The organism is Sulfoacidibacillus thermotolerans (assembly GCF_003144315.1).
GTDB lineage: Bacteria > Bacillota > Bacilli > Alicyclobacillales > SLC66 > Sulfoacidibacillus > Sulfoacidibacillus thermotolerans.
Map to the genome: position 1 here is coordinate 57,672 of NZ_MPDK01000009.1, position 41,653 is coordinate 99,324.

A 41,653-nucleotide genomic window follows, 5' to 3' on the forward strand; every position below is an offset into this window, starting at 1 on the left:
TGAATGTCAAACATGCCGATAATTCCACCATACGGTCCACGATTCACATCTTCTAATTCATCAATAATCTCCATCGCACGTACCTTTGGTGCACCTGATAAGGTTCCTGCAGGAAAGGTGGATAAAAATACGTCAAATGGACTTACGCCAGCTTGAATCTTTGCAGTTACAAGGGATACAAGATGATACACGTGAGAATACTCTTCGATTTGCAATAGTTGTTCTACACGTACTGACCCGGGAACAGCGATGCGACCGATATCGTTTCTACACAAATCCACTAACATCACATGCTCCGCTCGTTCCTTTGGATCATTTTGTAAAGCATCAATTAGCAATTGATTCTCGTCCGGAGTAAGTCCTTTTCCTTTTGACGTCCCAGCAATTGGACGCATTTGCACAACTTGATCTTGCACTCGCAACTGCATCTCCGGGCTTGCACCAAAAATCAAATACGATCCATAATGCGCGTAAAACATATACGGAGAGGGATTCATTTTCCGGAGTCGGCCATAGACCTCTAAGGTATCTATCTCCCCTTCAACACGCAAACGCTTGGAAATCACGCATTGAAAGACATCTCCTGCTCGGATGTACTCCTTAATTCGCTCTACGCGCTCGCGATATACATCAAATGACACATCTTCACGCGATATTAAATGGCTACGGTCATACCCTTTAAAGGAAAGAGGTTCGCTTGCGGCAAAATGCAGCAAACGCTCTACATCAGCGATACCCGGCCCCTTCACCCCTTCGATTTCATGAACATAAATTACAGTTTGCTCTGGAGTCATATGCAAGACGATGCGATGGATTTGCAGATGAAAGTCATCAATTTCGCGATCATCTGTCGTTGTGTTAGGAATCTTCTCAAAGTAGCGAATAGAATCATAACCAAAAAAACCTAGATAACCAAATGCATAAGCGGGTAAATTCTCTTCCACATCAAAAGAATGCAAGATTCCATCCAAATGTTGTGAGAGATTATATTGGATTTTTTGCTCAGCATCAGGCTGCAAAATAGAGAGAACCGCCTCATGACCGCTTACTGTCAACTTCTCACCTTTTGCCCGCACCGTTAATATGGGGAACAACCCGATCATCGAGGAACAGTATTCTTTCTTTGAATCCGTGACCGAATCAAGCAAAAAAGCTTGCTCTTCTCCGTACTCACGCACAAAGGCAACAAAAAACGAGAAAGCTTCTGCCTGCGTTGTCAGTTCAAAGCGTTTCGTCCGCACGGGCACCACTGCGTGAACTTGCATCTTCATGCGCGCAGCCTCCCTGCTGAAACATCTTCAACTAAAGCACGGTCATTCACATCATCATGCGCCTGACTAGGACGAACTTCATGCGCAATTTCGAGGAAATTCTCAATCAACTCATGTCCATATTCTGTAAGAACGGCTTCTGGGTGAAATTGCACACCATATACAGGGAATTGTTGGTGTTGTAAAGCCATAATGACGCCGTCATCTGTCCTTGCGGTTACTCGTAAACTATCCGGGAGTGAAACTGGGTCCACCACGAGAGAATGGTATCTCGTTGCGAGATATCGATTCGGTAGATTGCGGAATAGTTCAGAATCTCCTGTATGCTCAATCACAGAAACTTTTCCATGCATGATTTCGGTTGCTCTTATAATCCGTGCGCCAAACGCCTGCGCAATCGACTGATGCCCAAGACAGACGCCGAGAATTGGCGTTTCATATGCTAAGCGCTGCACAACTTCAACCGAAATTCCCGCTTCCGTCGGAGAACATGGCCCAGGGGATAGTACGATGCCATTCGGTTGCATCACCCGCAACTCATCCACAGTGACTTCATCGTTGCGAAAGACTTTGACCACTGCCCCAGCCATCATCATATACTGTACTAAATTAAATGTAAAAGAATCATAGTTGTCGATCACGACAATCACGCCGGAAACCTCCTCTCGAAATGGAGCAATAAAAAAACCGCGCCGGTTCCGTCGTGGTTGAGGTCATCTTCGCGCACAGAAATTGTCTGAACGCAGCTTAACAACAATGAAATTCGCTAAGCTCTCCTCAACTCATCCGACTGACTCTGCTCTATCGCCCTAAACTGGCGATTCTCTCCTAGTTACTTCATAAGAATAACGCGTGGCCCGCTTATCGTCAATATGTGATCGCATAAGAGATAGTCAAGAAATAGTTAGCCAAATACATCAAAAATACCCGATCGAGCATTTCTGCTCTTTCGGGCATTCTATATTCTCAACGTTTTGGTGGGCCTAAGTGGACTTGAACCACTGACCTCACGATTATCAGTCGTGCGCTCTAGCCAGCTGAGCTATAGGCCCTTTTCTATAAACAAAAACTGTTTTGTCAGCAACATGTAGTAATATAGCATAAACATACCTAATTAGTCAACACCCTATCGCAACTCAGAAAATACTATTGGATTTTCTTCTGGAACTGCAGCGCCGGCTTCAGGCGCAAAAGCAATTAAACTCCCATCCTCATCCACGTGATAAATTTTCACTTCATCCCCGACCAATGCAAACTCCATAAAACAATTCCAACAATAAAATTGGTTGTTTCCGATCTTCCCAATATCTTTACAATTGCAATGCGGACACCGTTCCACCTTTTCACACCTCCATCGTGAAGAATCTTTTTTATGATAACCACTTTCATCCATGTATAATCAACAGTTGATGATCCTTTTAAAGGTCTGTCCCATTTAACACCCGCAAACGATGCACATGATAAGCAATCCGATCGACCGCTCGGTCGACTTGCGCTCGTGTTATAAAGGATGAAAAACTAATACGTACAGAAGACAACACCTCTTCCTCCGGAATCCCCATGGCCAAGAGGACATGCGAAGGTTCCATTGCTCCTGCAGAGCACGCAGAACCTGTAGAAATTGCAATTCCATCCAGATCGAGCGCCATGACAAGCGCATCTGCCTGTACACCTGTAAAGGTTACGTTGCAAATAGAAGGCACTGCATGTTGCGCGCCATTCAATCGCCAGTGCGTCACTGCACGCTGCAATCCAGACAAAAACTGTTCGCGCACTTGCGAAATACGCAAAACTCGATCTTCCCACTCTGCACGAAGTTGTTCCACTGCGACGCCAAAACCAACTGCAGCTGCAACATTTTCCGTTCCTGCACGACGGTCCCGCTCTTGATGCCCCCCTCGAATCACAGACGAAAAAGGCGTTCCCTCACGCAGATACAAAGCCCCGATCCCTTTAGGACCATAAATTTTGTGCCCACTAAATGATAATAGTGACACAGGTACTTGGTTTACGTCAATAGAAATTGAAGGGAGAGCTTGCACAGCGTCAGAATGAAGCAATACCCGCCGATCACTCAATTCTCTTGATAACCGTTCAATTGGTTGAACAGTTCCTGTTTCATTATTGACCCACATCAAGCTAACAAGTCCTGTATCCGGGCGTAACGCTGCGAGAATTTCCTCAACTGCCACGTACCCCGTCGCATCTGGAGAAACGTACGTCACTTCATAGCCAAGTTCTTGCAACCAGGTACAGGTTTGCAAGACCGCATGATGTTCGATGCGTGAGGTCACAAGATGGCGCTTGTCAGAGGCGCGCAGTACACCCACTAAGGCGAGAAAATCCGCTTCTGTACCTCCGCTTGTAAAGATCAATTCGCGACTATGTGCACCAATTGCCTGGGCAATGTGACTTCGCGCCTGTTCAACGGCGCGGCGTGCCTGCTGCCCAAATTGATGAACACTCGATGGATTGCCATACACATCACCCAAAAACGGACGCATAGCGAAAGCAACTTGCGGATGAAGTGGAGTTGTAGCCGCATTATCTAAATACACGGGCAGATCCATCAAGATCACTCCTTAGATTGAGCAACGCGCAATTTCAGCTTTGCTCAGTTTACGAGGGCGAATCTTACCCTCTGTACCTTGTTCTGTAGGCTGATAGAACACTGCATTTTGCAACTCGTTTGGAAGATACACCTGCTCGACGTAATGGCCAGGATAATCATGTGGGTACAGATAAGGACGATCGTCGTTCCCCTCGCGATAAAAATGACGATCCCGCAACCACGTTGGAACTTTTGCATGTGGATATGCTGTGATCGCTTCATCGACTTTTGCTAGTGCAGCGACCACACTATTTGATTTGGGAGCCTCACACACAAAAATAATTGCCTGTGCGATAGGGATTCGCGCTTCTGGCATCCCTACCTGCAAAAGCGCCTGCATCGCAGTGACCGCTTGCACCAGCGCGTGCGGACTCGCAAGCCCCACATCTTCACTCGCGTGCACAATCAAGCGCCGCACAGGGACGCGCGGATCCACTCCAGCTGCAACCATGCGCATAAACCAGTACAATGCCGCATCACTGTCACTTCCACGCAAAGATTTCCCAAAAGCACTTAACATATCGTATAAAATCGACTCATCTACTGCTGCCACTGCCTCTTGCGCCACTTCGCGCACATCTGCGACACTCACTTGACGTGCACCATCTGATGACACCGCCATCTGTACGGATGCCTCAAGCAGTTGCAAGGCCTTGCGCAAATCGCCATCCGCCAGATGGACGATGGCTTCGAGCGCATCTTTGCTCACTTGCACATCGTACGATCCTAAGCCGCGCTCCGCATCTGTCAGCGCTCGCTGCAAAGCGAGAACGATCTCATCAGCACGCAAACCTTGCAATTCAAAGATCTGCAAGCGACTTAGCAATGCGCGCGTGAGGCAAATCCGGGGATTTTCTGTGGTACTCCCTAACACATACACAATCCCGCGCTCCACAGCAGGAAGTAATAAATCTTGTTGCGCCTTGCTATAGCGATGGATTTCATCGATAAAAAGCACTGTCTGTATTCCGTACATGCGCTTTTCTTGCTCAGCGGCTGCAAATACCTCGCGTAATTCCTTTGCTCCTGAAGCAACCGCTGACAGTTCTACAAAACGCGCATCTGCCGCCATCGCATAAATCTTTGCAAGTGTTGTCTTTCCAGTGCCTGGCGGCCCAAAGAAGACTGCAGACATCAATCTCCCTGCATCTACTGCACGCCGAAGCACTTTTCCTGGCCCCACAAGCTGCTCTTGTCCTATAAATTCGTCGAGTTGACGCGGCCGCATACGTTCAGCAAGTGGAATTGTCAAATCAAGTTGCATATTTCTCACCTCATCCGCGTAGCAAATGCGACTGCAGCAATCGCATCATCAATTTGATCGTCGGTTACGTCCAAATGAGTGACAAATCGAATCAGTGAGCCCCCAAATGCAGTTGCCAGAACTCCACACTGCTCTAAAACCGTCAAAAATTCTTCTGTACTCAGTCCACTATCACTCACATCGGCAATGACGATGTTGGTCTCAACTCGTTCGACATCAACCGTGATTCCGCGAATATTAGCAAGACCCTTGGCAAGGTGTTTCGCACGTACGTGATCCTCTACTAACCGATCCCTCATTTGTGTCAAAGCGATCAACCCAGGTGCTGCAATCACTCCCGCTTGTCGCATCCCTCCGCCAAGCATCTTGCGCCACTTGCGCGCCTGTTCGATAAAGGTGCGACTCCCTACAAGCACGGATCCAATCGGCGCCCCTAAACCTTTTGAGAGACAGATCTGGATAGAGTCGGCTGTGGCCGCATACGCTGCAGCAGATATGCCAGTTGCTGCTACTGCATTAAAAAGTCGAGCGCCGTCAAGATGCACAGGAAGGTGGTGTTGTACTGCCAATTCCTTGACTGACTGCATATAAGAGAGGGGCAAAATTGTACCACCAGACCGATTGTGCGTATTTTCAAGACAGATCAAACCCGTTTGGGGAAAATGGATATTCTCAGGGCGAATTGCTTTTGCAATCTCATCTAGCGGCATCATTCCGTGCATCCCCGCGATCGGACGCGTTTGCAGACCTGCTAGAGCTGCCATCGCTCCCACTTCGTAATAAAAGACGTGTGAATCCGCCTCCACGATGACTTCTTGTCCGCGTTTCGTGTGAGTTAAGATTGCGACTTGATTGCCTTGCGTGCCGCTTGTGACAAAAAGCCCTGCTTCTTTACCAAGAATCTCGGCCGCCGTTTCCTCTAACTCGATGACCGTCTGGTCTTCTCGGTATACGTCATCGCCAACTTCAGCTACAGCCATCGCCTGCCGCATCGCATAGGTTGGCTTTGTCACCGTGTCACTGCGCAAATCAATCATTTAGGTTCCCTCCCCAAAGTCGCAAAAAGCCCCTCTATCCTGCTCCTTGTCACCTATTCTGCAATGCCTTTTGTCGCCAAGTGCAGAATCTCTAACTGCTCCTGCGCAACTGGAGCCGGGGCTCCTGTAAGCAGGTCTGTTCCGCTCGCCGTTTTGGGAAACGCGATGACATCACGGAGTGAACTTTGTCCCGACATGACCATCATCAAGCGATCCATGCCAAAAGCAATCCCGCCATGTGGCGGTGTCCCATAATCAAAAGCGTCGAGCAAAAACCCAAATTGTGCGCGCGCCGCTTCTTCTGTAAAACCAAGGCTGGCAAACATCCTCTCTTGTACTTCACGCTGATAAATGCGCATCGAACCGCCACCGATCTCATAGCCATTTAGCACCATATCATACGCTTGCGCACGCACAGCTCCTGGATTGCTCTCTAAATACTCCAAGTCTTCCACCATCGGCATTGTAAATGGATGATGAACGGCCACATAACGGTGCTCGTCTTCATCGTATTCGAGGAGCGGAAATTCCGTAATCCACGCAAATGCATACGCCTGTTCGTCAATCGCACCGATCAGTTTGCCAAGATGCAAGCGTAATGCCCCAAGCGCGTCAGCAACAATTTTCTTTTTATCAGCTACAAACAAAATTAAATCACCGATGTTTGCCGCGGTGGCCGTAACAATCGATTGTAGTTCTTCCTCTGTAAAAAATTTTGCAATCGGCGAACGAATGCCTTCTTCTGCAACGATCATCCACGCGAGCCCTTTTGCTTTATAGCGAGCTACAAATTTCGTCAAATCATCAAGTTCCTTACGACTAAATCCGCCACAACCAGGAGCGACGAGTGCCTTCACTTGACCCCCTTTTTGCAAAGCCTCTCGAAACACCTTAAACCCACACGCAGCAAGCTCTTGTGACAAATCAATAAGTTCCATGCCAAAGCGCAAATCCGGTTTGTCAGAACCAAAACGTTCCATCGCTTCTTGATAGGTCAAACGCAAAAATGGGCGTGCAACATGAACCTGCAAGACACGCGAAAAAATTTCGACTATCATTTCTTCCATCATCTCTTGCAATTGTTCCATCGAGAGAAAAGACGTTTCGATGTCAAGTTGTGTAAACTCCGGCTGCCGATCCGCCCGCAAATCCTCATCCCGAAAACAACGCACAATTTGAAAATAACGTTCGAATCCTGACACCATCAACAATTGTTTAAATAGCTGTGGAGACTGTGGAAGTGCATAGAATTCACCTGGATGCACGCGCGATGGCACAAGATAATCCCGCGCACCTTCTGGAGTGCTTTTTGTAAGCATGGGTGTTTCTACCTCAAGAAATCCATAGCGATCTAAAAATGTGCGAATCACTTGGTAAACGCGATGTCTCATCATAAAGGTGTTAAACATATTGGCACGGCGCAAGTCCAAATAGCGATAACGCAAGCGCAAACTCTCATCAACTTCCACATCTTCTTCAATCTGAAATGGTGGGTTCTTCGCCGCATTTAAAATATGCAGACGTTGAACTTCTACTTCAATTTCCCCCGTCTCAAGCTTTGGGTTGACTGCTTCCAAGTCGCGAATCACGACTTTTCCTTCCACCCGAATGACATACTCATTGCGCAGCCGATCGGCTAATTGCAATGCTTCAGAATCGATGTCAGATCGAAAAACAAGCTGCACAATGCCAGTGCGATCGCGCAAATCCACAAAAATCACACCGCCGAGATCGCGCCTGCGCTGCACCCAACCAGATAAAAAGACTTGTTTATTTACATGCTCCTTTCTTAATTCATTGCAAAAATGCGTTCGAAATTCCATTCGATTTTCCTTCCTCCTTCAAAGCATATCCTCCGAATCATGATTGCTAAAAACGCAGAGATACTTGCTCACTGAGATAGCTGACAAGCTCACTTTGCTCAATAGTCACCTGCTCACGCGTCGCCAAATTGCGAACAGCAACTTGTCCTGCAGCTACTTCATCTTCTCCAAGCAACACCACATAACGCGCGCCCAAACGATCAGCCACTTTGAGTTGGGCTTTAACTTTTCGCCCCGAATAATCGCTGTCCGCTTTGATCCCGACACTGCGCAGTTCATGTAATAAGCGTGCAGCAGGTTTTGTGGCAATTTCTCCAAGTGCGAGCACGAAAACATCGACACGATCTTGCCCAACCTGTGTTGCACCATGTGCCGCGCGCGCCAAAATCAACCGCTCGACGCCGCCTGCAAATCCAATGCCTGGTAGATCTGGTCCGCCAAGCATCTGAATCAGCCCATTGTACCTGCCCCCAGCGAGAATCGTGCTGACAGCTCCAATACTTCCTTCCACAAATTCAAACGCCGTCTGTGTATAATAGTCTAGGCCGCGCACCATCGTCTTATCAATCTCATAGGAAATGCCCATCTCATCAAGATAAGTTTGTACTTGTGAAAACTGCCTCGCACAATCTTCACACAGTGCATCAGTAATTTTGGGTGCACTCGCAACAACCGGGTGATCACGATCAATCTTACAATCAAGAATGCGCAGCGGATTTTTATCAAATCGTGATTGACAGTCTTTACAAAGTTCCGAACGTACGGGCTGCAAATAGGCAAGCAGTTGTTCCCGATGACGTGCGCGACATACCGGACAACCAACTGAATTGAGTAGCAAAGAAAACGACTTCACCCCCATTTGCCGTAACAAGTGATCTCCTAACCCGATCACTTCCGCATCAACTCGCGGATCACTTGAACCGATCACTTCAACACCATATTGATGAAATTGTCGGTAGCGCCCCGCCTGTGGTTTTTCATAGCGAAACATAGGCCCCAGGTAGTAAAATTTTTGCGTATTCATCTCGCCGTAAAGTTTCTCTTCAACGAACGCTCGCACTACACCCGCAGTCCCCTCTGGTCGCAGAGTCAATGAGCGCTCACCGCGATCAAGAAAGGTATACATCTCTTTTTGCACGATGTCTGTCGTATCGCCCACACCGCGCTGAAATACTTCTGTATGCTCAAAAATCGGCGTGCGAATTTCCCGATAATGGTAGGTTTCGAACAATTGGCGCGCCGCATCTTCAATCGCCCGCCATTCTGCAGCCTGTTCAGGAAGAATATCTGCCGTTCCACGAGGTTTTGCAAATTCTGACATTGTATAACCTCCTCATAAACACAAAAAAACACCCTTCGTCCAAAGGGACGAACGATGCTTATCGTCCGCGGTGCCACCCCTCTTACACAGATTGCACACGCTTCAACCTACAGAATGAAATCGTGCACGTCCGTGCGCTCAAACTTTAGATAACGGGAACGTCGGCCCCGGTCGCTACTTTGCATAGGACGTCTCCTAGGTGTCTTTCTCTCCAGCGCTGGTAAAGCGACTTGCAGCCACGATCGCTTCTCTCTAAAACCGCTACAGGAGATACTCTCCTTCTCATCGACTCAGATGAAGTTGTCATTTGATTGTACCAAACGTCACGCCAAATGTCCAAAAGCGGCAATCGCAGACAATACCTTGCGCAAAGCAAGCTCTTTTTTTGCTAACATCTCATTTAAATGAGCAATATAGGCGCTCGGCTCGCTCGCGTTTTGATGCTGCGAAATAGACCCATCCGGCATTACCCATTTACTCGCTGCGCCTCCGCCAATCCCGATGATCGTCTGCATTTCTTCAATGATGCAAATATTATATATCCCTTCTTTTCCCGGTTTAGCATATCCTATATTTTCGAGATTCGCCAGAATATCCTTTTGCCGATATAAATAGTAGGGCAAATAACCCGCTTCTATGACTTGTCCAGCCACGTAATTCATCATATCAAAAACTTCCATATCTTCAGCAATCGCATATTGTTCACGATGATCTGTGACTTGTGCTGCGCGTTTAAAGGACAACGTATGCACTGTGATCGCATCGGGCGCCAATTGCAATGTACGCTCAATAGAATAGGCAACATCGCTTTTCGTTTCACCTGGTAACCCAAGAATCAAATCCATATTAATATTTGTAAATCCAGCTTCTCGAAAGAGCAAAAACCGCTTATCGACAATCTCAGGAGAATGACCACGGCCAATCATTTTCAAAGTTTGTGCGCGGAACGATTGCGGATTCACACTCACGCGATCAACACCAAATTCCTTCAAAACTGTAACGCGATCTGGCGTAATCGTATCTGCGCGCCCTGCCTCGACACAAAACTCCCGCCATGATCCATGACCAGGCAGTTCCCTTGCCACTTGTTCTAACAGTACACCCAGTTCCTTGGCCTTTAAGCTCGTAGGTGTTCCTCCACCGATGTAGACTGTCGTTACAGGTACTTGATATTCACGCAAGAGCTTCCCCACCATGCGAATCTCACGCGCCATCGCAGGTAAGAAGCGATCCGCATAACGCGCTTTATCTACCATAGAGTAAGCCGGAAATGTACAATAGGCACAATGAGTCGGACAAAAGGGAATGCCGATATAGACACTCACTTCACGCTGCTTTAACTTGTACAAATCCGGCACAACTGCAACTTCCCGCTGTGCAATTTCCACCAGTAAGCGCGCACGCGTTTCATCGATTCTATACATTGCGCGCAATTCGCGCGCGAGCGTCGCATCTGCTTGGCTCGTTTCGCGTTGTAAAAGAGCGTGCGCCAACTTGCCGGGACGTACGCCCGTTAAGATGCCCCAAGGCTGTCCTCTGCCCATAAATGCAGCGAGTGACTCGTGCAGTGCGTACAACATCGCACGCTTTGCTAAGCGGCGAGTTTGCACTGGCGTGATATTTGGTGCAAGCGCCAAAGACCGACTCCTCACCTCATACAGTGCGCCATTTGCATGCATACACGTGCCATTCATGCGTTTTACAGCGACACTTGCCACTGCGTACACATTCTTTCCGACAACCGAAAGATCAACTGTGATTGTGAGCACTTCATTACGTTCCCCGTTGGATCGTTCATTTGGCTGATACACCGTAACCGCCGCCACCGGGAAGAAAAGGTTGATCATTCGCACCGCTTCTTGTTCATAACCCAGCCCCACAAACTGTAAAATAACAGAAGGGCACTCAAACTGTACAAAAGATCCATGTAATTCGCGCTGCGTATTCATTCATTCACCTGTTCATTTGTAGCTGCTAGGTCTGCTGCTGCACGAACACCTTGTACCAATTCCTCAAAATCCCACTCAAACAATGTTCGCACGTCAAGAATCACTTCATCCTTTGCAATTCGTGCAATAATAGGAGGAGATTGCTCGCGCAATGCGGCTAATAAACGCTTTGGCGTACTAGAAATAGGATACAGGGCGAGCGCAAAAGACGCAATTTCTTCTGTTGGCAAAGCCCCACCCCCAACTTTTGAGACTGTTTCAAGGACCCGGCAACGCGCGTGTCCTCCAATACATAGTGTAACTTCGCGCGCAAGTCGTTCTGCCACCGTGCGCAGTTCCTCTGCGTTGACAGTAAGCATATGCAACGTCGGCACCTTTACTAAAGCAGTTGCCTCATCCCGATATAACTTAAGTGTTGCCTCGAGTGCAGCAAGTGTTAACTTGTCAACACGCAACGCCCGCAATAATTGATTGCGCTTTAAGCGATCGATCCATTTTTTCTTTCCGCAGATGATGCCAGCTTGCGTTGCCCCAAGCAACTTATCACCTGAAAACGTCACAACATCTACACCTGCCATGACACTCGCTCGAACGCTCGGTTCATCGCCAATCCCTTGGCTGCGCAAATCCACTAAACTGCCGCTGCCAAGATCCTCAATCACAGGTACGTCATGCGCATGGGCAAGTTCAACGAGCGCTATAAGGGGAGGGGAATAAGTAAATCCGACGATACGAAAATTGGACGTATGCACACGCATAATCAAGTCAACGCCTTCTACTAAAGCGCGCTCATAATCGCGTTCATGCGTTTTATTCGTTGTTCCCACTTCGACAAGAATCGCCCCACTCGCTCGCATCACTTCGGATACGCGAAAAGACCCGCCAATTTCCACCAATTCCCCTCGTGAGACGGCAACCCGCTTGTCTTTAGCTAGTTCATTCAATACGAGCCAAACAGCGGCAGCGTTGTTGTTGACAACGAGTGCAGCCTCCGCTCCCGTGAGTTCACAAAGCAGCGATTCTACATGATCATATCTATGCCCACGTTCCCCTGTCTTTAGATCAAGTTCCAAATTGCTATATCCTTTAGCCGCCTCCATGAGTGCCGCGAGAGCTTCCGGAGCGAGAGGTGCGCGCCCTAAGTTCGTGTGCAAAACTGTTCCCGTCGCATTGATCACACGTTGTAAATTCGGTCTTGTGCGATGCGTTAACAACTCTCTTGCCAGGTGCAAAATCGCCTCTTCCGAAACGTCCACACCCCCCTTATCTTCTGCCAACTGTTTTCGCACTTGATCTACCGCCGCTTGCACTGCCGCGACCACGTCAGACCGCGCTTCATGAAGTAACCACTCCGTAGTCAAAGGATGCATAAGGAGTCGATGCACGGCAGGCAATTCGCGGTAACGGTCTAAATCCATGTCGATCGCCACGTCCTATCTTTTCCATTTCCACAATTACGCTATCTACATCGCTTTATTATAACAAAAATATGGGGTTCTACCGAAACGACACGCTGATCCCCCGTTCCCCTTGGTACTCGGGCAATACACTGCACAGAATCATCATGAAAAACGCAACCTGTGCTATGATCAAGAGAAGGAGGGACATCAAAAATGGTCTTTGAGCAATCTGAAGTTTGGCACGAACGAGCAAAACACGTCATTATCGGTGGAGTCAATAGTCCTTCGCGCTCATTTAAAGCAGTCGGTGGCGGCAGTCCAATTACAATGAAGCAAGCACAAGGAGCCTATCTTTACGACGTAGATGGCAATCGTTATATCGACTATCTTGCTGCATATGGACCGATTATCGCTGGACACGCTCATCCACACATTGTCGAGCAAGTTCATGCGGCAATGGCTGCAGGCAGCTTACTAGGTACGCCCACTCCTTGGGAAACGCTGTTTGCAGAGCGTCTTCAAACTGCCATCCCTGAATTGGAGCGCATCCGATTTGTAAATTCAGGAACAGAAGCGATGATGTCTGTGATTCGCGTCGCACGCGCGTATACGGGCAGATCGAAAATTTTAAAATTTGCAGGGTGCTACCATGGACATTCCGATCCGGTACTCGTCGCTGCTGGTTCTGGACCTTCATCCCTTGGCACCCCTGATAGTGCAGGCGTACCAGCGTCGATCGCACATGAAGTGGTTACAGTGCCCTACAATGACGTGCCATCACTTGAAGCTGCATTCGCCACTCGCCCTACTGAGTTTGCTTGCGTTTTGATTGAACCTGTAGTTGGGAATTTCGGAATTGTGACGCCTGAACCTGGATTCCTCGAGGCTGTTCGACAACTTGCCACAAAACACGGAGCACTTCTGATTTACGATGAAGTCATCACCGCTTTTCGCTTTCGATTTGGCGCGGTAAAATACAATTCCGTGCAACCAGACCTCATGGCACTTGGTAAAATCATTGGCGGCGGTCTGCCAATTGGAGCTTATGGCGGAAAACAAGCAATCATGGAGCAAGTTTCACCGCTTGGACCTGCCTATCAAGCAGGTACACTCGCTGGCAATCCAGCCTCAATTCGTGCAGGAATGGCCTGTCTTGATGTACTTGAAACTCCTGGTACATACGAACAACTCGAGCGTCATGCGCAAACCCTCGAAGCAGGTATTCACGCGAGTGCCAATGAATTTGGCATTCCACATACGATCAATCGATATGGCGGAGCATTGACTCTTTTTTTTGGTGACACGCCTGTTCGATCTTATAAAGATGCTGTCGCAACAGATGGAAATTTATTTGCGGCTTTCTTTCACGCCATGTTACGGCGTGGCATTTGTTTAGCTCCCTCGAAATTTGAAGCATGGTTTACCACGGTCGCCCATACGGATGAAGATATCGCACAGACGCTTGATGCAGTTCGTGAAAGTATGCGCGAAGTGAGCCAACTCGTGAACTCCTGAAAGTTAAATTAGGTTGCCATAAATAAAGAGGCCTGCTAAAGGGCCTCTCTTTCACTTATGTTTTCTCTCGAAATAGGTTTTATTCACTCAACAAGTCGGAAATGCGCGCCTGTAATTGTGCCTTAGGCATATAGCCTACAATTTGCCGAACCGCCTGACCATTTTTAAAAACGAGTAATGTCGGGATACTCATGATGCCGAATTGACTCGCTGTACGCGGGTTCTCATCTACATTTAACTTGCCCACTTTTAGCTTGCCTTGTAAATCGCGCCCCAATTCTTCGACAATCGGTGATAATAGTTTACATGGACCACACCATGCTGCCCAAAAATCGATCATAACGGGTGTATCTCCCTGCACAAAAGATGCAAAAGTTTGATCTGTTACGTCTTGTACTGCCATGTACAACACCTCCACTAAATTATACTGCGACAACATCCAAAATCTCTGGAATCGATTGTTTAATCGCACGCTCAATGCCCATCTTCAATGTCATAGTTGACATCGGACAACCGCTACACGCGCCTGTAAGATGCAGGGTGACAATTCCATCCTCGACGCTGACGAGTTCGACGTCGCCGCCATCCGATTGCAGAGCTGGGCGTAGACGCTCAATCACATCTTTTACTTGCTCATACATTCGCGTAACCCCCCTCTACACAGAACCATCTCTAGTATACCAAATACGTCAAATAAATCGCGTTTGCCAAGCAAACCTCTTCTGTACAGCACATGAACAAACTTTATATTAGCATCTTAAAAGAAAAGAGTCACTCCTCTTCGAGAAGTAATCGCTTTAAAATTAGTTCGTAGGCTTCTTCCGATTCAATAAAGACAACCACGTATTCCTCTCGCTCGGGAATCAAGCGCATAGCTGGGATAAGGAGAATCATGCCTTCCACACCCCGCACCAAAAACTCGCGCGCATGGGTTAGCCCAACAAGAGCAGCCGTCGCACTCGCCGTAGAAGCAAGTAAAACGAGTTGTTGAATGACCTCTTCATCATACACTTGATCGCTGTCAACTACTGTTCCAGACGGGGCAAGCAAAAGCCACCCCAATACGGCTTTGTGGTGCAGGCGCACGCGCAACAAATCGGAAAACGCTTCGTTTTCGCTACTTTGTTGTTCTTTTGTATCGCCCTGCACCGTTTGCGCCGTTAACGTTTCATAAGCAGATAAACGTAAGACTTGATCTTCATCTAGCGGATCGAGCGCCAATTCCACATCGTGTTGTTCGATCACAACAGGCGCTTCGGCAAACTCATTGCCAAGCAGCGGAGTCGCTTGGCGGGTATGTACAAAATCAATCGACGATTCCTGATCTGTGATAGAGAGCGGCCGATGATTCCCGTGTTTACGCACGCGCGTGACCGTGCGCAAACTATGCAACTTTGCAGTGCGATCAACTGCATTCGCGGCTTTTACCGACTGCTCTATGCTTTGCACCGGTTCTGCCATCATTTCTTGCCGCACATCAACCTGATCCTGTATGTTACGTTCCTCTTTGTCCAACTGCACACGCTTTTCCCGCTTATGTTCAGCATGTGTTGCTTTCTCTTTGCGCTTCTTTTGCGCAGGCTGACTCTGTCGGCTCAATTGATTGACATTCCAAACCACTAAAAGAATGACGACAACAAGCACAAGAATCCCTGCGCCAATCCAGTAAGCCGAGTTCGCTCCCATTCTCTCTGCATCCTTCGTGTCAAATTTTCAATCTTGCCCTGAGACATTCACTTCACCTTATCATAGGATCGCGCAAGAAGAAAAGAGTATTTACACATTTTTTGTGAAACCTTTTAGCGCATTAACCATTTGACCAAACGTTTTTTCATCACAATCAATCCCCCAGGCCGCAACCGCCAAATACTCGCGATAAGTAAAACGAAACTTCCGCCGACATAAACAAGTAAAAAAGTGAACCAAGCAGAAAAACTGGTTAGATCGTGGCTAGCAACGACAGAAAACACAGAAGCAACTACTGGTTGGTGAAACGCGGGGGTGATGAACCCAACTGTCGCTTCAAGACTCGCTTGCATATACAGAGGATTGATGCTGTAACACAGAGAAGAAAGCCAAGAAAGAATTCCCTGATCTGGGCTATGCGCTGACAGATCATCAAGAAAATAGCCAAGTATGGCAAGTCCCAAGAAGAGAAGTGCCACAGTTGCATAAGAAAACACGGTGCTCCAGCCCGTTTTACGCAACCATGTAGAAAAGAAAATACTTACACTCGCAATCGTTCCAAGTGTTAAACTCTGTAATCCAAACACCGCAAAGACTTGAGAAGGGACAACACCACCAAACAGAAAGACAATGCTATACAGCGGAAGTGTCATCACAATAAGCAATAACAGAAAAGAAATTGAGGAAATAAACTTTGCAATGATGATGGATGTCGGAGATAACGGAGTGGTCAAGAGCACAGCAAGTGTCTGTCGTTCGCGTTCCCCACTGATCGTGCCTGCCGCAATTCCAGGTGTGACAAAAGAAATCATAGCGAGTTGCAAATAGGACAGGAACATAAATAACTCCGCAGTTCGAGCCGGTTGTAGTAACAACGTCTGCCCCTGAACATTGACATACATAAAGATAAACGCGACGGCACCGATCACAAATAAGTAAAGCGACAAAGCGAGCACCGTCCGTCCTGAGCGCATGCGCTGCCTTAGTTCCTTGCGCCACAAAGGATTCCCGAACCATCGTTCTGTCAAATGCACGCCCACACCGCCTCTATGCCATCTGCTTTGAAGCCGCTGTCTGCTTCCCAGCATGATCCTCTTCACGTGTCAAATGCAAAAACAAATCTTCGAGACTGCCTCCAACTTCATGAAATGATTTTAAAGCATATCCAGCTTGGAGCAAATCCCGTACAAACTCTGCCTGTTCTTCGTCTCCGCCAGCAAATAAAAGTTCCACCTTTTGTTCTTCAATGACGAGGACATCCGTAACCAGTGCATGGTGAGCCGCCCATTTCGCCAATTGCTTGCCATCGTGGAGAACTTCTAAGCACATCTGCCGCTGTCCACTTGCACGGGCCGTCACCACTTCAACCGATGCACATGCAACAAGTGCTCCACGCTTTATAATGCCAATTTCATCACACATGTCAGCGAGTTCGGGAAGAATATGCGAACTAATCAAGACAGTCTTTCCCCGTCCACGCAAGCTTTTAATAATTTCTCGCATCTCAATTCGCGAGCGCGGATCAAGCCCGGACGCCGGCTCATCAAGAATTAGTACAGGCGGATCATGCATGAGACATCGCGCCAACCCTAAACGTTGCTGCATTCCACGAGACAGCGCATGAACATACGCGTCAGCTCTCTCTTCAAGATTTACCATATGAAGTAATTCCTTTGTCCGCTGTTCAATCAAATGACTTGCAACGCCATAAGCCGTCCCATAAAATCCGAGATATTCACGCACCGTTAAATCGTCATATACACCAAATACATCGGGCATATACCCGATTAATCGGCGTACTGTCGCCGGTTCAGAAGTCACTTCTGCAGATCCAATGTAAGCTCGTCCAGATGTTGGTAGCATCAGTGTCGCCAAAATTGAAAGCGTAGTAGTTTTTCCAGCCCCATTTTCCCCTACAAAACCAAAGACAGTACCTGGTCGCACATCAAGATTCAAGTCATGTACAGCTTCAAATTTTCCGTATTTTTTACATAAATTCTCTGTTCGAATCATCGTCATTCCTCATTCCACTACGGGTATGACAGGAAGCACTTGGCGAACAATCCACTGCGGTGTAGCTGGAAGGGTGTGCGCAAGTGGTGTAAAAACGGTTTGTTCATCGTGCGTCCACCCTACAAACAACACGTCCCCGAACGGCGATTTTGCCGCAATAAAAGTGCCCACCTCATTAAACAAAGCGTGACCAACCCCATGGGAAGCGCTTTGCAGTGCACTTGCTAACGCTGAAAGTACATCGCGCGTATTTCCTTTCGGGTTTAACATCGCATCCACTTGTACGATGGCTCCGCGCTTCAAAGAACCAAGATCGATAACTTGTCCACGATCGATTAACGCCGCATCCGAAAAATCTACATTCGTATCATTTGTCAAATTGCCTGCAAGCGTATCTCCTGCCGCGTACAAATTCGCGTCAATCTGCCCAAAGTGGTGAGCTTCATGAACAGCGTACACGAACCGTCCTCCCCACGCCCGAACATGACTAAACGTCGCGAGATTGTGCGCGGCGAAAAAACTAACGCGACCATCCTCTGCATATCCTGTTGCTTCTTCCGCTAATGCTACACTCCATGTATTTTTAGGCGTTAAAACACTATATGAGCGCGTCTGAGGAGACATTAGCGCCTCCATCCCAATCATCTGTGCCAGCTGAGCATTCACTACATCCACGAGCCCTACATTTTGCGTTAGAATGCCATTTGGCCGTTGAATGACCCCAAGTTCATAGATACTTCCTGCAACCACAAGAGAGATCAGCGGCAAGACAAACCAAGCCCATTCATTTTTCCTGCGTCGCCTCAAGATGACATAAAGCACAGGCCCACACAAAAAAGTATAGAGGCCAAATGTGATTTCCCAAATAAAAAGTGGTGGCGAATGGAGTTGTGGAAACTGTTCTGCAGCCCCCATCAGTGCAAGCGCTCCATTGGTTCCAAACAAATCCGGCTTAGCAGATAAGATTGCGCTGTGCAAAGAATGCAAAATCGTATCCCACAGCAATGCATTCCCCGACCACGAAATGAGCGCAGAAGACGCTGCATTAAAACCGACATACACAACTTCGCCGCGATCAAGCGCACGGACAGCGACCAGTGCCTTCTTCGCAGTGCCGACAAGCACGGTCGCATTGGTCTTGGCACTGCCATAGAGAAGTGGCAGTGCAGTGTGCAGAGGGGTTGAACTAACAAATGATGCCAACTGAGAACCATATCCATCAAGGACAATCGAACCATTTACCGGACTTAGCGCAGAGAACACCCCCAACTGTCCAGCGTTCGGTTGTACCCCACCAAGAATTAAAATCCCCCCGGAGCGTACCCATGCAGCAATAGCCTCTGCTTGGCGCGAACTGAGTTCAGCTGCGACTGCGCCATCAAGATATAAATAGCGCAAAGTTTGCAACAATTGGACTGAAGAAGGGATCGCCTGTGGACGGATGTAAGCTGCCACGAGTTCAGAGGTGCCGTTTGCAGAGGATACACCTGCAAGAAACTGCACAGCTTGTGGGAAATCACTTACGACTCCGGCCACATCAGATCCTTCTACAGAGATTCCAAGCAAGTGCACACTCGCATAAGTATTCCCATGTTCCATCAAACGCAAATTGCCCCCATGCCGTAACAAAGCGCCGGGCACTCCAATTGTCAACACAGTAGAGCGCCTTGGATTCACCTGTACCGGCCACTCCAAAACCCCTTCATACGGATATTTCTGCCCTACACTATATACAAGTTGCCCCTGAAAACGAGTTTTTTCTGGATTTGTGACCGTAACTCGCACAGGAACCCACACACTCGGATCAAAGTAACTCTGAAATCCTACTCCTGCGCTCATTGATATTGTACTTGCGGCTGCATGGCTCACTCCGCTTACAAACAAGCAGGCCCATAGTAAGCAAAGTATCATGCCCGTACGCAAGAAAAAGCGCCGACCAGCCATTGCCTCAGTCCTATCTTTCGCCTTCATAGCAACATTGTATCACGCAGTCAAAATCGTCGCGAATCTTGTTCTTCCTAGTCACTTGCGTGCCGGGTCAAAGTGCCTTTGGTTCTGCCAAATAGAGTGCAAAATCGACAGCCAGTTCACCCGCACGCCGCTGCATTTCTGGAAATAACAGGCGCCGCGCTGGTTTCGGATTGAGTTCGATAAACCACACTTGACCGCGCTCATCGATCCCTAGATCATATCCCAAGATCCCGAGTTTGGGATATCTTTTCATCAACAACCGTCCGATATTCATCGCTACTCGCTCCAAGGCATGCGCATCGATCTCCATGCCCTCCGCTCTAAGTAAGGTCTGCAATTGAGCCAATCGCATGCGACTCCCCCCTGCGACCAAGTTTGTCACAACGCCATCCGGTGCGGCGATTTTAGGTACGATTCCAACAAGTTCCCATACACCATTGCGATTGCGTTGAATCACAACACGAAAATCAATCTGCCCCCCGTGATATTTAATGAGCGGAATGCGTTCTTGGGCAATGTGTGGAATGCGCAAAAAATGGCGTTGCGCAAAACGAGCAAACTCCGGTCGTGTGACTGTGAGCCGCAGTGGGCCACGCTCATAAAAACGGTCACATTGAATGAAGATTTTGTCCTGTTGCGCGCGCAGTCGATAAACGCCACGCCCCCCATATCCCCCAGACGGTTTTACATAAATCACGCCAAATCGCCGCAACATCTCGTCAAGTGTCTGAACGCGCAAGATGCGTCTAGTCACTGGAACCTGTACCCCGCATGACGTACAGTCAGCAATCCAAGGAGTCATAGCCGCCTTTCCAGCAATGAGTGGATTAAACACGGGGATCCCGCGAACACGCGCGGCATGACGCAAGGACCGCACCATACCTTGCATCACAAGATGGACAAACACATTTTCATAAATCACATCAGGCAATGGAACCTCTGATTTTCTCCATACCTTTGCTGCCAAACCCGTCCACTCATACCCATATCCGATCCCTTGATCGAACTTTATCTCGTTTGGGTGAAACAAAACAAGACGTGCTCCTAGCTCGCTAGCACGTCTTGCCATCTGTCCAAAAAAACCATCTTTGCGGGGAATCACTGTTGTCGTAACCCCGATGATCGGTTGCCGCCATCCCATACCACGCATCTCCCTGTTACTCCCATGCTAAGTGCATGAAGCGAACGAATCTCCTCACGGCATGGTATGTCAACATGTGCGATTTGGTCCTGCACAACCTTTTCTATCATTAGCCCTTACTGTTTTACATCCGCTTGATACTCTACCTTTACAGTTGTAGAAATCCCTCCGCGCACATTGAATTTGCCGATTACTTCTAAATAGCGCGGTTGCGCAAAGCGGACAAAATCATCTGCAATCCGATTTGTCACTTCTTCATGAAAGTGACCTTCCTCACGATAACTCCATAAATACAATTTTAGCGATTTCAATTCGATAATATAGGGGCCTGGACGATAGCGAAACGTAATTGTCCCAAAATCAGGCTGCCCTGTTTTCGGACACAAGGTTGTAAATTCTGGAGCCTCAATATAGATTTCATAATCGCGTTCAGGATATGGATTGGGAATCGGATCAAGCGTTGCACTTGGTTTGGTTGACACTTCTTAACGCTCCTTTTAATACCTACATTTTATTTCAGTGATCGTCCTAAAAGTAGCAGGGCATACGCTGCTTGTCAATTCGCGCCGACTTAATCGCTTGGTTCAGAAGATGAGGTTCTGCCAGCCTGCAGGTCGGCTAACAGGTCATGTTGTGCTTCCTCGTCGTACGCAGAAATTCCAATATTCAAAATTCCTTCGAGTGATTCAATGTGCAATTGATCAATACGATATTCGATTTTCTGATGTTTCAGCGTTCGCACGATCGCTTTTAGCGTAGCAACTTCTCGCTCCAAGATACGTACACGATCATACCACTCACGTGCAATCTCCTGGTATAAAAACCCATCTTCATCCATCTGCTGCACTTCCCCACTCTTTTTTTAACTCTTGATCCCTAAACGTTAAGACACTAAACTTTTCCCGTTTGCGGCGTGCAGACTGGATGCCAATCCCAACATTTACACGCCCGCCTTCAATTGTATTGATGCTGATTTCTCTAATTGAAATCGTGAGATCAATCGTCTCATTTGTATCACTCACCTCCGACCGCCCCTTTCTCGGATTACAGTGAGCTACTTGCCTAGCCGCGAACTCGCCCCTATACTATGCGTGAATCATGTCTGGGGTCACCGGAGGGAATCACCGAGCCAATGAATTTTCCAAAAGCTTTCGAAGAGATGTTTCGCACTTCATTTGGAGACAGAGCGTGGGAATCTTATCAGCAGAGCAGCACACAACCACCAGTGCGCGCCTTGCGCCTTAATCCAAAACGTCCTGTACACAAGCGACTGCTGCCAAAATTAAGCCAACCCGTTCCATGGGCGAAAACTGCTTATTACATCGATCACACATTAAAATGGGGATCCGATCCACTACACGCAGGTGGGGAATATTACCTTCAAGAACCGTCTGCCATGGCCCCTGTCACGGCACTACAGCCGCAAAAAGGCGAATGCATTCTCGATTTGTGCGCGGCGCCAGGCAGTAAAACCACACAGATTGCAGCTGTATTAGAAGACTCTGGCGTGCTTGTCGCAAATGAGATCCACCGCGAACGCTGTCTCACCCTCGCAGAAAACACGGAACGCATGGGCCTATCTCAAGTTTGTGTCACGAATCTTGAACCACGTACGTTAGCTGATTCATACAGGGAATTTTTTGACGCCATTTTGGTCGATGCACCCTGTAGCGGAGAAGGCATGTTTCGCAAAGATCCCGAAGCGATCACGCAGTGGAATGAAGAACTGCTTTTACAAAACGCTGATCGCCAACTAGACATTTTAGAGTCTGCATATCATATGACAAAAACCCCAGGACGCATCGTCTATTCTACCTGTACGTTTAATCCAGTGGAAAATGAAGGCGTTTTGCTGCGCTTTCTCACTCTACATCCAGATTTACAAATAGTTTCAACTAAACTGTTACATGCACAGCCGGGGCTGAGCTTAGACTCCTTACACACAATTGCCACTCGTTATGCACCATTGGCAAAGATTTTGCCAGAAACTCTTCAGATCGATGACTTGCGCCTTGATACCTCGCGAGCTGCACGCTATTTTCCAGATTCCTCACAAAGCGAAGGACACTTTATCGCGCTCATCGAGAAACGGGCGACGTTGCAACAACAAAGTGCGAACTTTCCTAATCGACCATCTGCAAAATTTTCAAAAGATCACACAAAGCATAGAACAAAGCGAAAGCAGTTCGAACACACCGCGCAAGAAAAAGTTGTTATCCGCCTATTTGAGCAATTTGCACAGGACACTCTCGAAGAACATTTTATATCTAAACAATTAGAAACTCATCGATTACGACTTCAAGGAGAGATTTTATATGCCATACCTCAAAAATTAGCAGAAGCGCCACCACCTTCACGCGGGGTATTACGCATCGGGCTGCCGCTTTGCAGTGTGCGAAGTGGACACATTGTCCCCACTCACGCTCTCGCCCTTGCTCTGACAACGCAGGATGTGCGACGCGAGTGTCGTTTGCCCTATGGGGACGCTCGCATCCTTGCTTATTTAGCAGGTGAAACCATTCCATGCACACTTCACGACGGCTTTGCACTGGTTACGATTGATGGCGTACCTCTGGGTTTTGGGAAAACAGTGCAGGGTACACTGAAAAATCATTATCCTAAAGGACTGCGCAGAAAGTATGACTTTGTGCTTAGCAAAACACCGCACTCGACCTCAGAAACAGACGGTGACCCTACGACTGCTACAACCTAGCTTTCTGTGAACCCAGAATGCACCTGATGCATAGGCTGTAAGAGCCGATGTAAGAAAATTTGGGGGTGTGACTTGAGATGTCAAACCAAGCACCTTTACCTACTGTGTTTTTGCCTGCGGCAACTGGAAAAAGACTGTCTGAAGCAAAACTTGAACAGACTTTAGCACCTGCAAAACCACTGGATTCCCCGGTAGTGCGTAACGACGACACACAATCACTGTCCTTTGCGTGGGAGCGAGAACATATTACGCAAAGGGTCAAACGCCCACGTCAAATTGCAACTAGCAAGCAAAAACAATCACTCTTACCGCGAACCCAGCAATCAACGATCAGCAACTATTTACAAGCCTATTTAAATGGAACGCCAATTTGCGTGCTCACACAAGCAGGACGATTTTGCGGACAGGTTGTGTATGTCGATAACAATCAGCTTAAACTTATTGACAACGCTGGTTCTACACGCACAATTGCCATCGATGCATTGCAAAGTATAGCTCCTTCAACTAAAATGGCCGCTCAATCACTCTAACGTCTTCAAATACTTCCAAAAATGCACGAGCGACCAACGATAAATAACGATCTTTGCGGTACGCGAAGACAAGCGTGCGCGTTGGTTCACTGTCAAGCAGTAAATAAGCCGGTTTAGGTGAACCTACGCGCCGCACCATAGCTGGAACCACCGTGACCCCTAAGCCATTTGCGACCAGTGCCTGCGCCGTTTCGATACTGCTTGTCTCATACGCAATCAACGGTTGGAATCCTGCCTCGGCACATAAGGCAAGTACCGTGTCGCGAAATCCATACCCTTGTTTTAATAAGATAAATGGGCGACTTGCAAAATCAGAGAGTTTAACGCGAAGCTGTGCTTCTTCACGAAACCCCTTACATTCCTTCGGTGCAAGCTCTTGTGGCACCGCTAGATAAAGGGGCTCTGTAAAAAGTGCATGCACAGCGAGGCGCTCATCACGTAGCGGGAGAGACAAGAGTGTCAAATCTGTCACACCACTTACCGCAAGTTCCTCTAAAGCTTCTGTCGTCTCCTCGATAAAGCGCACTCGCACCTGAGGAAACCGCGAGGTAAAAGCGTGTAGCACTGGGGGCAACACGTGACCACCTGTGATCGCAGGAGCCCCGAGCACCAGTTCCTTGCCCATCCCTTGTCCACGTTCGTGCATTTCTCTTGCTAAATCGTCACGCAAACGAAGAATTTCTTCCGCGTAATGGATAAATCGCCGTCCTGCTTCTGTCGGTGTCACCGCCGAATGCCCGCGTTCAAATAGGACCACGCCAAGTTCTCGCTCAAGTTTAGCCACCTGCTGACTCAATGACGGCTGAGCGACACACATAGCCTCTGCTGCACGCGTAAAACTCGCTTGGCGATACACTTCTAGGGCATATTCGATCCATCTCATCTCCACGTGCCATCACCGCCAACCCTGTTTTTATAGGTAAAAACTATCCTAATCATAGATTATAGATGATCGACGTATAAAGCAGAATCCTTTATCATGGGGACAATTCACTCTGTGAAACGATGAGGAGGTCCTCTATGAAAGCTGATCCTACACCTAAAACGCTTTTTGATAAGATTTGGGACTCGCACGTCGTCTATGAACGGCCTGGTGAACCCTCTTTACTCTATATTGATCTACATCTTGTTCATGAGGTAACTTCACCACAAGCATTTGAAGGACTGCGACTCGCATCTCGCAGAGTTCGCCGCAGTGACCTGACCTTTGCCACAATCGATCACAACGTGCCAACGACTGCTCGCCATTTGCCGATCGAAGACCCAATTGCAAAAGAACAGATCGAAACACTACGCGCGAACTGTGCAGAATTCGGCATTTTATTAGCAGATATTACAAGCGAAGAACAGGGGATCGTACATGTCATTGGTCCTGAACTGGGACTCACACTCCCAGGCAAAACGATCGTGTGCGGCGATAGCCACACGGCGACGCATGGCGCATTTGGCGCACTGGCCTTTGGGATTGGCACAAGCGAAGTAGAGCATGTACTCGCTACACAATGCTTGCCTCAAGCTCGTCCTAAAACAATGGAAGTCTATGTGTCGGGACAACTTCCTCCTTTCGTACAGGCAAAAGATTTAATCCTCGGTCTAATCGCAAAATACGGAACTGCTTTTGGCACGGGCTATGTCATTGAATACCGCGGTCCTGCGATCGAAGCGCTGTCTATGGAAGAACGGATGACCATTTGCAACATGTCAATCGAAGCAGGTGCACGTGCTGGACTGATCGCTCCTGACGAAACGACATTCGCTTACCTCAAAGGCCGACGTTATTCCCCTAAAGGAACAGAGTGGGAACGATTTACCGCGCTTTGGAAAACACTGCATACGGACGACCAAGCAGTCTTTGACAAGCGCGTCGAATTTGATGCATCCAGCCTCACACCGCAAGTAACTTGGGGTACAAATCCTGGAATGGGTGCAAACATCACGGATTCCGTTCCGCATCCTGAAGATTTTTCAGATCCCACGACACAGCGTGCAGTAGCACTCGCATTAGAATATATGGATTTAACCCCTGGCACACCACTCACCGAAATTCCAATCGATCGTGTATTTATCGGATCTTGCACAAACGGCAGAATTGAAGATCTGAGAGCCGCCGCAAAAGTGGTAGCAGGTCAACATGTGGCTGAACATGTAAAAGCAATGGTCGTGCCTGGTTCCTATCAGGTAAAAGCACAGGCTGAACAAGAAGGTTTACATGAAGTATTTATCCAAGCTGGGTTTGAATGGCGCGAACCAGGATGTAGTATGTGTCTCGCGATGAATCCTGACGTGTTGGCACCGGGCGAACGTTGCGCATCAACCTCTAACCGCAATTTTGAAGGACGTCAAGGACGGGGTGGCCGCACACATCTTGTAAGTCCAGCTATGGCAGCGGCGGCAGCAATTGCTGGACATTTCGTCGACGTGCGCACCCTGCTTGTAAATCAATAAGTATAGGAGGTTTCCCTAAAATGCAACCCTTTACACGTCACATTGGCATCGTCGCTCCTTTGCACCGTGCAAATATCGATACAGACGCCATCATCCCTAAACAATTTTTGAAGCGCATTTCGCGTACTGGATTTGGTCAATTTTTATTTTACGATTGGCGTTTTGATGAAACAGGGGCTCCTAATCCAGAGTTTATTCTCAATCGCAGTCCCTATGAGCAAGCGACAATTCTAATCGGAGGTCCTAACTTCGGTTGTGGATCCTCTCGCGAACACGCCCCCTGGGCACTGCAAGATTACGGTTTTCAAGCAATTATTGCCGCTTCATTTGCAGATATCTTTTATAACAATTGTTTTAAAAATGGACTTTTACCGATCGTTCTCCCACTATCCGTCACACAACAACTTGCACAACTCGCCAGCGAATCACCTGGTTTTGAACTGCAAATCGATCTTGTCGCGCAAGAAGTCCGCACCACTCAAGGAGATGTCTATAGCTTTGAAGTCGATTCCTATCGCAAAATGTGCATGTTGCGCGGATTGGACGATATTGCTCTGACCTTGCGCCACGCCGATGCCATTTCTGCTTATGAAGCCAACGCGCCATTTGCTATTGCAATTCCACCGACACTTTAGGACAATACAAATAAGCGTATCTCCTAAATCAGGCAGGCGCGGATCAAGCTGAAAAGGTAGAGGAGCTGGCCTGTGGTCAAACCTTGGTACCATCTCTCATTTCGCGATGTTGAACAGCCTTTGTACGTGATCACCCTCATACATGGCGCAGGCGAGTACAGCGGACGGTATGACGAGATACGAGAGCAATTCGCTGCACACCAGATTGCAACGGTAATGGGAGATCTGCCAGGCCATGGACACTCTCCCGGTCAGCGCGGGCATATTGATTCTTTTGATGAGTATGTGCAAGCCGCGCTTTCCTTTCTAGCAACAGCTCGCGAACGATATGGCGGAAGAGTCCCCCATGTCCTACTTGGTCATTCCATGGGGGGAGTGATCGCCACACTAGCGACTGCTCGCACGACTCTTCCGGCAGATGCACTTGTACTGTCGTCGCCTGCTTTTGCTTTGCGCATGGAAATTCCCTGGTTGCGCCGCATGCTCGCTCGTGCCCTACTGCCAATTGCTCCGCGCCTCGCGCAACAAAATGGCATTTTGTCCTCCGATGTTACACGGAATCAAATCGTAGCACAAGCGTATGAAACCGATCACCTGATCAGTCATACGGTGACTCTGCGTTGGTATTTCGAATTCTTGGCAGCTATGCAAAAAAGTTTTGAAGAATGTTCAAATATTAATATCCCTATCTCCATTTGGCAAGGAGGCGCAGACCGTCTTGTCAATGTAGAAAAGGTCCGCCAATTTGTGCAAACGTGTGAAAATAAACAAATAAGTTATAGAGAATTCCCTGGTCTTTATCACGAGATTCTAAATGAGCCCGAACGCGAGGAAGTCATTTCAGAAATTCTGGCATGGCTTACTACGACTCTACGAAAATAAGCATTACAAAGTAGGAAATGGTTTAGCCGATCGACTTTTTCTTCGCTTCCACATTTATAGTGGATTGATTTTGCAAAAATTGACCGAGTCGATTTTGCAAATAAGTAAGAAAACGCCGTTCGCTAAACCCTGCAAAAAAAGCAAATAAAAGAGGAATTGCACCTTTGGCGTAAAGATCTCCAGTAGTTCCATACGCCATAATTTGCAATACAAACCCCGATAACATACCCAAAACCGCTCCAGTCAACGGTTTGATTATGAGCCACGCATCTGTATTTTGGGCAAGTGAGCCATGTAACCGCCCATAATACATTGTGTGCAAGGCTGCCAAAGTGGCGCCAATTGCTCCCCACCAAGCACTTTCCAAATAAAGTGCAAATGCGTTGTTAAAAGCAATCCACCGCCAAGCGACCGCATCTACATGAAAAATTATAGCAACCCCTAATAAAAGAATTAAAACAAAACTTTGCCAGCCAAACCACAACCAAAAACGACTCTGTAACCAGGCAATTCGCCTTTGCGTTTGCAAGAACTCTTGTTTAATCGCTAAATACCCATAATACGCACCAATCAGATCAGGTGTCGCCGTCTCAAGTAGTTTTCGTAAATTCTCCAATTTTAGAATCATTTCCTCGCCATAACCTGTTTGCTGTTGACCAAAGTACTCTTCAATTTGAACTGCTAAATCATCGAGCAAAGATTGTACAGTCTGTGTGTCCAGTTGCATTCGCTGAGCTCTCCTTTCTAAGAGGAACATAGTGCAAACTAAAGAACTGTTCGCGACAACACATAAAAAAACATCGCTAATCCATACTATTGACGAAGCGATCAAAGCGGCACGACATGTGGGGGTGGTTCCGATGAACCAAGATCAGAACGATTTTGCTAGTTCAGGGCGCAAAGCCATACGGGAAACATCCGAAAAGATCGGGGAAGCATTTGAAACCGTGGCACGCACTACAGGTACTGTAGTAAACGGAGTAGCACAAACAGCAAAGCATGTCGCCTCTGTAGTCGTTGACGGCGTGCAAAAGACAACAAGCGACACGCTGCGAAATTTGCAAGCTGCACCAAAACGCGACACGGATCCTAATAGCTGATCATTCACATCGCCCTTTGATTGCTTCCTGCGGCGCTTTGCGCCGCAGTTTTTATCTGTTAGTGAGAGCTTGCACTTTGCGGAACCAAAACCGCCTCCTAGGCATATGTCGTGAATAGTCGCAGTTTCAATGCGAACCATCGACTAGGAGGGGCGATCGTGGAAGCGCAAGACCTTAGTAAGAAGTTATTGCTTGCCAGTGGAATTGGCATGTTGTTTGATGCGATGGATGTCGGATTGCTCGGTTTCGTGATTGCCGCATTAATTCTCGCCTGGCATATCTCCCCACAGTCAGCCGGATTACTTGGAAGCATCACGCTTGTTGGAATGGCACTGGGATCGGCCGGAGCTGGTTTATACGCTGACCGCGTAGGACGAAAAAAAGCATTCCTCATCACCTTGCTCATTTATTCCTTTGCAAGCGGGATCAGTGCATTTGCCACTTCCATAGGATTTTTGATTGTCATGCGCTTTATTACTGGTTTTGGACTTGGTGGAGAACTCCCAGTTGCCACAACGTTCGTACTAGAATCATCACCCCCAGAAAAACGCGGAGGGCGCACCGCCTTACTTGAAACATTTTGGGCATTTGGGAGTATTGTCGCAGCATTGATCGGCTATCTTTTGATTCCATTGTTCACTTGGCGTGCCGCTTTTGCTATCACCGTGTTCCCCGCACTTTATGCTCTTTATTTGCGGCGTACACTTCCAGAGACACCTGCTTTTAAAGGTTTAAAGCAAACGCTCAATTTTAAGCAAAACATGGTACATCTTTGGCAAGCAAAACTGCGCAAGCGGACGATCTTACTTTGGGTCCTCTGGTTTACAGCGAATTTCGCGTATTATGGGATGTTTTTCTGGTTGCCTAGTGTACTTGTACTCAAAGGTTACTCTTTAATTCACAGTTTCGGCTATGTACTGATCATGGCAATCGCTCAAGTACCTGGATATCTCGCTTCAGCTTGGCTGGTTGAAAAAATCGGGAGAAAATGGACGCTTGTACTATTCTCACTCGTTTCAGCTATTTCTGCACTCCTTTTTGGTTTATCGAATAGCCTGACTCTTTTGTTGCTGTTTGGAGTGATTTTAAATTTCAGCAACCTCGGCGCCTGGGGAGCTACGTACGTGTTTTCTGTCGAACAATATCCCCCAATCAGCCGTGCAACTGGATTGGGTTGGGCCATGGGCATCGGCAAAATAGGAGGTGTAGTTGCTCCCTATCTAGTTGGTGCACTCGTTGCTGCAAAGACGCCCTTTGCACATATCTTTTCGCTCTTTTTTATTGTGACCTTAATCGGCGTGGTTGTTTTACTCACACTTGGCAAAGATGTGCGGACAGATGAATCTGCATTTCTCATGGCTGACACTCCAAACTATTCACATGAACTTTAGAAATTGCAAAGCCCGAAGCGATGGAAAAGTAATTCATCGATCCGGGCTTTGCATTGATTATTTATCTCCAGTATAAAGAGGTCGTAAAACCGCTCGAACAGGTGATGCGTCTGCACCTACGAGAAAAAGTGGAAGAGCAATCAATTCATAATCTCCCGCTACTACATGAGCGAGGAAAAGAGTCTCAAGAATGCGCAGATCGTGCGCGAAAAAACGCTGATGCGCTTTTAAGTCTGTACTTGAAGCTGGGTCTACTGAAGGTGTGTCAATGCCAACTAATCGAATGCCTTGTTGCGCTATATAATCGACAGCTTCTGGGGCTAATGCTGTATAAGAGGCATCAAACTGTTCCGGATTTAGATAGGAATCCGTACGCACCAACAAACGCGTAACGCCTTGTAGTGGCTGCTGCTGCAAATCCCTCACACGAATAAGCCCCCGCACTGACGTCAGATCAATCACGCGCGCAGGGCCCATATAAAGCGACAGATCAGCTTCTCCCATCGTTTCTCCTTGTTCATGATAGTGATAAGGCGCATCTGCGTGAGTCCCTACATGTGGACTCATGCGAATCGCAGAAACATTGCAAATAGCCCCATCGCGAATGGCATTTGTAAGCTGAAATGCAAATGGCGTGTCATCAGGATAAGGAGCCGTTCGTTCTGATAAAGGAACAGATATATCAATCCAAGAAGGCAATCTCAATCACCTCATACGCTCTTATTCTATTTATACAACGACCTCACACAAGAATGAGCAGTGCGATTGCCACCGTCACAAGCACCAGGAAGTATAAATAATCCCACACATGAATACTTACCTTACGGTAGTATGTTCGAGCCTTTGCATCTGCCGCCACGGCACCCTGAAATCCGCGCGCCTCCATCGCAATCGCGACGCGCTCACTCATCCGAATCGCTTGTGACAACAGCGGCAATGCATAGGTCACAGGCCGTAAAAAGGACAATCGCACATCTTTGCCGCGTAACTGACGCGCTTGTTTAAGTTTTATCCACTCTGCCTGAAATAATGGCACAACGCGGATTCCTGCTAACATACCATAAGCAAATTTAGGTTTTATATGAAAGTTTTTTGATAGTGCGACGATAAAATCCGCTAGATCTGCTGATGCTAAAAACAACGCCCCGAACGCCACTGCCGACAACATGCGAAGTGCTAAAACTACCCCATCATAAAATCCTGTCCAACTTAAACGGTAAAAAAGAAAATGAAAAGTCTGCGTATGTGGCCCAACTGCTGCAAAAGCAGTCAATGACCATACATATAACACATAAAATCCAATAAAAGGGAACAAACGCTTTAGAATCTGCCAAGGACTCAGCCACGCGAGAGCAGCCATTAGAAAAACGGCTAGCAGCAACATCGCGAGTGCCTGGGCAATCGTGTGTGCGAACATGGCCACGAGAGTTACAGCAAGAGAAGCGAGCAAAACAAACCCGGGATTCAGTTTTTGTAAAAAGGATTGCCTTTGCTGCAGCAAAATCTGTTCCTCTCTGCCCTGCTTGTCTTCAAACTTAGGAATTTCTAGTTTTGCAGATTGTACAAGAGGATAAGCTTCTTCTACGAGAGTCATACACTCATCAAGTAAATGTGCTCTATGCATCAACTCGCGGTCACGAAACAGACCCTGTGGCGGTCCCTCGTACAGAATGTGTTCCTCTGCGACAACGATCACCTGATCAGCAAAGCGTCCAACAAGATCCATATCATGCGTAGTAAGGACAATCGTCCGTCCTTGTTCCTGTAAACGCACAAGATGATCGACGATCATTTGTTGCGTTTTCGCATCTTGACCAAATGTCGGTTCATCAAGTAAATATATCTCATGCTCATCCTTTACCATTGCTGCTACACTAAGTCTGCGCTTTTGCCCTTGACTCAAGGCAAAGGGGCTGTTTTTTTCACAACCCTCGAGGCCAAATTCTAAAAGCAAGTGTAAAACTTGTTCCGGTATCTCGTCTTCTAACAAGCGATCCGCCAATTCATCTCCCACGCGCTCATAGATAAATTGATACTCTGGGTTTTGAAAACAGTACGCGACAGCTTTTGCAAACTCCCGCTTATTCCATTTTTCAACTGGTTGCAAAAATACCTGAGCCTGTCCTGAACTAAGCGGTATTAGACCGCGCATCACCTGTAACAAAGTCGATTTCCCCGCACCGTTAGGCCCCACAACAGCGGTAAAAGATCCTTTTGCAATCGTCAGTGACACATCACGCCATACGGTGTGTTCGCCAAAGCGAATGGCTCCATTGACGATGGAGATTGCCGGAGCGACGTCCTTGCTCCTAAGCGGATGATTCTTTATAAAAGAGTGTGCCGGGAAAGTCTGTAATCGTTCTGTCGGACGTAACTTCCAAGGCGCGACAACGCCCACTTCAATGAGCCACTCCCACTCTTCGCGAACCACGGTCTGCGTGTCTCCACTGCGATAAATACGTCCAGACGCATCAAACAGCAGCACGCGATCCATCACAGGTAACAACGGATCAAACTTGTGTTCAATGACGATCATAGATCGATGCTGTCGATGCAGTTCCGCAATCCGTTCGAAGACAAGCCGGGAAGAAGCAGGATCGAGATTTGCAGTCGGTTCATCAAACACGAAGAGTTTCGCATCAAGAGCAAGCGCAGAAGCGATTGCAAGTTTTTGCTTCATCCCACCAGAAAACGCAGTGTGCTCTGCGGCGAATGCGACGTCGAGATTTGTCGCCCGCAGTGCACTTTGAATCCGCAAATCCATTGCATCAGGTGCAATTCGCAAATTTTCTAGTCCAAATGCAACTTCATCTGCAACGTGCAGCATACAAAACTGTGCATCTGGATCTTGAAAAACATACCCCACACCGCCAGGCGCCGACAGTTCCCTCGCACGTTCTATCTCCCCTAGCACACGCGCCTCAATTGCCTGGGGAATGAGATTTGCACAGAGCATTGCAAGTGTGCTTTTCCCACATCCACTTGGACCAAGAAACAGCACAGATTCCCCTTCATGAATCTCAAAGTCAATGTTCGATAAAACGGGAGTTTCACTTTGTTCGTAGAAGAGCGAAACGTTACGCAAGGCAAGCAATCGTTTTGATTCATGATCACGCAGTTCTGTCATCCATTTGCGGCATCGCAGTTCGCCGCAGACACCCCCTTTCACATCCGAATTTACAGCGCAGAAACACGCTCCACAATCAGGATTTGCTCTGATTTAACGCGGTTTTCTTTAGCGCCGTTGCTTTGCGATCTCAAAATTGCGCAATGTCCCTGTACGTAGCAAGGCGTCGCCGATCCACTTTGGCAAAGCACCAGCTAGAATTGCACCACTTAGCATCGTAACCAGCGTGTATCCTATGATGACAGGAATCGAATACTGATCTCCTTGATATTCAAAATACCACTGAATACTGTTGCCAACACCGCCAAGTGCGCCTGCGACAAGCATGGGAATCAAATCATAGCGCCGCCATTTCCACAGCGCAAAGCCAAGTTCTGAGCCAGCACCTTGTACGAGCCCTGAAATCACCGCACCTAAACTGTACGGACTCCCGAACAAAAACTCGACACAGGCACTCACCACTTCAGAAAAAAATGCAGCCCCCGGACGTCGAATAATATAGGGGACAAGCCCTGCCGCAATCCACCAGAGACCATTTACAAGCGCGCCAACAATCGGGCTCATCGTGCTTGCAAACAACGGATTCGTGATCCAGTCCCAGCCCATGTAGATCGCTCCACATACTACAGACAAAATGGCGGCGACGACAATATCACGCAATTTCCACATCCTCATACAACCTCCTTATTAAGATCGTCCATCTAGAGGGCTATAAGGCACCTGCAAAACGTCGCACAGGACAAACCAAAGGCCCCTTTCGCCGCTTGCAAACTCATCTGCGCTTCGAAAGGGGCCCACCCATTCACCACAAGTAGCAGGAATAAAGGCCATGGTACTTCCTCCCGCTGGCATTACCCAGATCGAGTTCACAAGGGTTAGCGACTTCGCTTCTCAGCCAAAGAAAATGGCACCCCTAGCACCAAACCATATGAATTTCGCAATTACTGTACCACGATCCCAGCAAAGTGTAAATAAATGTTTTGCATGAATCTAGCCGTTTACAATCACCTTTTTCGCGTTTGACTTAAGACAGACCAAATGTCACATGGTCTGGATCATAAGGGAAGCTGCGTCGATTTTGATTCAACGCCGTGATCTGCTCTACTTCTTCGGTTGACAATTGAAAATCAAAGAGTTGAGCATTCTCATGAATGCGCGCTTCATGTACTGACTTTGGAATCGTCACGACATCTTGTTCCAAATCCCATCGCAAGACGATCTGCGCTGGAGTCTTCTCGTACTTTTTGGCCAATTGCTGTAGCAAAGGATGAGAAAGTAATTCGCCGCCGCGCATTAAAGGCGACCACGCCTCCAGTTGAATGCCGTGCTCACGACAGAACGAGTACACTTCTCGTTGTGTTAAAAATGGATGAAACTCCACTTGATTGACGGCTGGTAAAACTTCAAAATGATCCATTACATCTTGCAAGTGATGGGGCTGAAAATTACTCACTCCGATCGCCCGAACATACCCCTCTTTGTATAATTTCTCAAAGGCACGCCAAGTTTCTAGATATTTCCCAGCGACAGCCCAGTGAATCAGATAGAGATCGACATAGTCCACGCCGAGTTTTTTTCGACTCTCTTCAAATGCTTGCAACGTTGACTCATACCCTTGCCGACTATTCCACAATTTCGTTGTAATAAACAATTCTTCACGGGCGATGCCAGAATCCTTGATGGCCTGGCCGACTCCCGCCTCATTTCCATAAATCGCAGCAGTGTCGATGTGGCGATATCCGTATTCAATCGCCGTCCGAACTGCATTCTCTACTTCGCCGCCCTCTTTTGATTCCCAGACCCCAAGTCCAACCCAAGGCATTTTGACTCCATTATTTAAAACTGTGCTACTCGTTAAATCCACCTTCCGAATCATTCCAATTCCTCCCTGATTAAGTGGAAAACTCTGCTCCTGTCATTCCAACTCTTACTCTACACATTGATGCAATGAATTTGCAATTACAAGCAACTAACAATTTGTATTTCCTTTGTTCACACAAAGGTTGAATCAATCAGTTGCATTTCAGAAGCTACTTTTGTTATGCTACATCCAGTTTGTTGCAGAGTCATAGCAGTGCATCCTTTCTCACGATGGGAGCGGATGGGGTACTGGTGTCCTTCCCGGTCTTCAAAACCGAGTGGGCGGCGTGGTGCGTCGCCGGTGGGTTCGATTCCCACACGCTCTCGCCAATCGTTCGTTTCAATTCCCCAAATAGACGCGATCACTTCCTCTATGAGCTAAAAATACATGGTAAGCTGACTAACCAGCCCTGACAATAGGTAAAGAATCAATCGATAGAAAATGTTATAATAGTCACTATCAAATCGTAAGCTAAGTAAAAAGCAGCTTAAAGGAGAATGGATGTATGATTCGAGAGAAAGTTGTCGTCATTACGGGAGCAAGTAGTGGAATCGGACAAGCTGCTGCACTGCGGCTAGCCAACGATGGCGCAAAAGTTGTCCTTACGGCGCGTCGCACAGAACGGTTAATTCAAACGGTCCACGAGATCATAGAAAAGGGTGGAGAAGCTCGTTATCTCGCTGCAGATGTCACCTCAAAAGCTGACATGCAAAACGTAGCTGATTTCACAGTCGAAAATTATGGACGCATCGATGTCTGGGTGAACAATGCTGGACTGATGCCTCTTTCCTATCTCAACAAGCGAAAAATCGATGAATGGGAAACGATGATCGATGTGAATATCAAAGGAGTGCTTTATGGCATTGCTGCAGCAGTTCCAGTTATGGAGCGCCAGCAGAGCGGACACATCATTAATATCTCTTCTGTTGCCGGTCACCGAGTGGGAATGGGTGGTGCTGTCTATAGCGGAACTAAATTTGCAGTTCGCGCGATTACAGAAGGATTGCGGATGGAACTCTCGCCCACCTCAAATATCCGCGCAACGATCATTTCTCCCGGGATGGTAGAAACTGAACTGCTAACGACAATCACCGATGAGGATGCGCTCAACGCACTAAAAGCTCGCGCCGCATCTAAGGCACTGCGATCTGAGGACATTGCAAATGCCATTGCCTATGCTATTGATCAACCAGAGTGGGCATCTGTAAATGAGATTGTGATCCGACCGACAACCCAGCCTTCTTAAAGCGAATATTGATCAATCGGGTAGGAGGAAGGGCTAGTTCCCGACCTCCCACACCACTGTACGTACCGTTCGGTATACAGCGATTTTTATCTTGTGTAATGAAGTGCACCGTATCGTTCGACTAAGTTCACGAGCCCTTGGTCGCACCAGTAGGCAAGCCCAAGAGCTTTGTTCATCTGGGGGTTAATGCCAACCGCTAGTACCTTTTTTGAGAGCCGCTAATGTTTCTTGCCCAAGCCTCATGGTTACTGCTACCTTCCCCATTCCAGACTTTCACCGTATAGACAACGCCCATGCCAGGCGCACAAAAGGGAGCCGAGCCTCGATCTAAAGAAGTTGGCTCTCTTCGGTTACAGCACTTCAAATTCGTGTTACCAAATCAGAAGGGTGTTAAGCGAATAAGCAGTTGTTATGCCGGTTCCAGCTCGGATGGTTGAGCTACAACCATTGCAATCGTTTCTCCTGTCAGCGGGTTGGAAAACTCCACTTCCATATTTCCGTCTGAATACACTTCTATGATATATCCAATATCCCCTTCAGATAACCCTTCATTCTTAAAGCGATTAGTTTTCAGTTTGACGCAGTCATATTGATTCATATTTTACCTCCTTACGGCATGAATCCCGCAAACGGTGTGTTAAGTGTAATTGAACCGTCAGGTTGAATCATCCAACCCGACTTCAGATAGCTAACTCCCCCTGTTTCCTCTCCAATTCCCGGAAATTCAATTCCTATGTTAATTCGTTGTCCGTTCCCATCTAACTTACCCAGAGAAAAATCACCAGCTTGGAATTTCTGAGAAGCTTGTTCCTGATAAATCTTAACCAGTTGATCCGAACTGCTTTTGTCGTACCCCAAGCCTTTAAACACCGTGTCTTTTCCATGTTTAGCTCCATCTTTAAATATATAACTCCATCTTTAAATATATAATCGGTAAACTTCCGACTATCCACAGTTGCTACATTCCCCGTACCCTCAGCACTTGCCCCATCAACAACCTCTGCCTTGCTTGACACATTCTCCGCTGTCGATGCTTCTCGCGTATCGAGCACCGTGAATTTGCTCTCTTAATTCATTTCACGCAAAGCGTCTAGCTCATTGGATTCTTTTGCAAATAAGGTCATATTAACATATCGTTGGACGTCTCTCCCAAACTAAGACAACCAAGTCACCGAGTGAAGACAAAAAAGGAGCCTAACCCAGATCTATCGAGGTTGGCTCCCTTTGGTTACAGCACTTGAAATTCATGTTACTGGGACTATCTAAACTGGCATATCGTCATGCGACAATACGGTTAGATTGACGTATTGCGAATCATCCCTCTCAGCTTCAAACTCCAACACTGAAATTGCTGCAGAGTTGCACTGTTTGATAAGGAGGCTCCACTCTTTTTGCTCTTCGAGAACGTCACTGCAATCTAATCCATTAAGGGGGGCTACTACTGGTGTTATCTTGCCTTCTGCAATGTGGAAAAATTCCACACCGGCCACTACTAAACCTGAAACGGTGCAATCCGAAACAATCTCAATTGCAACCGACAAGGGGAAATATAACTCATTTCCCGACTGAATTGCTGCATACGAATACTTGTCTAACAATTGCTGTATCACAAGAATCCCCCCTACTTGTCGCCCCACGGTGACTTCCAATTCGGATCATTCCGGTCACTCACTTGAACAATATTACCCGTCCTGTCGTTGCGAACGACATAGCTTCCATCCGAGTTGATATATGCAGTCGCGGGGTCACTATTTCTCGTCCCGTCAGGCCGAAACCTTGTGTCAGTCGTTTTAACGGTTCTGGCAGGATGGTCAATAGTTTGTTGAATGGAATCCTTGGTCCAACCACGCTGTGTCATTTGTTTAGCTATCTTGCTGTCGTAGTTGATTGAGAGTTTCCCAGTACCCTCAGCACTCGCCCCACCAACAACCTCTGCCTTGCTTGTCACATTCTCCGCTGTCGGTACTTCTCGCGTATCGAGCGCCGTGACCTTGCTCTCTTGATTCATTTCACGCAAAGCGTCTAGCTCATTGGATTCTTTTGCAAATAAGGTCATGTGAACCTATCGATGGACGTCACCCCAAAACTAAGACAACCGAATGACCAAGTGAAGGCAAAAACGGATCCAACCCACGATTTAACGAGGTTGACTCTGTTTGGTTACAGCACTTGAAATTCGTGTTACCGTCCAAATAAAGAAATTGTCAATTCGTATCGCTGAATTCAGTCAACTCCAAAAGAATTTCGCGAACAATCGGCTCCGCGTGAGCGTAATAGGTAATTTCTAACTTTGTGAAACGAATCTCCTCCAACTGATTGTACAGTCTCCACAACCTATCAATTAATGTTCGGGAACAATCGCGGTGTTGAGCCGTTCTTGCAATTCAACCAGCCCAATTGAGTGATTTAAAAACATCGTGCAAAGCTTTTGAATGCCTCCAAGCTCCTCACCTCACTTTATAATAATTATCACTACGGCACCGAACTTGTTCACAATTAAATTGGAAGAAATCGCTTAGTTTTATTTCGTGAATCAGAATTCATGTTTCTTACAGTCATGTTCATCGATGTGAGAGATTAATCCTGAAATCCATCCCACTTCGGAACCATATACCTTTTTGTTGTACTCCCACTTAACATTAAACTGGGTTCTGCCGTCTCTCCAATTCGGGAGATTCTCCTTAAATATCTGTGTCGCATAATAACTCCCCCCAAAAAGAGCATGCTCTTCATGTGAAATGATTAGTCCCCAGTTGCCCGCCACTGAATAAATCGCATTTTCAAGATATATAGGTAAATGACAGTAGTCTTCATACGGCGTATCAACATTAATCTGCCAATGACCTGGGTTATTAAAAACGTCATTCTCTCCCTCTATTTCAGAAATGAAAAACGATGATTCACCGAGGGTTCTCATAGTCCTAATTAAAGCCAGATATTGTTCGTTGGTAAGGAAATAGCCTTCCGTGGGACACAAAATCAAGCGGTTTGGAAGTTTATCTGTAAACACCTCGGCAAATGGGTTGTTCCCTTTGAACAACTGGCCATATGTTGAACGCATCCTTTTCAACGTTTCTTGCTCTAAACTCATTCGGACTCCCCCAAATCAATTGATAAACTTAATCTTTCTTAAGCCTTGCACACCATTTACATCAATTGTCGGAGGTCCGCTTTTGGAAGCACTTCTATAGGTAAACGTAATGCCTTCACCATCGTTTCCTACATAGACGCCTGATTTTACCTCGCGAATTGTTGACGGTATTACTTGTTTTTTGAAGAACTTGAACGCATCCGACGAGTTTCCCGTTACAGAACGGATTCCACTGTTCTCAGCAGGGATCCCGATACTCTTTAGCTCGTTAGCAAATAGTTTTCCTAACGAGCTAACATCTCCCGTACCCTCAACGCTCGCCCCACCAACAACCTCTGCCTTGCTTGTCACATTCTCCGCTGTCGATGCTTCTCGCGTATCGAGCGCCATAACCTTGCTCTCTTGATTCATTTCACGCAAAATGAGTTATATTAGCACCTTCGCCCGATTACTGCGCCATAAACATGATGTATTTAGAACGATAATGCAGTCAACAGTCAGGCCATCTTCATCGACTTTCTCACACCGACCCCCTTGTATCCTCGAATGAGTCCAATGCCATTGTCCACGCAATAGCACATAATTTCGCCCCAGCGGACTTGGCCTTGCGTTGAAATTCGTATGTATCCAACTGCTTTGGTCATTCCTGATTCACCTCGTGGCCATACGAAGACGAGTGAATGACCAAGCGAAGATAGAGAAGGGAGCCAGACCCCGATTTATCAAGGCTGACTCCCTTCGATTACAGCACTTCAAATTCGTGTTACTGTCTTACCTTCCCATTAATTTTTCTGCGATTTCCAAGCACTCTATGAGACTTTTATCGAATTGTGTACGAAATTGCCTTTGAAATATGTCGTGTATTTCTCTTGCGAGTTCTTCAGCAGTCGAGCAGGAATCCATTTTCTCAGATATCATCTTAATCTCAACCTCATACTCATCGGTTGGCGAAAATGACATTAAATCAATTGGATCCCATTCGTTTATAACGCTTGCCACTCTTTCAGTATTCATGTGTTGCCCTCCTATTTGGAACCGAACAGTCTCGTTACTGTCGACCACATATTCGCATCATAATTGGCGGCAGGAATGACAGTGACTAAAGTCCCATCCTTTGCGACAACTGCCGCGCCCTGTTTTGTTACATAAAGCCATTTGGAGCCGCCATTCTGTTCGAGAGCTTTTCCGTTCTTAACCCATGAATTCACTTCGGCTTCTGAGACCCCACGTTGTTCAAGCCTTTGCATTCCATGGTCCGATACATTAGACCAATCCACTTTAACTCCCGGATTCTTTACCAGTACACCTTGTTTTCCAAAGCTCTCTCCGAGCTGGGCTATATCCTCCGTACCCTCAGCACTCGCCCCACCAACAACCTCTGCCTTGCTTGTCACATTCTCCGCTGTCGATGCTTCTCGCGTATCGAGCGCCGTGACCTTGCCCTCTTGATTCATTTCACGCAAAGCGTCTAGCTCATTGGATTCTTTTGCAAATAAGTCCATGTGAACATATCGTTGGACGTCTCTTCCGAATCGATTCATCCCTCCGATCCCTGCAATCGCTGGATCAAGCCCACGTGCTAAGGATGTCTCCTTTTGCCACGTCTGTGCACTCTCTTCTAGCACGTGTA

43 protein-coding genes, 2 tRNA genes, 1 pseudogene and 1 riboswitch (1 of these 47 running past the window's edge) are annotated in these 41,653 nt (G+C 47.4%); of the genes and pseudogenes, 10 read left to right on the top strand and 36 right to left on the bottom strand.

Annotation, left to right across the window (positions count from 1 at the left end):
• From BM613_RS07145 to selA, 11 genes are all read right to left on the bottom strand, one after another.
• A protein-coding gene (locus BM613_RS07145; protein WP_109430489.1) for an anthranilate synthase component I family protein crosses the window boundary here: on the bottom strand, positions 1 to 1,271 show its 5' portion. Its footprint begins 172 nt before the window's first position; 1,271 of the gene's 1,443 nt are visible here — the first part of the coding sequence; the start codon lies at positions 1,269 to 1,271; its stop codon lies beyond the left edge, outside the window.
• Complete coding sequence (locus BM613_RS07150; protein ID WP_109430490.1) at positions 1,268 to 1,921, bottom strand: anthranilate synthase component II; 654 nt, start codon at positions 1,919 to 1,921, stop codon at positions 1,268 to 1,270. Before BM613_RS07150 ends, BM613_RS07145 begins: the two co-directional genes overlap by 4 nt.
• Before the next feature lie 325 nt (positions 1,922 to 2,246).
• Positions 2,247 to 2,323, bottom strand: a tRNA-Ile gene (locus BM613_RS07155).
• Between the two features lie 74 nt (positions 2,324 to 2,397).
• A complete protein-coding gene (locus tag BM613_RS15665) occupies positions 2,398 to 2,532 on the bottom strand; it encodes a hypothetical protein (protein WP_281267833.1) in 135 nt (44 codons plus the stop codon).
• Between the two features lie 157 nt (positions 2,533 to 2,689).
• Positions 2,690 to 3,841, bottom strand: a complete 1,152-nt coding sequence (locus BM613_RS07165; RefSeq protein WP_109430491.1) for a cysteine desulfurase family protein — start codon at positions 3,839 to 3,841, stop codon at positions 2,690 to 2,692.
• A gap of 12 nt (positions 3,842 to 3,853) precedes the next feature.
• Positions 3,854 to 5,146: a replication-associated recombination protein A gene (locus tag BM613_RS07170; RefSeq protein ID WP_109430492.1), complete on the bottom strand. Its 1,293-nt coding sequence runs from the start codon at positions 5,144 to 5,146 to the stop codon at positions 3,854 to 3,856.
• Between the two features lie 5 nt (positions 5,147 to 5,151).
• Entirely contained in the window at positions 5,152 to 6,183 is a 1,032-nt protein-coding gene (ltaE, locus tag BM613_RS07175) for a low-specificity L-threonine aldolase (RefSeq protein ID WP_109430493.1), read from the bottom strand.
• A 53-nt stretch (positions 6,184 to 6,236) separates the two neighbouring features.
• Complete coding sequence (gene aspS, locus BM613_RS07180; RefSeq protein WP_109430494.1) at positions 6,237 to 8,006, bottom strand: aspartate--tRNA ligase; 1,770 nt, start codon at positions 8,004 to 8,006, stop codon at positions 6,237 to 6,239.
• A 46-nt stretch (positions 8,007 to 8,052) separates the two neighbouring features.
• Positions 8,053 to 9,327 (bottom strand): histidine--tRNA ligase, encoded by a 1,275-nt coding sequence (gene hisS / locus BM613_RS07185; protein WP_109430495.1) that lies wholly within the window; start codon positions 9,325 to 9,327, stop codon positions 8,053 to 8,055.
• A gap of 323 nt (positions 9,328 to 9,650) precedes the next feature.
• Positions 9,651 to 11,276 carry a coproporphyrinogen dehydrogenase HemZ gene (gene hemZ, locus BM613_RS07190; protein WP_109430496.1) on the bottom strand — a complete coding sequence of 542 codons (1,626 nt, stop codon included), beginning with the start codon at positions 11,274 to 11,276 and terminating at the stop codon, positions 9,651 to 9,653.
• Positions 11,273 to 12,706 (bottom strand): L-seryl-tRNA(Sec) selenium transferase, encoded by a 1,434-nt coding sequence (gene selA / locus BM613_RS07195; protein ID WP_245926296.1) that lies wholly within the window; start codon positions 12,704 to 12,706, stop codon positions 11,273 to 11,275. The genes hemZ and selA overlap by 4 nt, the downstream gene beginning before the upstream one ends.
• Positions 12,707 to 12,889: 183 nt before the next feature.
• On the opposite strand from selA, the gene BM613_RS07200 reads away from it, so the two are divergent.
• Entirely contained in the window at positions 12,890 to 14,191 is a 1,302-nt protein-coding gene (locus tag BM613_RS07200; RefSeq protein WP_109430497.1) for a glutamate-1-semialdehyde 2,1-aminomutase, read from the top strand.
• Positions 14,192 to 14,270: 79 nt separating this feature from the next.
• Here the strand turns inward: BM613_RS07200 and trxA are convergent, their stop codons facing one another.
• The 10 genes from trxA to BM613_RS07250 form a co-directional block, all read right to left on the bottom strand.
• Positions 14,271 to 14,594, bottom strand: coding sequence for a thioredoxin (gene trxA, locus BM613_RS07205; RefSeq protein WP_109430498.1), 324 nt, complete (start codon positions 14,592 to 14,594; stop codon positions 14,271 to 14,273).
• Between the two features lie 19 nt (positions 14,595 to 14,613).
• Positions 14,614 to 14,832: a NifU family protein gene (locus BM613_RS07210; RefSeq protein WP_109430499.1), complete on the bottom strand. Its 219-nt coding sequence runs from the start codon at positions 14,830 to 14,832 to the stop codon at positions 14,614 to 14,616.
• Positions 14,833 to 14,962: 130 nt separating this feature from the next.
• Complete coding sequence (locus BM613_RS07215; protein WP_109430500.1) at positions 14,963 to 15,877, bottom strand: hypothetical protein; 915 nt, start codon at positions 15,875 to 15,877, stop codon at positions 14,963 to 14,965.
• A 113-nt stretch (positions 15,878 to 15,990) separates the two neighbouring features.
• Entirely contained in the window at positions 15,991 to 16,911 is a 921-nt protein-coding gene (locus BM613_RS07220) for an ABC transporter permease (RefSeq protein ID WP_181362948.1), read from the bottom strand.
• Between the two features lie 13 nt (positions 16,912 to 16,924).
• On the bottom strand, positions 16,925 to 17,890 hold the full coding sequence (locus BM613_RS07225) for an ABC transporter ATP-binding protein (RefSeq protein WP_109430502.1): 966 nt from the start codon (positions 17,888 to 17,890) through the stop codon (positions 16,925 to 16,927).
• A gap of 9 nt (positions 17,891 to 17,899) precedes the next feature.
• The gene (locus BM613_RS07230; protein WP_146192772.1) at positions 17,900 to 19,834 is read right to left on the bottom strand and encodes a hypothetical protein; all 1,935 of its coding nucleotides are present in this window, start codon (positions 19,832 to 19,834) and stop codon (positions 17,900 to 17,902) included.
• Positions 19,835 to 19,928: 94 nt separating this feature from the next.
• Positions 19,929 to 21,002 (bottom strand): YheC/YheD family protein, encoded by a 1,074-nt coding sequence (locus BM613_RS07235; RefSeq protein ID WP_181362949.1) that lies wholly within the window; start codon positions 21,000 to 21,002, stop codon positions 19,929 to 19,931.
• A 116-nt stretch (positions 21,003 to 21,118) separates the two neighbouring features.
• Positions 21,119 to 21,484, bottom strand: coding sequence for a preQ(1) synthase (gene queF, locus BM613_RS07240; RefSeq protein ID WP_109430505.1), 366 nt, complete (start codon positions 21,482 to 21,484; stop codon positions 21,119 to 21,121).
• An 89-nt stretch (positions 21,485 to 21,573) separates the two neighbouring features.
• Positions 21,574 to 21,840, bottom strand: coding sequence for a spore germination protein GerPC (gene gerPC / locus BM613_RS07245; protein ID WP_109430506.1), 267 nt, complete (start codon positions 21,838 to 21,840; stop codon positions 21,574 to 21,576).
• Entirely contained in the window at positions 21,833 to 22,024 is a 192-nt protein-coding gene (locus tag BM613_RS07250) for a hypothetical protein (RefSeq protein ID WP_109430507.1), read from the bottom strand. Before BM613_RS07250 ends, gerPC begins: the two co-directional genes overlap by 8 nt.
• A gap of 110 nt (positions 22,025 to 22,134) precedes the next feature.
• On the opposite strand from BM613_RS07250, the gene BM613_RS07255 reads away from it, so the two are divergent.
• Complete coding sequence (locus tag BM613_RS07255) at positions 22,135 to 23,715, top strand: RsmB/NOP family class I SAM-dependent RNA methyltransferase (protein ID WP_181362950.1); 1,581 nt, start codon at positions 22,135 to 22,137, stop codon at positions 23,713 to 23,715.
• Positions 23,716 to 23,792: 77 nt separating this feature from the next.
• Entirely contained in the window at positions 23,793 to 24,245 is a 453-nt protein-coding gene (locus BM613_RS07260) for a hypothetical protein (RefSeq protein WP_109430509.1), read from the top strand.
• Here the strand turns inward: BM613_RS07260 and BM613_RS07265 are convergent.
• Positions 24,220 to 25,128 carry a LysR family transcriptional regulator gene (locus BM613_RS07265; protein WP_245926299.1) on the bottom strand — a complete coding sequence of 303 codons (909 nt, stop codon included), beginning with the start codon at positions 25,126 to 25,128 and terminating at the stop codon, positions 24,220 to 24,222. The two genes, BM613_RS07260 and BM613_RS07265, sit on opposite strands and share 26 nt — an antisense overlap.
• Before the next feature lie 137 nt (positions 25,129 to 25,265).
• On the opposite strand from BM613_RS07265, the gene leuC reads away from it, so the two are divergent.
• The 3 genes from leuC to BM613_RS07280 all read left to right on the top strand — a co-directional run bounded on the left by leuC (position 25,266) and on the right by BM613_RS07280 (position 28,207).
• Entirely contained in the window at positions 25,266 to 26,690 is a 1,425-nt protein-coding gene (gene leuC, locus BM613_RS07270) for a 3-isopropylmalate dehydratase large subunit (RefSeq protein WP_109430511.1), read from the top strand.
• Between the two features lie 20 nt (positions 26,691 to 26,710).
• Entirely contained in the window at positions 26,711 to 27,325 is a 615-nt protein-coding gene (gene leuD / locus BM613_RS07275; RefSeq protein WP_109430512.1) for a 3-isopropylmalate dehydratase small subunit, read from the top strand.
• 72 nt (positions 27,326 to 27,397) lie between these two features.
• Positions 27,398 to 28,207, top strand: coding sequence for an alpha/beta hydrolase (locus tag BM613_RS07280; protein WP_109430513.1), 810 nt, complete (start codon positions 27,398 to 27,400; stop codon positions 28,205 to 28,207).
• A gap of 22 nt (positions 28,208 to 28,229) precedes the next feature.
• Here BM613_RS07280 and BM613_RS07285 read toward each other — a convergent pair whose 3' ends face one another.
• Positions 28,230 to 28,934, bottom strand: coding sequence for a hypothetical protein (locus BM613_RS07285; protein ID WP_109430514.1), 705 nt, complete (start codon positions 28,932 to 28,934; stop codon positions 28,230 to 28,232).
• Positions 28,935 to 28,965: 31 nt separating this feature from the next.
• On the opposite strand from BM613_RS07285, the gene BM613_RS07290 reads away from it, so the two are divergent.
• A complete protein-coding gene (locus tag BM613_RS07290; RefSeq protein ID WP_109430515.1) occupies positions 28,966 to 29,307 on the top strand; it encodes a hypothetical protein in 342 nt (113 codons plus the stop codon).
• A 158-nt stretch (positions 29,308 to 29,465) separates the two neighbouring features.
• The gene (locus BM613_RS07295; protein WP_281267834.1) at positions 29,466 to 30,698 is read left to right on the top strand and encodes an MFS transporter; all 1,233 of its coding nucleotides are present in this window, start codon (positions 29,466 to 29,468) and stop codon (positions 30,696 to 30,698) included.
• Between the two features lie 57 nt (positions 30,699 to 30,755).
• On the opposite strand, the gene kynB is transcribed toward BM613_RS07295, so the two are convergent.
• From kynB to BM613_RS07315, 4 genes are all read right to left on the bottom strand, one after another.
• Entirely contained in the window at positions 30,756 to 31,397 is a 642-nt protein-coding gene (gene kynB, locus BM613_RS07300; RefSeq protein ID WP_245926297.1) for an arylformamidase, read from the bottom strand.
• Between the two features lie 43 nt (positions 31,398 to 31,440).
• Positions 31,441 to 33,825 (bottom strand): ATP-binding cassette domain-containing protein, encoded by a 2,385-nt coding sequence (locus BM613_RS07305; RefSeq protein ID WP_109430516.1) that lies wholly within the window; start codon positions 33,823 to 33,825, stop codon positions 31,441 to 31,443.
• A gap of 108 nt (positions 33,826 to 33,933) precedes the next feature.
• Positions 33,934 to 34,494, bottom strand: a complete 561-nt coding sequence (locus tag BM613_RS07310; protein ID WP_109430517.1) for an ECF transporter S component — start codon at positions 34,492 to 34,494, stop codon at positions 33,934 to 33,936.
• A gap of 151 nt (positions 34,495 to 34,645) precedes the next feature.
• Positions 34,646 to 34,750, bottom strand: a riboswitch (TPP riboswitch).
• Positions 34,751 to 34,849: 99 nt separating this feature from the next.
• Entirely contained in the window at positions 34,850 to 35,701 is an 852-nt protein-coding gene (locus tag BM613_RS07315) for an aldo/keto reductase (RefSeq protein WP_109430518.1), read from the bottom strand.
• Positions 35,702 to 35,918: 217 nt separating this feature from the next.
• Between BM613_RS07315 and BM613_RS15010 the strand changes: the two genes are divergently transcribed.
• Together BM613_RS15010 and BM613_RS07325 are read left to right on the top strand one after the other, a co-directional pair.
• Positions 35,919 to 36,015 (top strand) — tRNA-Sec (locus BM613_RS15010).
• Between the two features lie 176 nt (positions 36,016 to 36,191).
• Positions 36,192 to 36,932, top strand: a complete 741-nt coding sequence (locus tag BM613_RS07325) for an SDR family oxidoreductase (protein WP_109430520.1) — start codon at positions 36,192 to 36,194, stop codon at positions 36,930 to 36,932.
• 409 nt (positions 36,933 to 37,341) lie between these two features.
• Here the strand turns inward: BM613_RS07325 and BM613_RS07335 are convergent, their stop codons facing one another.
• The 9 genes and pseudogenes from BM613_RS07335 to BM613_RS15015 all read right to left on the bottom strand — a co-directional run.
• The gene (locus BM613_RS07335) at positions 37,342 to 37,530 is read right to left on the bottom strand and encodes a DUF4926 domain-containing protein (protein WP_109430521.1); all 189 of its coding nucleotides are present in this window, start codon (positions 37,528 to 37,530) and stop codon (positions 37,342 to 37,344) included.
• Between the two features lie 11 nt (positions 37,531 to 37,541).
• Positions 37,542 to 37,802: a hypothetical protein gene (locus BM613_RS14875; protein WP_146192773.1), complete on the bottom strand. Its 261-nt coding sequence runs from the start codon at positions 37,800 to 37,802 to the stop codon at positions 37,542 to 37,544.
• Between the two features lie 392 nt (positions 37,803 to 38,194).
• The gene (locus BM613_RS07345; protein WP_109430523.1) at positions 38,195 to 38,542 is read right to left on the bottom strand and encodes a hypothetical protein; all 348 of its coding nucleotides are present in this window, start codon (positions 38,540 to 38,542) and stop codon (positions 38,195 to 38,197) included.
• 11 nt (positions 38,543 to 38,553) lie between these two features.
• A complete protein-coding gene (locus BM613_RS07350) occupies positions 38,554 to 38,988 on the bottom strand; it encodes a colicin E5-related ribonuclease (RefSeq protein ID WP_109430524.1) in 435 nt (144 codons plus the stop codon).
• 477 nt (positions 38,989 to 39,465) lie between these two features.
• Positions 39,466 to 40,023, bottom strand: coding sequence for a hypothetical protein (locus tag BM613_RS07355; RefSeq protein WP_109430525.1), 558 nt, complete (start codon positions 40,021 to 40,023; stop codon positions 39,466 to 39,468).
• A 15-nt stretch (positions 40,024 to 40,038) separates the two neighbouring features.
• Positions 40,039 to 40,434: a hypothetical protein gene (locus BM613_RS07360; RefSeq protein WP_181362951.1), complete on the bottom strand. Its 396-nt coding sequence runs from the start codon at positions 40,432 to 40,434 to the stop codon at positions 40,039 to 40,041.
• An 18-nt stretch (positions 40,435 to 40,452) separates the two neighbouring features.
• A pseudogene (locus BM613_RS15770) lies at positions 40,453 to 40,667 on the bottom strand (recombinase family protein); the annotation flags it as partial.
• Positions 40,668 to 40,794: 127 nt separating this feature from the next.
• Entirely contained in the window at positions 40,795 to 41,037 is a 243-nt protein-coding gene (locus BM613_RS07365) for a DUF1871 family protein (protein ID WP_109430527.1), read from the bottom strand.
• Between the two features lie 11 nt (positions 41,038 to 41,048).
• Positions 41,049 to 41,653, bottom strand: a 605-nt coding sequence (locus BM613_RS15015; RefSeq protein WP_181362952.1) for a DUF4258 domain-containing protein, incomplete at its 5' end; no start/stop codon positions are given.

Coding starts and splice junctions, on each gene's coding strand:
- BM613_RS07355 (WP_109430525.1), bottom strand. CDS start 40,023: ATGAGTTTAGAGCAAGAAACGTTGAAAAGGATGCGTTCAACATATGGC.
- BM613_RS07265 (WP_245926299.1), bottom strand. CDS start 25,128: ATGAGATGGATCGAATATGCCCTAGAAGTGTATCGCCAAGCGAGTTTT.
- leuC (WP_109430511.1), top strand. CDS start 25,266: ATGAAAGCTGATCCTACACCTAAAACGCTTTTTGATAAGATTTGGGAC.
- leuD (WP_109430512.1), top strand. CDS start 26,711: ATGCAACCCTTTACACGTCACATTGGCATCGTCGCTCCTTTGCACCGT.
- BM613_RS07285 (WP_109430514.1), bottom strand. CDS start 28,934: ATGCAACTGGACACACAGACTGTACAATCTTTGCTCGATGATTTAGCA.
- BM613_RS07165 (WP_109430491.1), bottom strand. CDS start 3,841: ATGGATCTGCCCGTGTATTTAGATAATGCGGCTACAACTCCACTTCAT.
- BM613_RS07260 (WP_109430509.1), top strand. CDS start 23,793: ATGTCAAACCAAGCACCTTTACCTACTGTGTTTTTGCCTGCGGCAACT.
- BM613_RS07255 (WP_181362950.1), top strand. CDS start 22,135: ATGAATTTTCCAAAAGCTTTCGAAGAGATGTTTCGCACTTCATTTGGA.
- BM613_RS07225 (WP_109430502.1), bottom strand. CDS start 17,890: ATGATTCGAACAGAGAATTTATGTAAAAAATACGGAAAATTTGAAGCT.
- trxA (WP_109430498.1), bottom strand. CDS start 14,594: ATGGCAGTACAAGACGTAACAGATCAAACTTTTGCATCTTTTGTGCAG.
- gerPC (WP_109430506.1), bottom strand. CDS start 21,840: ATGGATGAAGATGGGTTTTTATACCAGGAGATTGCACGTGAGTGGTAT.
- BM613_RS07230 (WP_146192772.1), bottom strand. CDS start 19,834: ATGGCTGGTCGGCGCTTTTTCTTGCGTACGGGCATGATACTTTGCTTA.
- aspS (WP_109430494.1), bottom strand. CDS start 8,006: ATGGAATTTCGAACGCATTTTTGCAATGAATTAAGAAAGGAGCATGTA.
- BM613_RS07235 (WP_181362949.1), bottom strand. CDS start 21,002: ATGGGATGGCGGCAACCGATCATCGGGGTTACGACAACAGTGATTCCC.
- BM613_RS07350 (WP_109430524.1), bottom strand. CDS start 38,988: ATGACCTTATTTGCAAAAGAATCCAATGAGCTAGACGCTTTGCGTGAA.
- ltaE (WP_109430493.1), bottom strand. CDS start 6,183: ATGATTGATTTGCGCAGTGACACGGTGACAAAGCCAACCTATGCGATG.
- BM613_RS07210 (WP_109430499.1), bottom strand. CDS start 14,832: ATGTATGAGCAAGTAAAAGATGTGATTGAGCGTCTACGCCCAGCTCTG.
- BM613_RS07200 (WP_109430497.1), top strand. CDS start 12,890: ATGGTCTTTGAGCAATCTGAAGTTTGGCACGAACGAGCAAAACACGTC.
- BM613_RS07365 (WP_109430527.1), bottom strand. CDS start 41,037: ATGAATACTGAAAGAGTGGCAAGCGTTATAAACGAATGGGATCCAATT.
- BM613_RS07170 (WP_109430492.1), bottom strand. CDS start 5,146: ATGCAACTTGATTTGACAATTCCACTTGCTGAACGTATGCGGCCGCGT.
- BM613_RS07215 (WP_109430500.1), bottom strand. CDS start 15,877: ATGGGAGCGAACTCGGCTTACTGGATTGGCGCAGGGATTCTTGTGCTT.
- BM613_RS07360 (WP_181362951.1), bottom strand. CDS start 40,434: ATGAATCAAGAGAGCAAGGTTATGGCGCTCGATACGCGAGAAGCATCG.
- BM613_RS07305 (WP_109430516.1), bottom strand. CDS start 33,825: ATGACAGAACTGCGTGATCATGAATCAAAACGATTGCTTGCCTTGCGT.
- BM613_RS07335 (WP_109430521.1), bottom strand. CDS start 37,530: ATGAATCAATATGACTGCGTCAAACTGAAAACTAATCGCTTTAAGAAT.
- hisS (WP_109430495.1), bottom strand. CDS start 9,327: ATGTCAGAATTTGCAAAACCTCGTGGAACGGCAGATATTCTTCCTGAA.
- BM613_RS07325 (WP_109430520.1), top strand. CDS start 36,192: ATGATTCGAGAGAAAGTTGTCGTCATTACGGGAGCAAGTAGTGGAATC.
- BM613_RS07310 (WP_109430517.1), bottom strand. CDS start 34,494: ATGTGGAAATTGCGTGATATTGTCGTCGCCGCCATTTTGTCTGTAGTA.
- BM613_RS15665 (WP_281267833.1), bottom strand. CDS start 2,532: ATGGAGTTTGCATTGGTCGGGGATGAAGTGAAAATTTATCACGTGGAT.
- BM613_RS07315 (WP_109430518.1), bottom strand. CDS start 35,701: ATGATTCGGAAGGTGGATTTAACGAGTAGCACAGTTTTAAATAATGGA.
- hemZ (WP_109430496.1), bottom strand. CDS start 11,276: ATGAATACGCAGCGCGAATTACATGGATCTTTTGTACAGTTTGAGTGC.